General features: G+C 56.4%; 54 protein-coding genes (1 of these 54 running past the window's edge). 14 read left to right on the forward strand and 40 right to left on the reverse strand.

The features are described 5' to 3' along the window. On the forward strand, positions 1–111 hold a 111-nt coding region (locus Q8K08_RS00910; protein WP_305248947.1), incomplete at its 5' end, for a transposase domain-containing protein. Here Q8K08_RS00910 and Q8K08_RS00915 read toward each other — a convergent pair. The 4 genes from Q8K08_RS00915 to Q8K08_RS00930 all read right to left on the reverse strand — a co-directional run bounded on the left by Q8K08_RS00915 (position 108) and on the right by Q8K08_RS00930 (position 4,275). After that, positions 108–890 (reverse strand): hypothetical protein, encoded by a 783-nt coding sequence (locus tag Q8K08_RS00915; RefSeq protein WP_305248901.1) that lies wholly within the window; start codon positions 888–890, stop codon positions 108–110. The genes Q8K08_RS00910 and Q8K08_RS00915 overlap by 4 nt on opposite strands. A 283-nt stretch (positions 891–1,173) precedes the next feature. Then, positions 1,174–1,452 carry a hypothetical protein gene (locus tag Q8K08_RS00920; RefSeq protein ID WP_305248902.1) on the reverse strand — a complete coding sequence of 93 codons (279 nt, stop codon included), beginning with the start codon at positions 1,450–1,452 and terminating at the stop codon, positions 1,174–1,176. Positions 1,453–1,791: 339 nt separating this feature from the next. Then, positions 1,792–3,171, reverse strand: a complete 1,380-nt coding sequence (locus Q8K08_RS00925; RefSeq protein ID WP_305248903.1) for a P-loop NTPase fold protein — start codon at positions 3,169–3,171, stop codon at positions 1,792–1,794. Positions 3,172–3,192: 21 nt separating this feature from the next. Further along, complete coding sequence (locus Q8K08_RS00930; RefSeq protein WP_305248904.1) at positions 3,193–4,275, reverse strand: hypothetical protein; 1,083 nt, start codon at positions 4,273–4,275, stop codon at positions 3,193–3,195. A gap of 196 nt (positions 4,276–4,471) precedes the next feature. On the opposite strand from Q8K08_RS00930, the gene Q8K08_RS00935 reads away from it, so the two are divergent. Further along, positions 4,472–5,050: a hypothetical protein gene (locus Q8K08_RS00935; protein ID WP_305248905.1), complete on the forward strand. Its 579-nt coding sequence runs from the start codon at positions 4,472–4,474 to the stop codon at positions 5,048–5,050. Between the two features lie 45 nt (positions 5,051–5,095). Continuing rightward, on the forward strand, positions 5,096–6,067 hold the full coding sequence (locus Q8K08_RS00940; protein ID WP_305248906.1) for a DUF2971 domain-containing protein: 972 nt from the start codon (positions 5,096–5,098) through the stop codon (positions 6,065–6,067). 26 nt (positions 6,068–6,093) lie between these two features. Here Q8K08_RS00940 and Q8K08_RS00945 read toward each other — a convergent pair whose 3' ends face one another. Beyond that, positions 6,094–6,855, reverse strand: a complete 762-nt coding sequence (locus Q8K08_RS00945; RefSeq protein WP_305248907.1) for a hypothetical protein — start codon at positions 6,853–6,855, stop codon at positions 6,094–6,096. A gap of 46 nt (positions 6,856–6,901) precedes the next feature. Next, positions 6,902–7,495: a hypothetical protein gene (locus tag Q8K08_RS00950; RefSeq protein ID WP_305248908.1), complete on the reverse strand. Its 594-nt coding sequence runs from the start codon at positions 7,493–7,495 to the stop codon at positions 6,902–6,904. 475 nt (positions 7,496–7,970) lie between these two features. On the opposite strand from Q8K08_RS00950, the gene Q8K08_RS00955 reads away from it, so the two are divergent. After that, the gene (locus tag Q8K08_RS00955; protein WP_305248909.1) at positions 7,971–10,085 is read left to right on the forward strand and encodes an AIPR family protein; all 2,115 of its coding nucleotides are present in this window, start codon (positions 7,971–7,973) and stop codon (positions 10,083–10,085) included. 132 nt (positions 10,086–10,217) lie between these two features. Here Q8K08_RS00955 and Q8K08_RS00960 read toward each other — a convergent pair whose 3' ends face one another. The 7 genes from Q8K08_RS00960 to Q8K08_RS00990 form a co-directional block, all read right to left on the reverse strand. After that, positions 10,218–10,661, reverse strand: a complete 444-nt coding sequence (locus tag Q8K08_RS00960; protein ID WP_305248910.1) for an EcoRII N-terminal effector-binding domain-containing protein — start codon at positions 10,659–10,661, stop codon at positions 10,218–10,220. Continuing rightward, a complete protein-coding gene (locus Q8K08_RS00965; RefSeq protein ID WP_305248911.1) occupies positions 10,658–12,478 on the reverse strand; it encodes a DEAD/DEAH box helicase in 1,821 nt (606 codons plus the stop codon). The genes Q8K08_RS00960 and Q8K08_RS00965 overlap by 4 nt, the downstream gene beginning before the upstream one ends. After that, positions 12,475–13,305 carry an HNH endonuclease gene (locus Q8K08_RS00970; RefSeq protein WP_305248912.1) on the reverse strand — a complete coding sequence of 277 codons (831 nt, stop codon included), beginning with the start codon at positions 13,303–13,305 and terminating at the stop codon, positions 12,475–12,477. Before Q8K08_RS00970 ends, Q8K08_RS00965 begins: the two co-directional genes overlap by 4 nt. 4 nt (positions 13,306–13,309) lie before the next feature. Next, a complete protein-coding gene (locus Q8K08_RS00975; protein ID WP_305248914.1) occupies positions 13,310–14,935 on the reverse strand; it encodes an ATP-binding protein in 1,626 nt (541 codons plus the stop codon). A 166-nt stretch (positions 14,936–15,101) separates the two neighbouring features. Continuing rightward, positions 15,102–16,166 carry a DNA (cytosine-5-)-methyltransferase gene (gene dcm / locus Q8K08_RS00980; protein WP_305248915.1) on the reverse strand — a complete coding sequence of 355 codons (1,065 nt, stop codon included), beginning with the start codon at positions 16,164–16,166 and terminating at the stop codon, positions 15,102–15,104. Between the two features lie 308 nt (positions 16,167–16,474). Next, positions 16,475–17,377: a GIY-YIG nuclease family protein gene (locus tag Q8K08_RS00985; protein ID WP_305248916.1), complete on the reverse strand. Its 903-nt coding sequence runs from the start codon at positions 17,375–17,377 to the stop codon at positions 16,475–16,477. Between the two features lie 116 nt (positions 17,378–17,493). Continuing rightward, entirely contained in the window at positions 17,494–19,347 is a 1,854-nt protein-coding gene (locus Q8K08_RS00990) for a restriction endonuclease subunit S (protein WP_305248917.1), read from the reverse strand. Between the two features lie 545 nt (positions 19,348–19,892). Here Q8K08_RS00990 and Q8K08_RS00995 point away from each other — a divergent pair. The 5 genes from Q8K08_RS00995 to Q8K08_RS01015 all read left to right on the forward strand — a co-directional run bounded on the left by Q8K08_RS00995 (position 19,893) and on the right by Q8K08_RS01015 (position 26,712). Then, a complete protein-coding gene (locus Q8K08_RS00995; RefSeq protein ID WP_305248918.1) occupies positions 19,893–20,750 on the forward strand; it encodes a hypothetical protein in 858 nt (285 codons plus the stop codon). A 369-nt stretch (positions 20,751–21,119) separates the two neighbouring features. Then, complete coding sequence (locus Q8K08_RS01000; RefSeq protein ID WP_304798560.1) at positions 21,120–21,419, forward strand: hypothetical protein; 300 nt, start codon at positions 21,120–21,122, stop codon at positions 21,417–21,419. A gap of 101 nt (positions 21,420–21,520) precedes the next feature. After that, positions 21,521–23,728 carry a DNA-binding domain-containing protein gene (locus Q8K08_RS01005; protein WP_305248919.1) on the forward strand — a complete coding sequence of 736 codons (2,208 nt, stop codon included), beginning with the start codon at positions 21,521–21,523 and terminating at the stop codon, positions 23,726–23,728. Positions 23,729–23,776: 48 nt separating this feature from the next. Next, positions 23,777–24,868: a TniB family NTP-binding protein gene (locus Q8K08_RS01010; protein ID WP_305248920.1), complete on the forward strand. Its 1,092-nt coding sequence runs from the start codon at positions 23,777–23,779 to the stop codon at positions 24,866–24,868. Positions 24,869–24,870: 2 nt separating this feature from the next. Beyond that, positions 24,871–26,712 carry a TniQ family protein gene (locus tag Q8K08_RS01015; RefSeq protein ID WP_305248921.1) on the forward strand — a complete coding sequence of 614 codons (1,842 nt, stop codon included), beginning with the start codon at positions 24,871–24,873 and terminating at the stop codon, positions 26,710–26,712. Positions 26,713–27,034: 322 nt separating this feature from the next. Here Q8K08_RS01015 and Q8K08_RS01020 read toward each other — a convergent pair whose 3' ends face one another. Continuing rightward, positions 27,035–27,364 carry a hypothetical protein gene (locus Q8K08_RS01020; protein WP_305248922.1) on the reverse strand — a complete coding sequence of 110 codons (330 nt, stop codon included), beginning with the start codon at positions 27,362–27,364 and terminating at the stop codon, positions 27,035–27,037. A 90-nt stretch (positions 27,365–27,454) separates the two neighbouring features. Here Q8K08_RS01020 and Q8K08_RS01025 point away from each other — a divergent pair, with 90 nt between their 5' ends. Beyond that, positions 27,455–28,075 (forward strand): Hint domain-containing protein, encoded by a 621-nt coding sequence (locus Q8K08_RS01025; protein ID WP_304804955.1) that lies wholly within the window; start codon positions 27,455–27,457, stop codon positions 28,073–28,075. Here the strand turns inward: Q8K08_RS01025 and Q8K08_RS01030 are convergent. The 8 genes from Q8K08_RS01030 to Q8K08_RS01065 form a co-directional block, all read right to left on the reverse strand. Further along, the gene (locus Q8K08_RS01030; protein ID WP_304804953.1) at positions 28,072–30,258 is read right to left on the reverse strand and encodes a 3-hydroxyacyl-CoA dehydrogenase NAD-binding domain-containing protein; all 2,187 of its coding nucleotides are present in this window, start codon (positions 30,256–30,258) and stop codon (positions 28,072–28,074) included. The two genes, Q8K08_RS01025 and Q8K08_RS01030, sit on opposite strands and share 4 nt — an antisense overlap. Beyond that, on the reverse strand, positions 30,255–30,704 hold the full coding sequence (locus Q8K08_RS01035) for a hypothetical protein (RefSeq protein ID WP_304804951.1): 450 nt from the start codon (positions 30,702–30,704) through the stop codon (positions 30,255–30,257). Before Q8K08_RS01035 ends, Q8K08_RS01030 begins: the two co-directional genes overlap by 4 nt. 3 nt (positions 30,705–30,707) lie before the next feature. Beyond that, positions 30,708–31,919 (reverse strand): acetyl-CoA C-acetyltransferase, encoded by a 1,212-nt coding sequence (locus Q8K08_RS01040; protein ID WP_304804949.1) that lies wholly within the window; start codon positions 31,917–31,919, stop codon positions 30,708–30,710. Between the two features lie 12 nt (positions 31,920–31,931). Beyond that, positions 31,932–32,582: a glutathione S-transferase family protein gene (locus Q8K08_RS01045; RefSeq protein WP_305248923.1), complete on the reverse strand. Its 651-nt coding sequence runs from the start codon at positions 32,580–32,582 to the stop codon at positions 31,932–31,934. A 267-nt stretch (positions 32,583–32,849) separates the two neighbouring features. After that, positions 32,850–33,062 (reverse strand): hypothetical protein, encoded by a 213-nt coding sequence (locus Q8K08_RS01050; RefSeq protein ID WP_135429621.1) that lies wholly within the window; start codon positions 33,060–33,062, stop codon positions 32,850–32,852. A gap of 64 nt (positions 33,063–33,126) precedes the next feature. Continuing rightward, entirely contained in the window at positions 33,127–34,902 is a 1,776-nt protein-coding gene (locus Q8K08_RS01055; RefSeq protein ID WP_304799312.1) for an acyl-CoA dehydrogenase C-terminal domain-containing protein, read from the reverse strand. Positions 34,903–34,933: 31 nt separating this feature from the next. Beyond that, on the reverse strand, positions 34,934–35,326 hold the full coding sequence (locus Q8K08_RS01060) for a MerR family DNA-binding transcriptional regulator (protein WP_305248948.1): 393 nt from the start codon (positions 35,324–35,326) through the stop codon (positions 34,934–34,936). 126 nt (positions 35,327–35,452) lie between these two features. After that, a complete protein-coding gene (locus Q8K08_RS01065; RefSeq protein WP_304799315.1) occupies positions 35,453–35,833 on the reverse strand; it encodes a MerR family DNA-binding transcriptional regulator in 381 nt (126 codons plus the stop codon). A 116-nt stretch (positions 35,834–35,949) separates the two neighbouring features. On the opposite strand from Q8K08_RS01065, the gene Q8K08_RS01070 reads away from it, so the two are divergent. Genes Q8K08_RS01070 through Q8K08_RS01080 form a run of 3 tightly spaced genes read left to right on the forward strand, consistent with a single transcriptional unit; the run spans position 35,950 to position 38,200 of the window. Beyond that, positions 35,950–36,384 carry a PaaI family thioesterase gene (locus Q8K08_RS01070; protein ID WP_304799317.1) on the forward strand — a complete coding sequence of 145 codons (435 nt, stop codon included), beginning with the start codon at positions 35,950–35,952 and terminating at the stop codon, positions 36,382–36,384. Continuing rightward, positions 36,381–36,896 carry a PaaI family thioesterase gene (locus Q8K08_RS01075; RefSeq protein WP_305248924.1) on the forward strand — a complete coding sequence of 172 codons (516 nt, stop codon included), beginning with the start codon at positions 36,381–36,383 and terminating at the stop codon, positions 36,894–36,896. The genes Q8K08_RS01070 and Q8K08_RS01075 overlap by 4 nt, the downstream gene beginning before the upstream one ends. Then, positions 36,893–38,200 (forward strand): MATE family efflux transporter, encoded by a 1,308-nt coding sequence (locus Q8K08_RS01080; protein WP_305248925.1) that lies wholly within the window; start codon positions 36,893–36,895, stop codon positions 38,198–38,200. Before Q8K08_RS01075 ends, Q8K08_RS01080 begins: the two co-directional genes overlap by 4 nt. On the opposite strand, the gene Q8K08_RS01085 is transcribed toward Q8K08_RS01080, so the two are convergent. From Q8K08_RS01085 to trpS, 16 genes are all read right to left on the reverse strand, one after another. Continuing rightward, entirely contained in the window at positions 38,190–38,948 is a 759-nt protein-coding gene (locus tag Q8K08_RS01085) for a TIGR02186 family protein (RefSeq protein WP_305248926.1), read from the reverse strand. The genes Q8K08_RS01080 and Q8K08_RS01085 overlap by 11 nt on opposite strands. Then, on the reverse strand, positions 38,945–39,865 hold the full coding sequence (locus Q8K08_RS01090) for a sulfite exporter TauE/SafE family protein (RefSeq protein ID WP_304797275.1): 921 nt from the start codon (positions 39,863–39,865) through the stop codon (positions 38,945–38,947). The genes Q8K08_RS01085 and Q8K08_RS01090 overlap by 4 nt, the downstream gene beginning before the upstream one ends. A gap of 79 nt (positions 39,866–39,944) precedes the next feature. Beyond that, positions 39,945–40,748: a purine-nucleoside phosphorylase gene (locus tag Q8K08_RS01095; RefSeq protein ID WP_305248927.1), complete on the reverse strand. Its 804-nt coding sequence runs from the start codon at positions 40,746–40,748 to the stop codon at positions 39,945–39,947. Between the two features lie 71 nt (positions 40,749–40,819). Beyond that, positions 40,820–41,788, reverse strand: a complete 969-nt coding sequence (locus Q8K08_RS01100; protein WP_305248928.1) for an ABC transporter permease — start codon at positions 41,786–41,788, stop codon at positions 40,820–40,822. Continuing rightward, on the reverse strand, positions 41,788–42,891 hold the full coding sequence (locus Q8K08_RS01105; protein ID WP_305248929.1) for an ABC transporter permease: 1,104 nt from the start codon (positions 42,889–42,891) through the stop codon (positions 41,788–41,790). Before Q8K08_RS01105 ends, Q8K08_RS01100 begins: the two co-directional genes overlap by 1 nt. Further along, on the reverse strand, positions 42,891–44,474 hold the full coding sequence (locus Q8K08_RS01110; RefSeq protein WP_305248930.1) for an ABC transporter ATP-binding protein: 1,584 nt from the start codon (positions 44,472–44,474) through the stop codon (positions 42,891–42,893). Before Q8K08_RS01110 ends, Q8K08_RS01105 begins: the two co-directional genes overlap by 1 nt. Then, positions 44,474–45,469: a BMP family protein gene (locus Q8K08_RS01115; RefSeq protein ID WP_304797284.1), complete on the reverse strand. Its 996-nt coding sequence runs from the start codon at positions 45,467–45,469 to the stop codon at positions 44,474–44,476. The genes Q8K08_RS01110 and Q8K08_RS01115 overlap by 1 nt, the downstream gene beginning before the upstream one ends. Before the next feature lie 193 nt (positions 45,470–45,662). Then, a complete protein-coding gene (locus tag Q8K08_RS01120) occupies positions 45,663–46,076 on the reverse strand; it encodes a GNAT family N-acetyltransferase (RefSeq protein ID WP_305248931.1) in 414 nt (137 codons plus the stop codon). Further along, positions 46,069–46,698, reverse strand: coding sequence for a tRNA (adenosine(37)-N6)-threonylcarbamoyltransferase complex dimerization subunit type 1 TsaB (tsaB, locus tag Q8K08_RS01125; protein ID WP_304797288.1), 630 nt, complete (start codon positions 46,696–46,698; stop codon positions 46,069–46,071). The genes Q8K08_RS01120 and tsaB overlap by 8 nt, the downstream gene beginning before the upstream one ends. Continuing rightward, a complete protein-coding gene (locus tag Q8K08_RS01130; RefSeq protein WP_305248932.1) occupies positions 46,688–47,251 on the reverse strand; it encodes a NifU family protein in 564 nt (187 codons plus the stop codon). The genes tsaB and Q8K08_RS01130 overlap by 11 nt, the downstream gene beginning before the upstream one ends. Before the next feature lie 65 nt (positions 47,252–47,316). Beyond that, complete coding sequence (locus Q8K08_RS01135) at positions 47,317–47,508, reverse strand: hypothetical protein (RefSeq protein WP_304797292.1); 192 nt, start codon at positions 47,506–47,508, stop codon at positions 47,317–47,319. 118 nt (positions 47,509–47,626) lie between these two features. Then, a complete protein-coding gene (locus Q8K08_RS01140) occupies positions 47,627–48,082 on the reverse strand; it encodes a universal stress protein (protein WP_304797294.1) in 456 nt (151 codons plus the stop codon). Between the two features lie 67 nt (positions 48,083–48,149). Then, complete coding sequence (locus tag Q8K08_RS01145) at positions 48,150–49,406, reverse strand: Hsp70 family protein (protein ID WP_305248933.1); 1,257 nt, start codon at positions 49,404–49,406, stop codon at positions 48,150–48,152. A gap of 57 nt (positions 49,407–49,463) precedes the next feature. Beyond that, on the reverse strand, positions 49,464–49,946 hold the full coding sequence (locus Q8K08_RS01150) for a VOC family protein (RefSeq protein WP_304797298.1): 483 nt from the start codon (positions 49,944–49,946) through the stop codon (positions 49,464–49,466). A 227-nt stretch (positions 49,947–50,173) separates the two neighbouring features. After that, positions 50,174–51,226, reverse strand: a complete 1,053-nt coding sequence (locus Q8K08_RS01155; protein WP_305248934.1) for a hypothetical protein — start codon at positions 51,224–51,226, stop codon at positions 50,174–50,176. Positions 51,227–51,305: 79 nt separating this feature from the next. After that, complete coding sequence (gene trpS, locus Q8K08_RS01160; protein WP_305248935.1) at positions 51,306–52,346, reverse strand: tryptophan--tRNA ligase; 1,041 nt, start codon at positions 52,344–52,346, stop codon at positions 51,306–51,308. Positions 52,347–52,436: 90 nt separating this feature from the next. Here trpS and Q8K08_RS01165 point away from each other — a divergent pair, with 90 nt between their 5' ends. Beyond that, on the forward strand, positions 52,437–53,123 hold the full coding sequence (locus Q8K08_RS01165; RefSeq protein WP_304799999.1) for a rhomboid family intramembrane serine protease: 687 nt from the start codon (positions 52,437–52,439) through the stop codon (positions 53,121–53,123). Positions 53,124–53,254: 131 nt separating this feature from the next. Here the strand turns inward: Q8K08_RS01165 and murJ are convergent, their stop codons facing one another. Together murJ and Q8K08_RS01175 are read right to left on the reverse strand one after the other, a co-directional pair. Continuing rightward, positions 53,255–54,802: a murein biosynthesis integral membrane protein MurJ gene (murJ, locus tag Q8K08_RS01170; protein WP_305248936.1), complete on the reverse strand. Its 1,548-nt coding sequence runs from the start codon at positions 54,800–54,802 to the stop codon at positions 53,255–53,257. Next, on the reverse strand, positions 54,799–56,780 hold the 3' portion of the coding sequence (locus Q8K08_RS01175; protein ID WP_305248937.1) for a [protein-PII] uridylyltransferase. It continues 769 nt past the right edge of the window; the window shows 1,982 of its 2,751 coding nt (coding positions 770–2,751); its start codon lies beyond the right edge, outside the window — the gene reads right to left on this strand; the stop codon is at positions 54,799–54,801. Before Q8K08_RS01175 ends, murJ begins: the two co-directional genes overlap by 4 nt.

Below are 56,780 nucleotides of genomic sequence, written 5' to 3' on the forward strand. Positions count from 1 at the left end.
GGCGTCGAACCCTTCGCCTACCTCAAGGCCACCCTGACCGCGATTGCCAACGGCCATCCCCAAAGCCGCCTCAATGATCTCATGCCGTGGAACTTCAAGCCGTCAAGCTAGGCAAGCCGTGATGCCCCGCGAACGCTTACAAAAAAGTTATCCTGATTTGCATTCAAATATTGGCCAGCAGAAAAAGAAAGACTCATCGTAATTTCCTCATCTTGCCTGCCTTCATTCCAATCTGTCGGATAGTCGGATAATTGCGTGTAGCGCTCTGTGCCATTGCGAACATGTTCTCTAAACTCTTCAAGGCGTGCGCTTACTGGAACATCTTCTTCCCAAAACGAAGCTATCGGCGCAGCGCCAAACATCGCATCCGTAATTACATATCCTTGAACCGCACAAGTAAGAAAGTCTTGAGAAGATACTCCTAAGTAGTCATTGACTGAAAGATCAACAGCTTCTTCAGTTCCATCGAGGCACTTCTGATAGAATGCAGCGATTGGCTCGAAGTCGACACTATTTGAGGGTGGGGCAATCTCTTTAGACCACTCCAAAACATTGGAAAGGCTCTCAGCTCCGAAATTTCGGTAATGCTGGACAGAGAACAAATTCAAGGTGAACTTATCCGCCCTTTGTTCGATGTCCAAGTTCTCTATACCGAGCAAATACGGCTCTCCGTTATTGTCAATCACTCCTTGAACAACTTCGTCGTCTCTGAAGTTCGAAAGTGCTATTTGGTTCAAGTCTGATGCTTTCATTGCACAGACCAGTCCCTGAGGAAGTCCGTCTTGACCCTGTGCGAATGAGGTCGTTGGCACCATTGCCAATGCTGCCAACGACAGTGCGGCTGAAATTGCCTTTACCTTTCCATAACCGTTCGAAATGAAGTCTGACATGAGCATCTCCTAAAACATGACGCCTTATGATATCTCAGTCTCAGAAAGGCCCTTGTTAGTTATCCACAACGAAATGTGTTTCTGGATAGATTTTGGGATATGCATCAGGCTTCCTTTATCAGAAATGATAAAGCCTTCCCACTTTCTATGGGAAGGCCTGAAATTAAAAAGAGACTAACCAAATTTCGGTGAGATCGACGCAGATGAAAAGAATATCAATGGAGAATGGCCTTTCCCTGCGGCGACCAATCGTAAGTTACTTGCTTTCCTGCTGAGAGTGAACTTACCTTACGACTTCATTGAGAAGATTCAGCACTTGCTCGTCATTAAGTGTGCAATCTACTCTCCTTTTGGGGAAGTCACCCAAGAATGGAGATGACCCAATAACAATTTGGTTTTGAGGAAGGTCACTTCCGCAATACACCTCCCAACCACTTCGTTCTCCAAGAAGCACTAGTTCCCCACTGCTTTCCAGAGCGTCGAGAATTTGTTTATCTGTTGGGTCATCCGGCAAGGCAACTGTGGTGATTGTCTGCTCAGAAAAAAGTTTTGCATTTATCATATGGTATTCCTTATGTAAGATTTTCAAATATTGTGCGTCACGTTTTTAAATTCAGCACAACAAAGCTTATACACAAATTTTTGCAACCAATCAAGATTCAATCATGAAATATTAGTTGCTTTATTCATTTATTTATGGATCGGAAATCCGAGATAGATTGACGCGATGATTTTTTGCTAGGTGCGAGGATTGACCATCGAGCGAAGCGCACGCATCGATTTAGAACGATATCGTCTTTTTCAGGTGCTTCAAATATAGACGTGTTGGGCGTCTTAACGTTCAGTTGCTCAGCCCGAGCGGCATTAAGATGATTGCAGCGCCGGTTGAAGCCTATCCGTTTTAGGCCTTAGTTTCTGCGAAGCTGAAGGTGTTCATCCAGTCGTCAAGCGTTCGCCGTGGAAAACTACGCGCATTTCGTGTATCCCCAAACTGATCAAAGAGCCGCCGAATGCCTGTCAGGTCTTCACCAATAAGGTCCTCTCCATTGAACAAAAGCACGTTCCATATGGCATGAAGAAACCAGGTTGGATGATCGTAGTTCGGGTTGTGGCCCCCATCTGGCAGATTTCGAGCTACATTTTCTGGTGTGGCGTCTATGTATGCCGCCAAATCAGCCTTCGACAAATCGCCGGCAATCATCTTTTCAAACACATCTTTTCGAATAACCCGCGCGATAATGAGGCTGACTGTCAGCGCCCTCCAACCGCCGTATAGTCTTGGGTTGAGCGCTTCTGGATGAAGGATAGCCACTGCGCCCAAGATTTTCCCAACATCCCTGATGGACACCGCATTTTTCCGAACGACCACCGGAAGCTGCCGCTCAACGATCTCCTCTATATACTCCTTCGGCAGTCCCATCTCCCGCGCGGCCGTCTGCGCATAGGCAAGGACAGCTGGAATCTTGGTATGCTGTCCTACCTGATCCGGCAAACTCACCGTCAAGCTGATGAACTTCTGCAGGTAGGATGTCGCGTCGATCTCGTGGCCATACCTGGCCTTCACGCTGTTCTCCATCGCCTTCAGGTTAACGCCCAGGACGAAGTGCACCATAGGCACCGCGAAGAAATGCTTGATCACCTCAAGGACCTCGAGGGCGTAATCTGGCCGGCAGCGATCAAGTTCATCTATCACGATGACCAAAGGCGTAGGATCGACACCTTCCTCGCCTTTTACCAGCTGCTCCAAACCGTTCCGGAACGCTTGCATACCCTGCTGGCGTCCTTCCTCTCGCGCCCAGAACTGTTCTGCAAGCTCTTGGGCGCCACCGTTTGCGACATCAGCAACGGCGTCTGCTAGATCGCCAACTTGCTGTTGGGCGCCGAGCGTGATCAAGTTTAGCCCGATCTTCGTGAGCGGTTTGGCAAACTTGAAGGCGACCTCTTTCATTCGGTCCAGCTTCGGCCGTTCAGCCGCGGGCACGCGTTCAGAAAGAGCCGCGACAAGGGCAACCAATGGATCTGACTGGTAATCGTGCGCAAAGGCGTCAAAGTAGAGGGTCAAAGCCCTACCGTTGTTCTGCCCGCGATGAGCGCCAACCCAGCGTTTCAGGAAATATGACTTCCCAGTCCCCCACCGGCCATCCAAAGCAACAACGAGGGGGTCTTCAATCCGATCGAGGAGATCAGACAGGGATTTGCTGACCTTGCCCCGCTCAAGGATGTCGTCTCCGAAAACGGTCTCATAGAGGGTTACTTCGGGGTCGGGTGGGAGAAAGCGCATGGTATCCTCAGACAGTGCAAATTAATCTGACGCTGACGGCCCCATCGCGTCCCACGCAAGCAACATTTCCCGGATAACCTTCTTCTCTGTATCGGTAATCACATGGTCATCGTAGAACTGCTGGCCGTTGAAGCGAATGACTGAGCGATCTGACTCAGCTATTTGCTTGGCAAGTTTTATCATCGTCTCGTTGCCGCGGTAAGCAGCCCACTCCCAGATCTCGGTATCGTTGTCACGCGCCCATTGGGTCGGAGGAAGTTGAGTGATCTTGCCGTCGACGTTGATCTGGGCACCTTCGACGAAAAGCCAACCATCGCGGCTTGTGTAGTTTACAAAGAACTCGAGTGAGCGCACCCCTGCTCCTGACTCGACGATATAAAGTGTCACATAGTCTCGAGTGTCTTGGTAACGCGGCGAGGATGGGTGCCGATACCAAGAAGACCCGTCAAACTCAGCTGTCGTTTTGATCAACTGCTTGGCAATCGCGGCCTTCCTGCGTTCGTCTTCCCTCGCCTGAGCTTCAAGCGCAGCCTGATACTGCTCGACCTTGGACGCGTAGGACGCGTCATCGGGATTGATTTTTGTCAGGGCGAGGTAGGCTAACCGGTTCTCGTTGGCCTTTGCAGCCGGCAGGGGGCGAGCATATGCAAGTATAGCGGCCTCCAAGCGCTTCGCGCGATCATCGAGAGGCATCGAAAGCGTGGAAAGCTCGGCGATCTCCATTACGATTTGTTCGACTGAGTTGGGATCCGCATCTAAGCGGGCGAGAAATTCCTCTGCGGTATTCGCTATCACGGGGACGGCTACCGTTTCTTCGTCCTTGGCTGTCTCAGTGGGTGCGAGGGCTAAGCAAGCAGTCGCAGCCTTCTGCAGCGCGTCGTCTTCCAAGTTACCCCATGACCGGACCTCGCTTGCGGTTGCCGCGAAGCCAGATTGATCACCTGTGGCAAATGCAGAGACACACTTTGCTATGGTTTCGGCACGTTCATTGGGGAAGGCCGCAGATGTCGATACGAGAACAAAGAGAGCAGAGGTGCGAAGCATTGAGTGAACCATTTTGACGTGCTGAGAATGACTGTAGACAATCGAAAGTTGCGCTGCCAACCTTCAAGTGGGCGGTGTGATTCACTTTTTTTTCAAAGAGGCTCCACGCCACTCAAATGTAAAACGCATTAACGTGCATTGACTGACATCGAACAGAACAACCCTCGAAGAACGTCCTGGCGAATTTTAGGACAATTCACAACTAGGATGGATGAATAGTCCTACAGGAGACTTTCCGGCAATGATGAAATTCTCTATGAACACGTTCCTGAAGCTCTGCCTTCTCGACACCGGTGAGAAAATCTCCGAACTTCAGAAAAGGTTAAACGGTCCTGGCGGCTACGACTTCTATAAACCGCTACAACGTGCTGTAAGGTTGCATAGCGCTGGAGAGCACAAAAAGGCCTTAGAGGTTCTCGAGGCTCCAGTGAACCCAACCGAGAGAAAGCACAATCAAGACGCATTCGAAAAGTTCAGGACTAGGTTTGGCAATGTTCGGACCCTCTATCCAGTCGACGAAAAAGGATCTTTGAAGTTTACCAGTGATGGCATTGAGATTCTCCCGGACCCTCTATTTGAGATAACAAAAGGTGGTATTCGGCAAGTTTACTGTCTGTGGCCGACACAGAGTCCGGAACTCACGCAGAGATATGGTGCGGTTGCATGTTATATCATGCGAAGCACATTTAAAAATCATCCTATTGGGAATGCTGGGTTTTATCTGGCTGATTTGATCTCGGGTAGAATTTATTCTGAGAAGCAAATCACAAACAACACATCGCTGATCCTGTCGAGTGATGCCGCAAGCATCGGATCGATAATTAAGCAAATATGATCTGAAAAGTGAACGCTAGAGAAGCTTAACACTGGGAGATTTTCCTTGTCAGAAAGTGATATTGAAAAGCAGCTTTTTCAAGTTTTCATGCCTCATGCGTTTAAGCGTATCTCAGAAATACGTGAGAATGGCGCGAAGTTTGCGCACTACACGAGTGCTTACGCTGCCACTCAAATTATCGAAAAGCAAACGGTTTGGATGCGAAACGCGCTTGTAATGAATGATTTTTCAGAAATCCAACATGGCCAGAACTGCCTAAAGCAAAGTTGGGATGACGAAAAAGTAGGTGGCAGGCTCAAGGCATTACTCAATCAAATCCAGCCCGGATTAGCTGATATGGTCAGTCAGGACTTTGATAGGAGACTCTACGACCGAAGGTTTCAAAGCTACCTGACCTCGTTTAGTGAGCATGGAGATGCGACACTCGATGAAGACCGATACGGACGTCTTTCGATGTGGCGGGCCTATGGTGGAGACACGAATGTTGCCTTTGTCTTCAATAATCGCCCATTTGTCTCTGAAAGTGATGCATTGAGTGCTTTTACAAGCCCAGTTTTGTATTGCGACGCGGAACGTTTCAAGCTCCATTTCTTACAGATGGTAATAGGACTAGAGGCTAAGATAGAGCCTCTGCAGACAGCTGGAGCTGAGTTTGTTGTTCGTGCACTGACTTGGGCGTTCCATTTCGCAGTTCTCTCAACCAAACACCCGGGCTTTGCAGAGGAAAAGGAGTGGCGGGTAATTTACTCACCAACCATGCTGAAAACAGACCGAATTCCGTTCGATATTGAAACAGTCGGAGGAGTGCCCCAGCGCGTTCACAAGTTGAGGATGATGAATTATCCAGATGATGGTTTCACTGGCGCCACTCTTCCGGAGCTACTAGAAGAGATTATTATTGGGCCTACGCAGTCTACATGGACGATTTATGACGCGCTTGTTGCAAAGCTAGAAGAAGCTGGCGTCAAGGATGCCGAATCTAAAGTGAGAGTATCAGACATACCGCTCAGAAGATGACTTACCCCTCGCACCACTACGTTGTATCAGTTTGCCGACTTTACCATTTCAAAGAATTTCTTTGTTAACTTCTGCATTGAAGAAGTCCGCCCTGCTCCGTTTCGCACCAAAAAGCCCAAGGCAAGAATTGCGGTGCATTGATTGTGAAAATGATCAATCTCTTCTTGTGAACCCAAGCGCGGCTTGCGAGAAGGATCGCCATACAAACACAGATTTCTTCGATTTGCGATACTCTTGATCTGACTCTTCAGGCTTTGCCCAGGTGGTGATATCTTTTTAAGGGTAAGTTCAATAGCACCCTCAACGGCGGCATCATGCTTATCTGGCGAATTTCCGTGTGTTTTGATTGTCTCCAATGGGTCATCCTGTCGAATGTGAAAGTCGCCTAAGCGAAAATGCTGATAGGCAGAAACCAACCCCTCAATCTTTTCAAACCTAACAAATCGCTTTATTCCCGCCATTTCTCTGGAAAAGAAATAGCTCACCAGAGTCTCAGCAAGGATTAAAATCTTTGCTTTATCAAGGTGGTTCTGAATTTTCCCATAGTTTGGAATCTCATAGCCCTTATCCAAGAGGCAATAATAAAGAAAGCTGGCCGCTTCTTCCTCGGCCGTTAGTAGTGCAAAAAGTCCAAGAGGCTCACCCATTAGGAATCTTGCCTGCCGAAGACTGTCTCCTACCCCGAGGAGTGCTCCGCATGTCTTTTCACAAGCGCTTACTTCATCTGCCGATGAAACAAAGAAATCAATTGGATCGATGCCTGTGAGGAACTCCAATTCTACAGCCATAGGACACCCACTTCCGCTCCTTGAAGCGCAGTTGTTTGAAATATACTTAGTCGAACTTCTCAATCGTTCCTAACGAAAATACGAAGTTTGGTGAAGTCATTCCCCCGGACATGGAGAGCCGATCTTCAAGAAAGCAATCGCTTGCGCGCTCGTCAAAATCATACCCAAATTTTCCGGAAAACAACACACGATCGCCAATCTGAATATCATTTAGAAATTTTGAGTGCTGATATGTCCTACGGCCGTATTTCTCTCTATCAACCAAAGTAATCCCCTCGGCGACCTGAATATAGATCCGATTTAGGTTTACACCATCGCTTGTCGTTTCTATCCCCGAGACAACGCCTTGCCATTGCTCAAACTTTGCAGAGCGAAGCTCTGTGCATAGTTCTTGCCCACGGACTCTACGAATCTCGCCCTGCCTTACTGCATTGTCTTCTTCACGAAACTGGTTCTTCGCGTGGGTCACAATGGACACAAAGGTCAACTGGTCGTTCGCGCTAAGTATGCCAATTTCGTTTTCAGTCACTCTTTCACCTGTGTATGGTCGCCGCTTTTCCTCTTGATTGCCGAAGAAATAGAATAAACCAAAAATAAAAAGCGCGCCGGTTAAAAGATTTGTTCCAGACTGATCCGACATCTCCAATGACTCCATGTATGTCATATGAAGAATACATGACAAATTAGATATTGGAGGCGCTAATCCACAATTACCATGCAGAGCGCATCATTGTTCTTCATCGTTCTGCGTTTCGAACTGAGAGCCAAGATTATCCCAACAGCCCTTATGGATATCACATTTCTCCGAACGACCACCGGAAGCTGCCGCTTGACGATCTGCTCGATTTACTTCTTCGGTAGTCCCATCTCTCCTGCGGCCGCCCGTGCATAGGCAAGAACCGCTGGTAACTTGTTGTGCTGTCCCACCTAGTCAGGCGGATTCACCGACAAGCTGATGAACTTCTGCAGGTATGAGGTCGCATCGATCTCGTGGCCATAGGGGTTACTGAAGCCCTTGTTAATCCACATGTTTGATGAGCCATGCTGTTGCCACAAAGACCTCAACTACCCTAAGCTCAGCATCAAGAGCCACGGCCGGCCGAGGAGACAACCCAGTGCAGCACCTTATCGAGTTCAACACTGACCTTCTGGCTGAGCTTCGTGGAGAGGCAGACGACACAGGCCTTCCGCTCGCTGATCTTGCCTTTGAACGCCTTTGCAGCACGCTTGAGGCAGAGAGTGAAATCGAGACCTCGGACCGGTGTTCATACAGAGGTGCTGTGTCAGGCAAGTCACTGCGCATCGATGGTCATGGCGGCGATCCCCGCGATTCTGATGGGATCCTGAGTGTGATAGTCTGTGAAATTTTCGATACTGATGAGCCGCCAACGCTTAACGCCGCAGACACAAAGAAGCTCTTTGGGCATCTTGTGAATTTTGTGACCGCTGCCAGAAGGAGCGAATTCCGCGATGGACTTCACATCGAGTCGCAGGAGTTTGGCACCGCAACTATGATCGCAGATGCTTGGTCGTCGGTAACCAAGGTCAAGCTGATCCTAGTCACGAACGGTGTTTACACGGCCAGAACAGATGCAGTCTTGGCTGGCAAGATTGGCGATGTCCCGGTGACCTACAACATATGGGACATCGGCAGGTTGCATCGCGTTGAAACATCCGGATCCAAGGAAAAGATTGTTGTAAAGTTCGCTGAGGAATTTGGAGGCGGCCTTCCTGCACTCTCAGCTTCTGGGCCAGAGACCAGTTTTCCATCATATCTTGCTGTCATCAGGGGCAATCAACTTGCTGAAATTTACGACAGGTGGGGAACCAGACTTTTAGAGTCGAACATCCGCAGTTTCATCCAAGCGCGCCGCAAGTCAGTGAATGAAGGCATCAGGGACACCATTAAGGGCGAGCCCGAAATGTTCTTCAGTTACAATAACGGGCTGTCTGCAACCGCAGATTCCGTCGAAACCGAGACCGACGGCGCTGGGGTCCGCATTCTCTCCGCAAAGAACCTTCAGATCGTAAATGGCGGACAAACGACAGCATCTCTCTACGCTGCACTGAAGCATAGCCCTGAAAATCTCGAACGTGTTCACGTTCAGATGAAGTTGACGGTCGTTCCAGCGGAGACCTCTGAGGAGATCGTTCCAAACATCTCGAAGTATGCAAACAGCCAGAACAAGGTCAGTGCTGCCGACTTCTTTTCGAACCATCCTTTCCACATGCGCATGGAAAGTTACTCCCGTCGCGTTTTTGCGCCACCAGCCCAAGGTGCTACACGGCAAACGAGATGGTTCTATGAAAGGGCACGAGGGCAGTATCAGGTTGAACGTGCAAACTTGAGCGGCGCAGACAGAAAACGCTTTGATGCAGAACACCCTAAGTCCCAACTCTTTCAAAAAACTGACCTTGCGAAAATCGAGCTGTCCTTCCAGATGAAGCCAGACACGGTAAGCAAGGGTGCACAGAAGAACTTTGCTGCCTTTGCGACGGACATTGGGGCGGCATGGTCGGCAAGTGATAAGAAGTATGACGAAACTTGGTTCAAGAGACTCGTTGCCAAGGTGATCGTGTTCCGTGCACTCGAAAAGACGATACCCAAACAAGAATGGTATCCGGGTGGCTACCGCGCGAACATCGTAACCTACGGTATCGCAAAGATTGTCCACGACGCTGAAAAGCTTGGCAAGTTGCTTGATCTCGATCGTGTCTGGAACGAACAGAGAGTTCCAGATGGCATGTTGAAAGCAATCCTGTCTGCATGTGAGGCATCTGCTAACGTCATAACGGAACCTGAGAGTGGGATCCGCAACGTGACCGAGTGGGCAAAAAAGCAAGCTTGCTGGTCATCAGTCTCTAGGCTCGAAATTGACTACATTGAAGGCCTTGATGACCACTTGGTTGCACCGCAAGACGCCAAGTCAGTTGAACGCGATGGAAAACGTGCAGCTGCAGAAATTTCAGGAATTGAAGCACAGTCAAAGGTTATTGAACTTGGAAGCGCCTTTTGGAACAGACTGCGAGACTGGACTGCCTCAAATCGCTCGTTCTCCTTGAAGGACGATGGCATTTTGAAAGCCTGCAGTCAGCAAGAGCGGCGGCTGCCGTCAGAAAAGCAGTGTGTTTTGGCGGTGGATATATTGGCACGTGCTCGCGAAGAGGGTTATCTTGATGACGAAGAAACGCCACGGATAAGAATTTCAGGACGAGCTAGGGCACACTAAGTTGGCCCACTAAACATCTATGTCCGCTCGTTCGATTGAGTATTCTTGAAACTTTGTTTGACGCGAACCATTTTTAGGCGTTGTCGGGGCAAAATTTAGAACAAATAAGATGGTTAAATTTATCACTAGGATCTAGTGAACCCTTCTCCATCCCCCAGTTAGCTTGATCCTTACTGGAGCATCATCATCGACGTGAACGTCTTGGGAGACACCAGCAGGAACCACCCGAATGCTATAATTTTCTTGCCCATCCAACTTTGAGATTTCGAAGGCATCGCCTTCTTGAGCTTTCGCGTCACGCAGGAACTTTGTGAGGTATGTAATGCGGTATTCGTTCCGCGTCCCATTTAGAGCATGCAGCCTGTTGTTGTAATAGACAAACCGCAGTCGCAAGATCTCACCGTTTGGCGTTTGGCAGTCGATCCATGCCGAAGGATTCATTACTTTCGCATCAAGCTTCGGAAGGAAAGAAAGAAGTTCGCCGTCCCCTTTCGGCACGAGGATACCGGCCATGTGGCTCCCTGTCGCCCCGACGTCATTGGCGCTCAGGATTTTGATGAATGTTTTTTTGGTCATGGTTTCACCGGAGAAATTTCGAGAGCACGCTTTAGATCTTCTGCATCTCGGCTTGAGACTGGAACCGTTTCGTTGGCAAGGTCCCGCTTCCAAGCCGAGCGGTCAATCATCACCTCCTCCACAGTATCCTTATAGAACAGCCGATAGACCGTTACTGGCTCAGTTTGCCCACGACGGTGTGCCCGCGCGCTTGCCTGGGCTTCGAGCGCCGGATTCCAGACTGGTGTGAAGTGGATTACCACCGTGGCTGCAGTGATATTCAAACCCGCTCCAGCCGCCTTTGGGTTCAAGATTAAGCATGCAGGTCCCTCATGACGTGAAAAATCGTCTACGATTTGCTGCCTATCCTCTTGAGCAGTTGAGCCATTTATGGCTCCCCAGAATGTGGCCGGGAATTGCTTGCAAGCTGTGCGGATAAGATCACCAATTCGATTGAACAACGCGAAAATGATAACCTTTCTGCCATTCAGGAAGGCCTCACGGAGCAACTCGACCGTCCTATCCAGTTTAGGCGTTAGCAGCGGCAGCTCATCGCGAACCTCAATCTTTGCATCTTCCCAGTCGACAGCCGTCGCGTCAGGTATCCTTAGCCAAGGATGCGCACAGACGAGTTGGAGTTGCAGGGTCGCGACCAGTGCGCCGGCGACTGGATACTTCTCCATCGTCGTCTCTCGCACATCGTTGTAGTGATTTGCCAACGCGGTATCGAGCTCAAGTGGCAAATCAATATCTATCCGCTCTGGCAGATCAGCGGCAACATCCTTCACGCGTCGCTTCAGAACGATCGGATCAGTCAGCACACCGAGAGCTTGACCAGCTTCCAGCGTGTCAGGGAATTCGACCTCAAAAACCGTTCGATCACCGAGCATTCCGGGGATAGCAAAATCTGCCAAGGACCAAAGATCCAACAGCGTGTTTTCGACTGGCGTCCCGGTCATAGGAATTGATCGACGACGCGGGATTGTAACGATCGCCTTTCGCCTATTCGAATGAGGATTTTTGATGGCCTGCGCCTCATCGCAAATGACCCACGACCACTCAAACGATGAGAAGATTGCGATGTCGTTCACCATCGTCTCATATGTTGTGATCACGACCGATGCCACTTGTAGGTCGCGGTAGATGCCGGCCCGATAGGGCCCACGATGCACCATCAGCGAGATGCTGGGTGCAAACTTCTGAAACTCCCGCACCCAGTTTGCAATCAAGGTTGTGGGGCAAACGATCAAAGCTGGGGCGGTTGCCTTCGGAGGATCCATGAGGAGGAGAGCAATGATCTGAAGTGTTTTGCCGAGCCCCATCTCATCTGCAAGGATCAGACCACCCGTTCGAGTGACGGTTGCCCACATCCATTGAATTCCCCGCGCCTGATACGGGAACAAGTCCGCATTTAGGCCCGCAATCGTCACCTCTGACGGAAGTTGCTCCGCTGCAAACTTGCCAGAATGAAGAACATCTTGAGCTGCTTCAACGAGGATGCCATCAGGAGGGGTTCTGATTAACTTGATGGCAGTTGCGTAAGAAATGTCACTTGGGTCTTCATCACCGATCGCCCTTAGGATGACTTGGGGGGCATCAGCAGGTAAGGGGCGCAGCGTTTGTCCGTCGACAACCCAAGCATGACCAACAGTTGGCGCTTCGAAGATTTTCCGATCGCCGCGCGTTATCCGCACGCCAGCAAGAGTGATGGACAAGCGATCTGAGTGACGCGAAATAACGGCAACTGGATCGACAACCCTCGATGAAATTTCATATCCAACTGGCTGCACGGCGGCAAGTTCGGTGAAGCTTTCGGGTAAAAGGTGAAGGTCCGTCATCCCCGAGCCTCCCGATGGACTGAAAGTGCCATCAATTCACGGAGTTCTTCCAGCGACCAAGGAAATGGCTTCCTAGTGTGAGCGGCACGATGACAGTTCGGGCAAAGCGGCACCAGATCAACGGCCGGATCATACTCGCGAGGCTTGGTAAGCAATGAAAGCGGATGAAGGTGGTGCACCTCGATGATGCTGCCAGCCGTTCCATACATAGTCTCGGGATGGAGACCGCAGCATGCACATTTTTCTCCATGCAGCCGAATGCAAAGAAGCCGATTCCTTGGATTTCGTTCCCTGCGTCGGACTGTTGAAAACAGAATGGCACCCTCAAGGATGTGCGCGTCATCGTCTGCGTCAATCACATCGTAACCGATCAGTTCTGCCATCGCTGCCATAATGGGAACAATGGCATCGCGGCAGACCTTGATGAGCGCGTCGTCTTTTTCAAAATTCACTCCGCGCGCAGTCGCGATAATCTTAAAGTCACCACTGGCAACCCGCCAGTCGAAGGGAGATTGGCCAGGAATTGATAAGCCAAACGAAGGGTCAATGGATGACAACAAAGCCCGTGCGAGACCCACATCCTCATCGCTTGCGCGCTGGATCTGCCGAACAATCTCTCCAGAAAATGTCCCAAATGATAGCGTTACCTGATATCCTTTCAATCCAAACGGGCGGAGTTCGGCAACTGGTCCATTCCGAACGTCGAGATCAGAAAACCAAATCCGGAGAGCAGTGCGCGTTCCACTTTGGTCAACCGAAATGCCAATCGTAGCACCGGTGCCAAGTTCGAGCTCCTCTCGGATTATGTCCTGCCGCGACGCGATCAATTTACTACTCGCTGTCTTCTGTCAGCTCAGACGGCTCAGGGTCTGGGACGTTTCTCAGAAGCTTCCTAAGGTTCGCAGAGATTTCCGCACGGATGTCTTCAAAGACTGGCTCTAGCTCCTTGTCGGTGTTGTTCTGTTCTGCCATGGCAAAAGCATAAAGAAGCAGATCCATGCCCTCTACGGCGTAGCCATTAGCTGCCGCGCGTTGGTAGATCTTTTGATAAAAGTCGTGATGCTTGTTTAGAAGGACGCCCGGCACGTGGTCTGAACTGTTCGGGCTCCGGTAGGCAGGCTCCCAGAGGTGACCTGATGTGATATCCGTTACGGCCTCAACATAGATCGTATCTGGATTAACGTCGTTCTGAATCGGTGCTCTGATCCTTATTCTTGCACCACGATTGTTCGTAAGCTCCACCGTCTGTGTCTTGACGTCTGTGGCGGTAACTTGAGGCTTGGCTGTATTTGATGTCCCAGCAATATTCTTGTTTGAACTCGTATGATTGACCGTCTCATGGTCGTTCGCATCATCCCGGCTCTCACGTTTATATCTTAACTTTGCTTCCCGATAGATAGGCTGCAAAATTGCTCGCAGGCCATCTTCAAGGTCAGGATGAAACAAAATTCGCGATTTCTTTACGTCGATACGAAACGCCTCATCAAGCTCGTGGCCAAAATCGAACTCAATACGAAGGAGTGAGGTGTGCGGCTCTGGTGAGCCAAACACGTCCATCCAGCCACCGTCTTGGATCAATCTACCTTCTCGGTATACATAAAAGCCCTGAGCTCTATTCGATATTCTCGCAAACTCGGATTCTTCCTCCTTCGTCATATCGCGACGATGGGGAATTATCCAAGCCTTCATGCCAGCAACTTCTACCCCGCCATCGAATAGTTCTACCTCAATCTTTTGTTTGTTTGGTGCAAGGACTTGCTCAGATTTTTGAGGATAGAAAGGATTCCATGCCTTGACACTTTCCCCGTTAATACGGATGACGACATTCCGCTCACGTTCGTCCGTTGGGTCAAGAAAGCGGTGGAACACTAATGCAATGTGCTTGCTAAGCGCATTTGCCATTAGCTTCACGGCCTGCTTCTCCCTTGTTCCGGGGGTATATTCCTTGGACAAAAGGCGATCGCAATTCTCCCAAACGACAAGCGTGCCAGTTGGGCCGCAAAGCTCTTCAAACATTTCAAGTTGGTCAGAAGTCACATCTTCCGACAGCATTTCCCAAACATTTTCCTTTTCGACGTGATCGAGGTCCCAGGTCAGCTTAGCCAGTGCTTGATCTTCAGACTTGCGAGAAATCACGCTGTAGCGCTTGCAAACTGAACTTGACGCTGTCTTGAGGCCGAGCCCGAATTTTCCCAAACTTTTGGCATCAGGACGTCGATCAGCCCCGTAACGCATAGCATTCCATACACCCAGTCGATCCATTCCATGGCCATCGTCGCCGAAGTGGACGATCTTTCTTCCGTCGTGGAGGACATCAATCGCGATGTTTATTGTCTCAGCACCGGCAGCGATCGAGTTATCAATGATGTCCGCGGCAGCAGTTTTGACGTTGTAGCCGGTGTCACGGAGGCCATAGATCAGCCGCCCGGCATTTGGATCATTGATCAGGTCGCTCATTCTGCTTTCCTCGTTATCCACGTTGGCGTGCGTCTGCTCAGTTCTGCCAAGCTAGGCCCCACACTTCGATTTTTCATTATAATTGCGCGGGCTTAGCTGGGCGGCAATTAATTTGACGTGATGATCCACATGTATTTGATGTGGATCATCGAACAGCCTGTCGGCCTCAAGCGCTCAGCTCATGTCGCGGGCGCAGAGCGACTGTATTGGCAATCCATGGCGCCATAGCGTCTGCAATGGCTATTGCCACCGGGGCTGCGACCGCATTGCCGAACTGTCTGTAGGCCTGCGTATCAGAAACTGGAATGATCCATGGCTTGTTTGATCCTGGACGATCGAACCCCATTAGGCGGGCGCATTCGCGCGGGGTCAGCCTTCTTGGAATACCCCCGTCTTGTGCGAGGAGGATCTCAGATCCATCCTTGTAATAACGTGCGCTCAGTGTGCGCGTAACGCTTTCCGGCGTGCACATGCCAAAACCAAATCCATTTCCAGCAGCTTTGTGCTTTTGTGCATAGCGCTGCAGGTAGGCCCACAAGTTCGGCGTCAGTGTGTATTTGGGAAGAACTGTAGCCTGCGGACCGAAGGTGTAGGCCGGCTCCACTGTTTCCGTCCCGTCTTGGGGATGAAGGATGTCTCCCAATATTGGTTTTCGGCCCTCAGGTTGAATGACGTCATCAAGGGTGAAGTTCATCCGAACATCCTTACGGAAGCCTGCGATGAAGATCCTCTCACGATGCTGCGGAAGCCAGTGCCGAGCGTCAATCACACGATAGTCAACGGTGTAGCCAAGTTCATCAAGAGCGTGCCTTATGACCCTGAAGGTATGCCCCTTGTCATGCGACAGGAGGTTTTTGACATTCTCGAGGAGGAATGCTTTCGGTTTGCGGTAGCGAAGAATCCGGACGACATCGAAAAAGAGGGTGCCTTGGGTTTCGTCGGCAAATCCATGCGCTCGGCCAAGGGAGTTCTTCTTGCTAACGCCGGCGATCGAAAACGGCTGGCAGGGAAAGCCAGCCAACAGGACGTCATGTCGAGGGATGTCACGCTCATCAATTTTTGTGATGTCACCCTCAATCGGATGATCTTCACCAAAGTTGGCCCTATAGGTTTGCTGCGAAAACTTATTCCATTCGCTCGTAAAGACGCAGCGGCCTCCGGCCTGCTCGAAACCAATCCTGAGGCCGCCAATGCCGGCAAATAAATCAATAAAATCAAATTCTTGAGGCATTTCTTTTCTTTCCCAACCGTGTCGCGTCACTCAGCCCTGATGTCTATCATGCCGCGCCCTTGCGAAAGTCCGAACCGGATTTTCTCACCCGGAAGAAGTGAACCTTCTCACGTGCTGGGATGCGCGACGGTGGTTGCCTGCAACACTCTAACTATAGGTGGTTGTTCGGTTCAAAGGAAATCAATCGATAGACATAACTGTGGATAACTCTTGCCTTATGGTCACATCTTAGGCTCGTGCGGACGAGGCTTGGGGGCAGAACGCGTGGCGATGTGAGGCGACCTTAGGCTCGCCCCCCGAGGCTCACATCAAGCCAACCCTCGCAGCACCAAATTTTCCCGCCCCACGACCGTCTCCAAGATCGAGATCTGCCGCTTGTCCATCCGGTATGCTTCGTCTTCAGGACGGTTCGCCGGCACCAGATTTGCCAGACCTACCTTCAGGATGTCGCTTGAAACCCCGTTTTCGATAATCGCTTCGACCATGTCAGGCCGCTCTAGGCCTTCCGGCCAGTCGTCTGGGTCGGGGATATGGGTAAAGCTTCGCGGGATTGTCACTCCATCATCCAGCATCAAGCCGTGCGCGACCGCACTTGCCATCAAGGCAAAACACATCCGCGGGGAGACCTTCGTCGTGGGTTTCGGACTGACTGATGACAGGTATGGCCGATACTGCCCCAAGGGCTTTATGCATGTGCTTTCCACCATGCCAAAGCTTCGCAAGTAAAGATTGAGGGCTGCACGCTGGGGGTTTCCGGTGGGGATGCCGGAGAGAGTGTCAGCGTGCCGCTTCTTTGAGATCGGATGCAGGCCGGCTTCTGCCCCCAGTCCAGACGCGAGGTTCGTCAATATGCCGCCATCAGGGATGCGTTTATACTTCGCGATCAACGCGGCTTCCCGCATCAAGCATTCGCGCTGCTGATCTTCTGTGTAGGCACGGTCAATCCGATAGACGACCTGATCACCTTGGCGGTGGATTTTCTTGATGACGTTGCACTTGAGCGGGTTGGATCTTGGGGCCAAGTTCTGGCGCAGCGCTTCAAGCTCGTGATCCAATATCCTGCGCCCGGACCCCTTGCCAACATAGAAGGGCGTCCCGTTTGGGCGACAGAGCATGTAGGTATACCACCGGGCCGAGAATGAACGACCCAAGAATTGCGTGGCCTCATCCCGCAAGCCCTCGAAGACAAAGATGTCAGATACTTCGTTCATAAGCCCCATCCAGAGATTTTGAACGTCGTTACTCTGCAAGTTTGGCAAAAGGTTGACGCAAGGTCGCCTCAACCCTTGGGCTTGGATGTCACAACGCAATAGGACAGCCTTTCAGCTCAAAGCATGAACATCTCATCCTCGGGATCGATATCCTTTTCGGGCAACGGTCTTCCTATGTAGGGCCAGTCGTCCAGTTTCTCTTCTTCCAGAGTCTGCCTCATGCGGTCTAGTTCGACATGTTTTTTTAGTCGTTCCTGCAGCCGCTCCTGCAACGCGCGCCTCTCTTCAATGAGGGGGAGTGGGATCTGGAGATCGTCGAGGTCACGCTGACGAATGGTCGCTGCCGTTGTGCCGATTACGAGGGTCTTAATGTAATCTTGGACGTCCGGATGGGTGAGGTAGCTGTAGAGCACCGCCGGCAGACCGGGAATGCTCGGGTCTGGGCGCAATATCATCAGGGATTGTCCTGCCGTAACGATGGCTTCAACATCGCCTTTGTTTTTCATATAAATCCCAACGGCGCCGACCCGACCCTTGATCGAAAAGACGAGGTCTTCTCGTTGCAAAGTTTGCTTTTCCGCGATGTGATACTCCTCCGGAAAGATCGCTACCATCTTTGCGGGAACGCCGACCAAGCCGCTCTCTTGGATGTCGGCAATGCCAGCTTCGAAGACCTGGACATCGCCAGCCGTGGATGCGGTCAAGCTGCGCGGTCGGATGAAACTGACCAAACTCCGCAAAGACGAGCACGCGTGCCGTTTGTTGAATTTTGTCAGTTTGTCATACGCGGAGACTGTCGTGTATCGAGACGGACGAACCGGCAAAGAATGCTTTAGCAAGTCAGATGTTTGGACGATCGCCCATGGGCCGTCGTTCGTTTGTGGCAGTTTCGCAGAGTCTTTGACGACCTCTGCCCAGCTGACTCCCCTTGCAATCCTTTTGCCGCCGCGCCCGACGGAGAGGGCCAAGGCTTCGTGGCCTGCGTTGACAAGGCAGGCTTCGCTGCGACCCCAATCGCGCGGGCCTACGAAGATGAAATGCGCCTCGCCAGAGAACTGATCTCCAAGCATCCCTTTTGGAGCAGCCACGACGCTGCGCAGGCGCCAGCTGTTGAGAAGCTCACGCGCGACAGATGCCTCCATCCCAACGCGATTTGTCAAAATGGATGAATTCACAAGCAGGAGAGCCTGGCCGTCGGCATTCCGGACCGTGTCGGCCAGCGCTTCAATTTGCTGATAGTGCGGCTTAACGCTTTCGCTGACCAGCTTGCCATCGACGGTTAGCTCAACTCTTCCCTTCCTGCGTCCTGTTTTCCCTTTCGAACTGATACGCATTGGATCGATGACGCTGATCTTCTGAGGGGGGCAGATCACCTCTATGTCGAAGCGCAGTCTTTCGTGACGCACATAGGGTTTATCGCTGACTTGTGCGATGTCTTTGCCTGCCAGCCCGATGATCCAGAGCAGATCCTTTGCAACAGAGACGAGAGGGCCCTCCACATGCAGCCGAACATTGCAGCCCTCCGATGATGCGAGCCTCGCACGATTTCGAGAAAGAAATTCCAGCCACGGTCGGAGTGAGAGCGGGAACGCGAACAGGACACGCTTCGCTTCACCAACGAAACCCAGAATTTGGCCCGCGGCATCCTCATTGAGCCAAAAAGGATCAGCACTGTCCCGACTTGCGGCATCAATCAGATACATCAGAACATAAAGTCGTGTCAGACTGTCTTCGCTCTTGAGATGAAGAACGCCCGGACGCACCAGAGATTTTAGCTCATCCCGAATGTTCGGCAGCGGAGGGCTTTCCTTCTGACCGTTCCGCAGAAGATCCGCTGTGAGCCGGAATAGGGCATAGACCAGTTCGGCGCGCGGGTATTGACCGCCCAGATCTTCAAACGTCACTAAAATGATTCGTGCGATCCGCTCCGCTTTCTGCTTTGCGGCTTCATTTTCCGTGTTTGCCGTCATGACCTTTTCCCGCAATCCGATCGCAGAGCGTGCGAAGTATCTCTAGTAAGCTGCTTACTAGAATTCATTAGAATATCAAGTGCAGGTAGTTCTGTAGACTTGTTCCGCGCGTTTTTTCCAAGACAGACCTTGACTTAGCAAAACAACCCTCTGTTTTTAGGAAATAAAATATGTTCCTGCCACCTATCGATCCCCAGCCGTTTCGGACAAAAAACGAAGATTCCGCTCACTTGGCTTGAGAATCCGGCCCGAATTCGCCAAATTCATCTCAACGAAACGACAAGACTTGACACAGCTTCAACGACGCAGCGCACCGACAAGATGCGAAGGGTTCTCGAAAGTGGTGACGAGGAAAACGAAAGGAAGCGCGCCGAACATGAGAGACATACACACCTGACGGTGCGCCCCTGAACTTGGGCATTCAGCGCCGTTATCACCGCTGACTGCCACCCCAACCTCCCCAACGATCTGCCCCGCGGCGCCCATCATTTGGCGTCAACAGGACAGGTATGTCTTCAGCACAGACCGCTTGAATGGACCCTGCTATGTCGAACCTTGATCACGACGACTTCTTGTTTCTGGATTTCTCCAAGCGCTCGACGGAGCTGCCAAGCACGCCAGCGTTGGATCATCCGGTTGATGTCGTGACGGATATTCCTCCGCCACGCCGCCACCAACCCACAGCCCCAATGGCACTTCCAAAGCCATCACGGGCAGAACGGCCCGTGCCTGCGGCATCGCTTGCACATTGCACGACCCACGCCGTTCTCGGAGGTGACGATGGTTATCGCATCCAGTCAGAAAGCCATCTCGAGTTTTCGCATCAGATGATCTTGAACTGCTTTCCGAACGTCATCTCCATTCAAGAGCAAGTCTTCTTCTTCTTTGGTTGGAACCCCAAATTCCCGATCGAGCGCATCTTCGACATGGTGGTGACGCTGAACTGCGGCTCACGTGTGGCTGTGACGGTCAAACCAGAAGTTCGGTTGGTGTCAGGCGAATTCCTCAAAGATATGGGAGAGGTGGCCTGGTGGGTGAAAAAGCTTGGCTTTGCCGATGAGCTGCGCCTTCTCACAGACGCGGACCTCGACCCGGTAAGCTTGGAAAATGCCAAGATCTTCGCTGCCGTTCGTGAGATCGATGCCGAGGCCGATGCTGTCGCTATGGATGTTGCGATGTCCTTGCCTCATGGGGGCGGGCGCTCTCTGCGGGAACTTGTCGATCAGACCAGCTTGGCTGGACGGGGGTATCGGGCACTTGTCCGTCTCGTCCGTCGGGACGTCCTGCGGCTGGCGAAGCACGAGGTCATCAAGCCCAAGTCGGTTGTGATGAACGCAACCAACCCGGCCCTCTTGCCGGATCACCTCTCGCCGAGGCGGATGATTTTGTCCGCGGCGGCATAACAAAACACTGACAGCAAAACCTGCGCAGATCGCTCAGCTTTGGGCGTGACCGGTCTTCGCGTGCCCGAAAAACCGAAATTCGAAGGAAGAAAAAATGACGATCCATAGCCATCAAGAAGCTCTCGCAGCCCAGTGCGGGGCGGAAGACCCAGTGCTCGGGAAAGGGCAGGATGTCTCTAAGCCAGCCATCGGCTTGCCCTCAGATCGCGGCCGCATTGAACGCGGATTTCGCAGTGTCAGCGCCGCACTTCTGGACCAGATTTTACGGGAAAATGGCCTTTCACGGCAAGCAGGGCGGTGACTGCAGACTGACTCTTCCGGCGCCTATCAGATCTCCCCAGACTTCCATTTTTCATAAGGAAAACGACCTTGCATCTCTACGTCGCTGCCCAGACTGACCCTCGGACACGCACCATCACCAAAGTTATGGTCGATTTTGATGAGGAGCGCCTCAACGCCGTTGTTCGTCCACTAACCCAAACGGAAAATCATGATAATGCGATGAAAGAAGGCGCTGATTCAATGACTTACACCGAGTCCGACAAGCAATCAACGTGCGTCGACACACAATCGGAGTGGGACGTCTCGGACCTACTCTCCGCACTTCTTTTCAAGACAGAAATTGACGAACTGACCCTACTGCTGCGCCGACAGCAGACAGAAATCTAACAACGCCCCCCATCTCACACGGCCCGACCCAGACGCCCTCGTCTGGGACCGGCCTTCCTTTGCCCGCTTTCACCTTCCCAACAGCCAGACAGGAGAACACCATGGCTAAAGACTTTCCCCACACACGCCCTGCAAATGCTCGTAAGGCGCAGCCCACTTTCGACCTCAACAACCTGCACATCTTCGAAATTGGGGGCTCACGGCGGCGCGTCTTGAGACGAGACGACGAGCACGTGGTTTTCTGTGCTGTCGATGATCCGCACAATCAAGTTACCCATGACATCACAACCCTCAACCGCATGAATTCGGCCGGCTTGCTGAAAATGATCCCTTGGGGGCTCGCGCCTGATTTTGCATCTCGCATCGATGAAAATGGCGACGAAGACGTCAGCCTTTCGACATTGACGCAAGATCATCTTCAGCGGGTGGCAACCCGTCACGCAATGGTCTGTGGCTTGATGGTTCTGAAGGATGCCGGCAAGGTTAAGATCACTGACGAGTCGATCAAAGCTGAGATGCTCAGCATCAGACAGGCAGCGGCGGACTATCTGATTGAAGATCTGCCCGATCCCGAAAAAGCTCTTGCTATCGCGGCGTGGAAAAACGGAACGGGACCGAAACCCAAGCACGTCATGCCGACCCCGTTTCCTGACGCGGTCTCCTCGCGGACCCTGCGTGCATGGGCGAAGGCATACCAGCTTTACGGCAAAAAGGGTCTGATCGACAACTTCTCGAAAAAAGGAAATCGCAACAGCAAGTTGACCGTTGAGGAGACAATTTTGCTCGATGCGGTTATCGAACGGGAATACCTGACACTTCAGCGCAAGAGCATCACCCATACTTACGAAGAGGCCTGCAAAGCCTTTAAGGATGAGGGTTGGCAACCGCCCAGCCGCGAGACGGTTCGCCTTCACATCAAGAAAATCGATAAGTTCCGCCTCTTGGTTGCCCGTTTCGGCCCTGCCGCTGCGATGAACAAAATGCGGGCGACCTTCAAGGGCTTGGAAACCCTGCGGCCTCTCGAGCGGGTTGAGATGGACGAGTATAAGATTGACTTGCTCACCCTGTTCAAGCGCCACGGACTTTTTTCGCACTACACCGAAGAGGAGCTCGAACGTTTTGGTCTCTCCAAGACTATGATGCGCTGGTGGCTCACCGTTGCCATTGACGTGCGGACCCGCTGCATTCTGGGACTTGTCCTTACGCCGAACCCAAAAACAAGCAGCTCAATCAAGTGCTTGCACGAGATCACGACTGAGAAGTCAAACCTGGCAAAGATTGTCGGTGCCAAAACCCAGTGGACAATGTTCGGCACACCGGAGGCGCTCTACGTCGACAACGGTCCAGCCTTCAAATCGGGTGCCTTTACATCAGCATGTGCTGACGCTGGCATCAACAAAATCCAAACCATCGCCGGGGCGCCGTCGATGCGTGGTTTCATCGAGCGCTTCTTCCGCACCGTCAATCAGAGATTCCTGCAGTATCTCTCGGGGCGCACGTTTGGCAGCATTGAGGAACGCGGTGACCACGAGGCTGAGAAGCGCGCCTGCTTGAATGAAGAGCAGCTGGCCGCTGTCCTTGTTCGCCTGATTGTGGACGTGTATCACAATGAGCCGCACTCAGGACTGAACGGCCGCACGCCACTGCAACAATGGGAAGCTGACATCGCGGACGGCAACTATCCGTTGAAGCCTGCGCCCACGCTGCGGAAGAAGCATCTTGCCTTCGGCTTGAAGATCTCACGCACCGTCGAAAAAGACGGGATCCATGCGATGGGCCTTCGCTACAATTCCGAGCAACTCTACGCTCATTACAGAGCGAATGGGACTGAGACGGCTGAAGTGATCTGGTTTGAAAAAGACCTTGGCCAGATCGAGGTGAAGCTCAAAGAAGCATGGCACACCATTCCCTGCGTAGATGACACCTTCGCCGGCATCGATGCGACGACTTGGTATGCCACGCGCAAGAAACTGCGCATTCAAGACCCAAAACGAAAGGCTTGGGACGAGGCGGTCGTTGCCGATGCAATCGAATCCGTCAAGAAAATCAATGCGGACGCCCAAGCCTTCTATCATGTGTATGATCATGGATGGTCGAAAAAGCGCTTCGAAGCTGTAGAAGCTGAAGCCGGGCAAGCATTTTCAATCGTACAGCCGCGCCCCAAAACGGCCGCGGCACCTGATGGCTACGGCCAGACGATTGCACCGGTGCCTCAGGTTCAGCCGTCGCTTGTGAAAGACGCACTCGAGAATTCACCGAAGAACACCGCCAATTCGTCAGACGAAAGCGAATGGCTCTTCCCTGAATAAGACTACCCCCCAAACCCTCACAAATCACTGTTTTATATGGAGAATGACATGCTTGATCGCATGAATGCTGACACGACCCCTTCTGATGATCTGGCGGCTTTTGAGCCAGAGCTTGGCCTGACAGAAGAGCAGAAGCATGCTCTTGAAGTTGCAGGAAAAATGGAGACTCTTCGCTCCCTGCACATCGTCACTGATCGCGATATTGCCATCACGACAGCGCTGAACCGCCTGTTCAAAATCGGCGAGGATGGTAAGCCGAGCTACCAGCCGGTCCTTTTCACAGGGGAAACGGAAACCCAAGGGATCACATTGATCGAAGGGTCGGGTGGCGGGAAAACGACGGCCATCATCAAGACGCTTAAAGCTTTTGAGCCACTGGTTTTGAACGAGGAGACCGGACTGCCCCGGTATCTGCACGTCAAAGTCGAAAGCCCTGCGTCCCTCCGCAGCCTCGGCTGTTCGATCCTCGAGAAGTTGGGCGTTGATAAAGTGTCTGACCGCTCAAAAACCTATGATATTTGGGCTCTGGTGCGGCATCGCCTCTGGCTCGCGGGCATTCGTTTGCTGTGGCTCGATGAGGCGCAAGACATGTTCCGGTCCGCATCGGCCACTGAGCTCGACAGCATGTTTAAGACCCTCAAATCGTTGATGCAGGGCGATCACCCGGTTGTTTTGCTGCTCTCAGGAACCGAACGTCTGTCTGCGATGACGGGCCTTGACCCTCAGATCAATCGGCGCTTTGCGAAGATCCGCCCGCGTCCTTTGAAGTTTGGCGAGGACACCGATCGGCTGGCAAAACTTGTCCGCGGCTTTGCACGCAAAGCTGGCCTCGATGTTGATGTGCCGCGAGACCATTACGATCGGCTGATGCGCGCAGGTCGCCACCGCTTTGGCCGCTGCATTGAGCTCATTCTGCAGAGCATCGAGATTGCGCTGCAAGATCGAGTGAAGACCCTGACGCTTGACCACTTTGCGATGGCCTTCTCTCACAAGGAGTCCTTGCTCGACGACAAGAACATCTTCACGGATTTTGCGTGGGAACAGATTTCGTTGCCGGACGAAGACGACGAAGTCTACGAGGCAGAGCGTGTTGCGGCGCAGCAGGCGTCGAAAACGCGCAAGCGCAAGAAGGCGGCTTAATCATGCCTTTGCTTCCAAAACTTCCCGTTCTCGCAGGAGAAAGCCTGTCGTCCTACATGCAGCGCGCTTCCAAGTTTCATGCGCGCCAGCATCTCTACACCTTTCTCGAGACGCTTGAGATCCCGCGGGGGGCAGTAATGTCCCCCCGCGCCGGCGACCTCGCACGGATTGGGACTATCTTTGCACTTGAGGTCGACGAACTTGCCGCCATGACATTTGAGTCTTTTGGTGGTCGAAAGCGGCGGATCGCTGGTGAAGACGTCCACGCTGAATTCGCGAACCTCGACAAAACGACCTATTGTCCGGCTTGCTTGCTGGACGACGCTAAGCCTGACAGCGCTTCTGCTGGCATGCGTGTTGGGCGCATTTCTTGGAACATTGATTATGTGCGGACGTGCCCAACGCATGGGATCGCGCTTGTGCGTCACAAGAACAAGAAGCTCTCAGACAGGCTGCAGTTGATGTCAGAAGTGGCCCCCGACAACGAGGCTTTGCGCGCCTTGGTGTCAACTGCGTCGCCGCAGCTTGTATCAGATCTGCAGGCCTACATTCAGGATCGACTGGGCAGGAAAGTTGGGCCTGCTTGGCTTGACACCCAGCCCATCGACACGGCAGCACGGGCCTGCGAAAAGCTTGGGGTTATCTTGACGGCGGGAACGCACGTAAACCTGAATCAAACGACCCAGCAAGACTTGAATTTGGCCGGGCATGTGGGTTTCCGGTATGCTTCTCGCGGGGAAGCGGGAGTTCAAGCCGCCCTACGCGAGGCCTTGGATCGATTTGCAAAAACTGGTGACAAAGGGGGACCCCAGAAGGCATTCGGACGCCTTTATCAGTGGTTGCAGTTCGACAAGAACGGCAAGGAACCCGGACCTATCAGCGAAGTCGTTCGTGATTTCATCCTCGATCATTTTCCAGTCGCGGTCGGAACGGACCTGTTTGGTAAAGTCGTGGATCGGCAGCGGGTCCATTCCGTTCATACCCTGGCTGAGAAGACTGGCGAACTCAGCCGCACCGTCCACCGCGCAGTCGTGCTGTCGGGCCTGATTGAAGGAGATCCTGAAAAACCGAATGCCTTTGCGACGTTCGATCTGCAGGCAGGTGAAGACCTTATCCGCCGCATTCAGAACTCAATTTCCGTCACCAAACTGCGCGAGCATTTGAACTGCAATCGCGTCCAAGCGGAACAGTTCGTCAGAACAGGCCTCATTCCAATCTTGGCGCGCGACAAAGACACCGCGGTCGGCTTCTTGAAGAATGTTGCAATCGAGGATGCGGACGCATTCTTGTCTCGTTTGGTGGAGCGGGCACAAGTTGTCACCAGCCCCAGCCAGGGCATGATGGAAATCGTCGCTGCCGCCGAAGCCGCTCGGTGGCCAGTCTTGGATATCGTCAACGGGATCCTCGCCGGTCTCATCTCAAATGTTCAGGTGGTCGATCAGAGCCTGAAGTTCAAAGGCATTGTTGTTGACCCTGTGGAAGTAAAGGAAGTGCTGGCACGAGAAAAGTCCTGTGGCCATGTCAGCACCGTTGAAGCTGCACGCCTTCTGAACCTGTCAGTCAGTAACCTGAGCTTTTTGGGCCAACTTACGGACACAGACGGCAAGCCCTACTTGCAAAAACACTTCGTAGAAAACAGCAAAGGCGCCAAAATTCGGATCTACTCGACCGAAGACATCGCCACGTTTCTTCGAAACCACATCTCGTTGAAAGAATACGCAGAGTCCCTGATGTTCTCTTCAAAGGTAATGCGCAAGAAGCTGGACTGCCGGGGCATCAAACCGATCACCGAAAGCTACAGCCTTGGCCGCCTTTACTACCGCAAGGCAGACTTGGCCGCCTGAGAGACCTGCTACCCAAGACGGACCGGCACATCGTCAACGACATCCGCCAATCCACATGAAAGCCGCCCTTAGGGGCGGCTTTTTCGTTGGAAAACGGCCATCTTGGACCGCGGCGCAAGTTTTTCGCTGGCAAAGTTATGCTTGGCATAATGGCAATGTAAACCGCGTTGGTTGACAAGGGTATACAATAAAATCAATGACTTAGATTCTTGAGTGGCGCTCTTATGATATGTTTCTACAACCCAGTGAAATGCCCGGCAAAGTTTGTCCATTCTGGCCCGTTTTTTGTCCATCGTGCTCGGCATAATTTGTCCATCGGCCCCTAAACGGGCCGGTGGTGAAATGCACCGGAAAGTTTGTCCATTTTAGTGCGTTTTTTGTCCATCGTGACCTGTATAGTTTGTCCATCGGCCTCTAACCGGGCCGATGGCCACGAAAATCCTCCGAAAGCGAGGTTGGCCTGAGCGGTGCCGCAAACGCCCATTTTCCCCCGCTTGCCGTCTGCAAAAATCGGATGCATCCAGATGTCCGGCCTCTCCCATCTTGGGCCGAGAAGATCAAGCGACTCTCCGTCCTGATAAACGGCGCCAGTCTGACCTCGCCCGGCACCATTTTTGCTGCGATTGATATGATTTGCCTTGGTTTCGCCCATGGCTTGCCTTGGGCTGGCCGTGCCGTATCGACAGGGCTTGAGAATGTGATTTGCCCTGTGACAATTTTGGGCACAGATGAGGAGCCGGCTATGGTCTGGCAAGAGCCGGAACAAGAGCAGCAGGGTGGACCTTTGGTTGTTGCCGAAGGGGTTTTCGCCACGACCTTGATTGCCACGCCCGGCGGATGGCGGCTTGCCGGGGATTTGCGGCCCGGCACCCAGGTTCTGACCTTTGATGCCGGCACACAATGCGTGACACAGGTGCATTCTCTGCCGTGTGACGAGGCTCCGGCTGACTTTTGGCCGCTGAGGGTGCCGTGCTGGGCAATGGACAACCGAGATGAAGTGATCCTGCTGCCCGAGCAGAAGGTTCTGATCGAAGCGGATGTGGCAGAGGACCTGTATGGCGATCCGTTCGCTCTAATACCGGCACGGGCGCTGGAAGGCTGGCGCGGCATTGAACGGTGCAGGCCGCTTGAAGTGGCGATCGCCGTGCAGCTCAGCTTTGCGCGGCATCAGGTCATTTATGCAAGTCGCGGGGTCTTGCTGTCCTGTGGGGCAGATCCCTTTGCCGACAGTGACTGGCGGGCGGTGCCCTACAGCAGCTATTCGCTGGCACAGGCACAGCATTTGATTGCTTGTCTGATGGCGGAAGAAACCGGCGCCGCCCTGCGATCTGCGGAGCAGCGCCGGTTCCGAAGCGCAACTTAGGCTGCTTTGCGGGCCGCCTTGCCATAGAACGTGGTCGCCGAGGCGGCCATCTCGCGCAGCAGGGACGGCACTGCAAAGCGTGCGCCTTCGCTGGCGGTCAGTGCTTCGCAGATTTCGATCGCGCGGGCCGCACCAATGATATCCAGCCAGCCAAATGGGCCGCCCGACCATGGCGCAAAACCCCAGCCGAGGATTGCGCCGACGTCGCCTTCGCGGATGTCGGTCAGCACGCCATCTTCCAATGCGCGCACCGCCTCCAGCACCTGTGCCATCAGCAGTCGGTGCTGCACATGGGACAGGTCAGGCTGATCGTCGGCAACCGGATATTGGTTGGCCAGCCCATCCCACAGCCCGCCACGCTTGCCCGCCTCGTCATAGATGTAAAAGCCTGCATTGGCCTTTTTGCCCATGCGTCCCTGATCGGCCATCCAGAACAGCACATCATCGACTGCCCCGTCGGGATAGGCGTCGCCCATGGCCAGCTTGGTCGCCTTGGCGATCTTCACCCCCAGATCAATCGAGGTTTCATCCACCAGTTGCAGCGGCCCAAGCGGCATGCCAACCAGTTTGGCTGCGTTTTCCACCAGTGCAGGTTCCACACCTTCGGCAACCATGCGGATGCCTTCGTTGATATAGGGAATGATGCAGCGGTTGGCGTAGAAGAACCGCGCATCATTGACCACGATGGGCGTTTTGCGGATCTGGCGCACATAGTCCAGCGCGCGTGCTACCGCCACATCGCCGGTTTGCTTGCCACGGATAATCTCTACCAGCAGCATTTTGTCGACCGGGGAAAAGAAATGGATGCCGATGAACTGCATGGGCCGCTGGCTGGCGCGGGCCAGTTCAGAAATCGGCAGGGTCGAGGTGTTGGTGGCAAAGATGCAGTCAGCGCCCACAACCGCCTCGACCTTGGCCGTCACGTCGGCCTTGACCTTCATATCCTCAAACACCGCTTCCACGATCAGATCACACCCCGCAAGCGCGGCGTAATCGGTGGTGGCGGTGATGCGGGCCAGCACTTCGGCCTTTTTCTCAGCCGTCACTTTGCGGCGGGCAATGCCCTTGTCGAGGATGCCCTCGGAATAGGCTTTGCCCCGGTCTGCCGCATCTTGTGCCGCGTCGATCAGCACCACATCTATTCCAGCATTGGCGCTGACATAGGCGATGCCCGCGCCCATCATGCCCGCGCCGATGATGCCGACCTTTTTCACGGTCTGATCCGGGGCCTCTGGCCGGTTTGCGCCTTTTTCCAGTGCCTCTTTGTTGATGAACAGGCTGCGGATCATTGCTGACGAGGACGGGTTCATCAGCACTGTGGTAAAGTTCCTGGCCTCGATCTTCAGCGCGGTATCAAAGGGCACCATCGACCCCTCATAAACCGCGCTCAGCAGGGCTTTGGCGGCGGGGTACACGCCCATGGTCTTGCCATGCACCATCGCAGAGGCACCCACAAAAGTCATGAACCCGGCGGGGTGATAGGGGGTGCCGCCAGGCATCTTGTAGCCCTTGGCATCCCATGGCTTGACGAGATCGGCCTCTTTCGCCGAAAGCACCCATTCTTTGGCGCGTGTCAGCAGGTCTTCGGGGGCGACCACTTCGTCAATCAGCCCGCCCGCCTTGGCACCTTTGGGATCCGACAATTTACCCTCCAGCAGATAGGGTGCGGCCATCATCGCGCCCATCTTGCGCACCAGCCGTGTGGTGCCGCCCGCGCCGGGGAAAATGCCAACCATTATTTCCGGCAGGCCAATCTTGGCCTTCGGGTTGTCGGCGGCGATGATGCGGTGGCACGACAGTGGCACTTCAAGCCCGATGCCAAGCGCTGTGCCGGGCAGGGCGGCCACAATCGGCTTGCCACCCTTAAGCGTTTTTGGGTCCATCCCGGCGCGTTCAATCTTGCGCAGGATAGCATGCATCTCCATCACACCGTTGAAAATGCCCTCGGCTCCGCCCTCATCGCGCATTTTGGCGATCACGTTCAGATCCATCCCGCCGGCAAAATCCTTTTTGCCGCTGGTGATGATCACACCTTTGACCGCAGCATCGGCAAGGGCGGTATCAATATGGCTGTTGAGTTCCGCAAATCCGGCAAGGGACATCACGTTCATGGATTTTTCCGGCACATCCCAGGTGATGGTAGCAACGCCATCGGCGTCAACGGCATAAGCAAAATCGGTCATTCTTCCGGTCCTTTCCGAAGGTCGGGTGTGGCAAGGCTGGGCATCAGAACTGGCCAGCGTGAATTGGCAAGGGCGTTGGTAATCGAGGCCGCGCGCCAGCGACCTTCGTCGTGTCGCAGCGTGATTTGCGAATGGAACGGGTCAATCACCCGCATTCCGCCAGAAATCAGGTGCGAGACATACCGCCCGGTTATGAGCGACGAGTCGATATCCTGCGCGCTTTCAACAAGTCGAATGTAGTCTGTAACCCGCTGGCTTTTCAGCATGCCACAGAACGTTTCAAACCCGACGCGCAGGTCATCTTCAGTTGAGATGGTCATGTTGGCGGTATGGGTGACCAGATGAAATGGCAGCACCACCCCGACCCTGTAGGCCACAAAATCGCCCGCCATCACAGCGGCAGCAATCTCGTCCAGATAAGTTTGAAGGATGGCGGCCGCCTGCATCTGCTACACCCGCTCGATGATGGTGGCGGCCCCCATGCCGGACGCGATGCACAGCGTGGCAAGGCCAACGCTTTTGCCGGTCCGTTCCAATTCGTCCAGAAGCGTGCCGATGATGATGGCCCCCGTAGCCCCCAGAGGGTGACCCATTGCGATAGAGCCGCCATTCGGGTTCACCTTTGCCGGGTCCACATCAAACGCCTGCATGAAGCGCAACACAACACTGGCAAAGGCCTCATTCACCTCAAACAGATCAATGTCGCTGATGCTCATGCCGGCATCCTTCAGGATCTTTTCGGTCACCGGAACCGGGCCGGTCAGCATGATGGTCGGGTCGGTGCCGATCTTGGCTGTTGCCCGGATGCGGGCGCGCGGTGTCAAACCATGGGCCTTGCCGAATTCGGCATTGCCGATCAGCACCGCCGCCGCGCCGTCAACGATGCCTGAGGAGTTGCCCGCATGGTGGATGTGATTGATCCGCTCCAGATGCGGGTATTTCATCAGGGCGATCTTGTCGAAGCCTGGCATCACCTCGCCCATATCCTTGAACGCGGGCTTCAGCGAACCAAGCGCCTGCATATCGGTGCCGGGGCGCATGTATTCGTCGGTGGACAGGATCGGCAAACCGTTCTGGTCGCGAATGGTGATGACCGATTTGGCAAAGCGGTTATCTTCCCATGCCGCAGCGGCGCGTCGTTGCGATTCCATGGCCAAGGCATCGGCCATGTCGCGGGTAAAGCCATATTCGGTGGCGATGATATCGGCCGAAATACCCTGCGGCACGAAATAGGTCTTCATTGCCAGCGACGGATCGACCGCGATCGCGGCACCATCACTGCCCATGGCGACCCGGCCCATCATCTCGACCCCTCCCGCAATATAGGCCTGACCCGCCCCGCCCCTGACCTGATTGGCGGCAATGTTCACCGCCTCCATCCCACTGGCACAAAAGCGGTTGATGGCAAGGCCGGGGATGCTTTCGTCAAGATCCGACAGCAGCACGGCCGATCGCGCAAGGCAACCGCCCTGTTCACCTACCTGGGTTACGTTACCCCAGATCACATCCTCAACCGCATGGCCTTCCAGCCCGTTGCGCTCTTTGACCGCGTTCAGGATCTTGGCCGACAGCGCAACGGATGTCAGCTCGTGCAGGCTGCCATCGGGGCGGCCCTTGCCGCGTGGGCTGCGAACGGCGTCGTAAATATAAGCGTCTTGCATGGTGTCCTCTCCTTATGCCCGGTCCGACGGGTTGCCGGGCATCAATTCATAGGGGTGCTTCCAGCCGGGCAGTGCCGCGATGCGGTCAAGCCAGGCGTCGATATGGGGCCATTCCTTGCGGTCAAAGCCGAAGGGTTCTGGGTAGAAAAGATAGCCGCAGCAGGACATATCCGCGATGGTAGGGCCCTCGCCCACCATCCAGTCGCGCTGCGCCAGATGGGTGTCAAGGACGCCATAGGCCGCCTTGAGCCTGCCTTGCATAAAGGGGATCACGCCTTCGGGGCGTTTGTCAGCGGGTAGAAAGTTCATCAGGAACCGGACCGTGCCGATCTGGCTGGACAGTTTGTGATTGTCCCACAAGATCCAGCGCAAGACCTCGTCCCGGTCTTGTGGCGTTGCACCGCTCATTTTGCCGCTCTGGCCTGCGACATGCAAAAGGATGCCGCCCGATTGCGTCAGGACGTGATCGCCCTCAACCAGAACGGGAACCTCGCCCATTGCGTTCAGGGCGCGAAATTCCGCGCTGCGGGTTTCACCATTGAAGAAATCGACATATCGCGCCCGCCAGACTGTGCCCGTCAGAGTTAGCGCCAGTGCACATTTATAGGCGTTCCCACTTTCGCCAAAGCAATACAGTTCTGCCGCATCTGCCGATCCATCCATTCAAAGGCCCTCCCAGACCTGCCCGGTTTAGCCGGGGGTTTCACACCCCCGGACCCCCGTGGAGTATTTTCGCCAAGATGAAGCAAGAATTCGTCAACCTTGCTTCGCTAATCTTTCGATGCGGTACAGGCCAGAGAGCCGATGACCACCCAAGGTGAAGCCCCGTTCCGAAGCCCCGGATAGCCAAACCGGACAGTCGGAACGGGATGGAGCATGCCCATTCTTCTTGGTCCAAATACTCCCCGCCGGTGCCGCGTTGCTTTGTGTTCAGTGTTTGCGATCCTCAAGCTCCGAATTGAACAGGCGCAGTCTGTGGGTCAGGTTTTCCTTGTGTGTAACGCTGTCGAAATGTTCGAACAGGAACGACAGCGCCTCGCCTTCATCAAGCCCCGCCTCTGCAGCAAAGCGTTTCAATCTGCGGTAGCCGTCTTCGGTCATGGCGACGGGAAAGCGGCGGGTGAGGCGAAAACGTTTGGGCATCAGGGATCTCCGGCTGGGGTGGGGCAGATCTTTCGCAACAAAGATCTGCCCTTCGCCTTGCAGCTTAGAATGCCTCGGCAGGCAAGGCCATGACAGTCTCTGCCCCGGTTTCGATCCGTGCGAGGTGCATGGTGCACGCGGGCAGCTGCCGGGCCATGTAGAAGCGCCCGGTGGCAATCTTCGCCTCCAGATAATCCCGATCCGAATGGCCAGCATCAAGCGCCTCATAGGCGGCTTTCGCCATCCGAGCCCACATCAGCCCAAGGCAGACATGACCCATCAGGTGCATGAAGTCATACGAGCCTGACAGCGCCGCGTTCGGGTTCTTCATGCCCGACTGCATGAAGAACATGGCGGCTTGCTGCAACTGTTTGGAGGCCAGTTTCAGTGGCTCAGCAAAGCCCTTCATCCGGTCGTCGCCGTCATGGGCCTTGCATTCGGCTTTGACCATGTCGAAAAAGGCCATGACATGTTTGCCACCATCCTGTGCCAGCTTGCGGCCGACAAGGTCCAACGCTTGGACGCCATTGGCGCCTTCATAAATCATGGCGATCCGGGCATCGCGGGCAAACTGAGACATGCCCCATTCTTCGATATAGCCATGTCCGCCAAAGACTTGCTGGGCCTGCACGGCCATTTCAAAGCCCTTGTCTGTCTGGAACCCTTTGACCACTGGGATCATCAGGCTGACCAGACCCTCAGCCGCGGCATCGCCCTGACGGACCGAGCGGTCGATCAGGTGGGCGGCCCAAAAGGTAAGGGCGCGGGCGCCTTCGACAAAGCTTTTCTGCTCCATCAGGTTGCGGCGGATATCGGGGTGGACAATCAGTGGATCGGCGGGGCCCGACGGGTTTTCGGCCCCGGTCACGGCCCGGCCTTGCAAGCGGTCGCGTGCATAGGCCAGCGCGTTCTGATACGCGGCTTCGGCCTGAGCATAGCCTTGCAGGCCAACGCCCAAGCGCGCTTCGTTCATCATTGTGAACATGGCGCGCATGCCTTTGTGCAGATCACCCAAGAGCCAGCCCTTTGCCCCGTCATAGTTCATGACGCAGGTGGCGTTGCCGTGAATGCCCATCTTTTCTTCGATCTTGCCGCAGGACAGGTCATTGCGCGCGCCAAGAGAGCCATCTTCGTTTACCAGAAACTTTGGCACGATGAACAGAGAGATGCCCTTGGTGCCCTCCCCACCGCCCGGCGCTTTTGCCAGCACCAGATGGATGATGTTGTCAGCCAGGTCATGTTCACCGGCCGAGATAAAGATCTTCTGACCTGTGATCAGGTAGCTGCCATCGTCTTGCGGGTCGGCCTTGGTGCGCATCAGGCCCAGATCGGTGCCGCAATGTGGTTCGGTCAGGTTCATGGTGCCGGTCCAGTCGCATGACACCATCTTGGGCAGATACATCGCCTTTTGCTCGGCTGTGCCATGGGTGTGGATCGCGGAATAGGCGCCGTGGGTCAGGCCCTGATACATGTTGAACGCCATATTGGCCGACACGAATATTTCACCCACAGCAGAACCCATCAGATAAGGCAGGCCTTGACCGCCGTATTCCGGGTCGCAGTCCAGCGCGGTCCAGCCGCCCTCTTTCATGGCCTTGAAGGCGGCGTCAAAGCCTTTGGGTGTGCGCACAACGCCGTTTTCCAGAACGCAGCCTTCACGGTCGCCCGACGCATTCAGCGGTGCCAGCACGTCAGACGCGACCTTGCCCGCCTCTTCCAGCACGGCTGCGGTGAAGCTTTCGTCCAGGTCGGCATATCCGGGGGTGTCGGCTTGGGTCACCTTCAGGACATTGTGCAGCAGGAATTGCATATCCTTGACGGGGGCGGTGTAAGTTGGCATCGGCGCTCTCTCCCTTAAGCAGTCTTTGTGTTTACTCTGCCGCACGGCGCAGGCCGGCGATCATCGCCCCGCCCGCGTCAAGTTCGGACTTGAGTTCAGTGATGGCCACACCCAGTTCGGCGTGCTGCGCCTCCATCTGGGCGAGTCGTTGTTGGGCCAGTTCATAGGTGCGGATGGTCTGGGCGTGGTTCGATCCGTCACGGTCATACAGATCGAGGATCTGGCGAATATCTTCCAGACTGAAGCCAAACCGCTTGCCGCGCAAAATCAGCGTCAGCCGGGCGCGGTCGCGCCGGGTGAACAGACGGCGTGTGCCGTCGCGCTGCGGAAACAGCAATTCTTTCGCCTCGTAGAACCGCAGCGTGCGCGGCGTGACTTCAAAAGCGTCACACATCTGGCGAATGCTCATCAGGTCATTTGTCATTGTCATTCACTCTCGAACACAAAACATCTGACCAGCAGATGTGTGCTTTCCGGTGAGCATACTAGAGTGCTTGACGTTAACGTAAATGTAACGTCACGTCAGAAAACCGGGTGACGTGATGTCAGGTCAATCGAGTTTTGACAGCGCTTCTACCGTTGTGCCCCGCAGCGCGCGCAGATCGTCAATCGTGGCATCCAGCTCGGCCTTTTGCAGTTCCAGCGCGCCAAGCTGGCGGTCTGCGAGGCCAAGAAACGTCTCATACTGCGGGCGGGTGCCTTGTTGGCGATACATCAGCAGCCATTGCCGGATTTCCTCAAGACTGAAGCCAAAGCGCCTTCCGCGCAGGATCAGCGTCATGCGGGCCAGCTCGCGGGGGCCATAAAACCGGGCGCGGCCTTCTTTGTCTGGGGACAGCAGTTCGATGTATTCGTAATAGCGAAGCGTGCGCGGGGTGACGTCAAAGCGGGCGCACATTTCCTTGAAACTCAAACGGCTGGTGTCGGTCATGGCGGTCCTCCGTCTGGTTAGACTAAGCCGGGATCAACCTGCGCGCAATGTCAAGCGCAGCATTCGCGTCTTGCGGTGGCGGCCGAAGCGGGGATTATGGGCGGCAAGGAGCCACCATGACCGACATCATCCGTATCGCGCGACAGTTCATCGAAGCCATTCCACATGCCCGCGCGCTCGGGATGGAGTTTGAAAGCCTTGGCGACGGCAAAGCGGTTATTTCCATGCCATATGATGCCCGCTTCATCGGCGATCCGGCCACGGGGGTCATTCATGGCGGCGCGGTGTCGGCGCTGATGGATACAGCATCGGGGGCGGCGGTGATGTGTCATCCGACGGCCCCTGTCTCAACCGCGACGCTGGATTTGCGGATCGATTATTTCCGTGCCGCAACGCCGGGGCACACCATCACTGCGCGGGCGGATTGTTACCAAGTGACCCGCTCGGTCGCCTTTGTGCGGGTGACGGCCACGGATGAAGACGAGACGCGGCCCGTCGCCGCCGCGACCGGAGCCTTCACGCTGGATCGGCCAAAGGAGGGCGCAAAATGAAGTCGCCCCGCCCTGAACCCGTGCAGGTGATCAAGCAGCGGCGCGATGCGGCCTTGCGAGGTCTGCTCTCTGGCGTGCCCTACATCTCGTATCTTGGCATTCAGTTCGACCGGCGCGGTGATGAATTGACCGCGATCTTGCCCTTTGATGACAAACTGATCGGCAACCCGGCGATTCCAGCGCTGCACGGTGGTGTGACCGCAGCCTTTCTGGAGGTCGCGGCGATCATTGAATTGGCATGGGGCAGCCTCTGGGAAGAGATGGAAGCCGGACGCGTTGACCCTACGGCGGATATGGGGCCGGTCCGTCTGCCCAAGACGATTGATTTCACAGTTGATTATCTGCGTGCAGGTTTGCCGCGTGATGCCTATGCCCGTGCGCGGATCAACCGCTCGGGCCGACGCTATGCTTCAGTGCATGTCGAGGCATGGCAAGACAACCGCTCTCGCCTGTTTGCCCAAGGGACCGGGCATTTCCTGATGCCGCCGCCCCACGGTGCGCCAGCAGAATGACCGCTGTTACCAATGCGCGGGTCTGGGCGATTTCGTGGCCGTTCATCCTGTCCAATGTAACGGTGCCGATTCTCGGGGCCGTTGATACGGCGGTGGTGGGGCAGTTGGGGGCGGCCGCCCCGATCGGAGCCGTTGGTCTTGGTGCTGTGGTTCTGGCGTCATTCTACTGGATATTCAGCTTTTTGCGTATGGGTACGGCAGGACTGGCCGCGCAAGCGCATGGGGCGGGCGACCGGGCCGAGCGTGATGCCACGCTGTATCGCGCTCTGGTCATTGCGGCGTGTGCCGGGGCACTAATTGTCGCCTTGCAGTCGGTGGTGATCTGGGCCTCGTTTGAAGTGGCGCCAGCATCGCCGGAGGTAGAGGCTTTGGCCCGCCAGTATCTGCGCATCCGCATGTGGGGGGCGCCTGCAACCATCGCGCTTTATGCGGTAAACGGTTGGCTGATCGCGCTTGAGAGAGCGCGGGCGGTGCTGGTTTTGCAGCTTTGGATAAATGGTATCAATGCCATTCTGGACATCTGGTTCGTGCTGGGTCTCGGTTGGTCGGTCGAGGGCGTTGCCGTGGCTTCATTGATCGCGGAATGGACCGGTCTTGGGCTTGGACTATGGCTGTGCCGCGATGCGTTTGGCCGTGCATTTGGGCCAGCCTTTGCGCGCTTGCAGGATGCGGCAGCCTTGCGCCGGATGGTTTTTGTGAACAGCGCAATCATGCTGCGCACTGTCTTGTTGCAGGGCGCGTTTACCGCATTTGTCTTTTTATCGGCTGGCTTGGGCGATGTGCGTCTGGCCGCCAATCAGGTTCTGTTGCAGTTTCTGGCGATCACAGCCTATGCGCTGGATGGATTTGCAACCACAGCCGAAACCTTGGTGGGTCAGGCCGTAGGGGCGCGCAAGGGCCGCGACATCGACCACGCAGCAGATCTGTCGATGCGCTGGGGTCTTGGTGGCAGTTTGGTGATGGCGGCTTTGTTCTGGTTTGCAGGACCAGCCATTATTGACCTGATGACCACCGCACCCGATGTGCGCGCCGAGGCCCGTTTGTATCTGCCATGGATTGTTGCGGCTCCGCTGATCGGGGTCGCCAGTTGGATTTACGACGGCATTTTCATCGGGGCCACCCTGACGCGGGCGATGCTGAAGGTGGTTGCCCTGTCCGTCGCCTTGTATGTCGTTTTGATCGCGACTTTGATCGAACCCTACGGTAACCATGGCTTATGGGCAGCCCTTATGGGGATGAACGCTGCACGCGGGGCCGCAGCGTGGTTGCTTTGGCGTGGCGCCCGCCCAAAGCTCAGCGTTTGAGGAACCGGAATGCGGCGGATGCGCCGTAGCCTGCAAGGACAGCGATCAGTAACGAGAGCAGACCGTATATCAGTGGCTGGTCACGCGACAGGTTGAACAAAAACCGCTCCAACCCCTCTTTGCGCACGTTGATCTGCCTTTCTATCCGGTCCACCACCTGACCATCACGGGTCAGGAAAATGCGGACACGATACATCCCCTCGGTGAGGTTGGCAGGCAAGATCACATCGGTGCGGAACAATGTGGCTTGGGTGAATTGCACCGACCTTTCATTCAGCCGGTAACGGCCTTCGCTCTCGCGGACCCTGATCAGCGCTTGCAGAAAGTCTGGCGCGTTCTGGGCTTGTTGCGAGATACCCACGGCCCTGATCGCGCGCGGAATGGTGATCTGGTGGCGCAGGTTTTCTGTCTCGCTCAGAATGTCGCGCAGATGGCCTGTGGTTGCGATGGCATAAAACGACGGCGCGCTGGTGACCTGAACCGCCTCTCGGTTGATCCAGATGCCCGCCGTCCGCTCTTTCTTGCGTACCGTGATCGGCGTTGAGGGGCCCTCGACCGTGATGATGACATGCAATGCCCCCGGAGGCGCAGGCGCGGTGCGCCGCACGGCCCCATAGATCAGGATTTCCGACCCCTCAAAATCGGCCGTTATCGACACGCGGTTCTGGCTAAGGCCCGCCACAATATCCTCGCTTGCCGCCAGAGCGGGCAGGGCTGAAAGCAACCAAAGCAGCGCCGCCCGGATCATGGCAATAACCCCGGCGTAATAGTGTAAAGCTCGGACGGGCGCAGCAACAGATCCAGCGCAATCTTGGCCGCAACCCCAAGCACCAGTAGCGATAGCAGAATCCGCAATTGCTCGGCCTTCAGCCGACTGCTGACCTGCGCGCCCAATTGCGCGCCGATGACTCCGCCAAAGATCAGCAGAACCGCCAACATCATATCCACCGTATTGGCGGTAATCGCATGCATCAGCGTGGTGAAGGCGGTGACAAAGATGATCTGGAACAGCGATGTGCCGATCACAACCTTGGTCGGCATGCCCAGCAAATAGATCATCGCGGGCACCATGATAAAGCCGCCGCCAACCCCCATGATCGCGGCCAGAAAGCCGACCAACGCCCCCACAGCCAAAGGCGGCAGGACCGAGATATACAAGCCTGATGCACGAAACTTCATTTTGAATGGCAGGCCATGCACCCAGTTATGGGTGTGCGACCTGCGGATCGGCCCGCCGGGTTTGTTCGACCGGCGAAGTGCGATCACCGATTCCCAGAACATCGTTAGACCAATCAGGCCCAAAAACAGCACGTAGGACAGTTGCACAAACAGATCGACCTGACCCGCCGCAGTCAGTCTGGCAAAAAACCAGACCCCGCCCGCTGATCCGAACAGACCGCCCGCAAGCAGCACAAAGCCCATAGGGAAATCCACAGCCTTGCGTTTCACTTGCGCCAGAACGCCCGAAACGGAGGAGGCCACCACCTGATTGGCCCCTGTCGCCACCGCAATCGCCGGAGGGATGCCGATGAAAAACAGCAAAGGCGTGATCAGAAAACCACCCCCCACACCAAACAGCCCTGACAAAAACCCCACGACTCCGCCAATTCCCAAAAGCAGGAACAGGTTGACCGAAATATCGGCAATCGGGAGAAAGATCTGCATGTCAGGCCCCTGCGGGCGAAAGAGCGGTCAGTCCAAAGGGTTGCGCGCCTTTGGCAGTGAAGTCAAACGCCGATCCGCCTCATCGGAGTGTGGTCAGGAAATGACGCAGAATGCGTTCCAGTTTTGCCGCACCCATCGGCGCCATGGCCTTGGTGTGCTCGTGGCTGATCTGCTCGTCAGACATGCCCGCGGCCATGTTGGTGATGGTAGAGATCGCAGCGCAGCGCAGACCAAGAAAACGCGCGAGAATGATTTCGGGCACGGTTGACATACCTACAGCATCTGCCCCGAGCAGCTTGAGCATGCGGATTTCCGCAGGGGTCTCGAACGATGGGCCGGAATACCACGCGTAAACGCCATCTTTGATGTCGATGCCTTCCGCCAGCGCACTGGCGCGTAACGCGCTGCGCAAATCTGCGTTATGGGCATCTGTCATAGGCACGAAACGGGCATCGGTCGGCTCGCCGATCAGCGGGTTCAGCCCGTTATAGTTGATGTGATCTGACAAGAGCATCAGATCACCCGGCGGTATGTCCGGGCGCATCGACCCGGCCGCATTGGTCAGGATCAGATCTGTCGCCCCCAGATCTTTGAGCACGTCCAGCGCCAGACGCATCGCGGCCGGATTGCCCTTCTCGTAATAATGCTCGCGTGCGCCAAACACAGCCACCCGCACGCCTTCGAGTATGCCGATATGCAAGTTCGGATTGTGGCCTGATACAGCGGCATGTGGGAAGCCGGGCAAATCGGCGTAGGGAATGGCCACGCCTTCCACCGCATGTGCAAGATGGCCGAGACCAGAGCCAAGGATCAGCCCCAGCCTGACCGGTGCGTCGCCTGCTCTTGCTCGGATCAGGCCGATGGCTTCGGATGTGGCGCTCATTCTACGTTCCTTTTTCTTGCGGCACTGCCGGGGGCGCTTCGCCCCCCGGCGGGTGGACTTAAAAGTGCCGTCTACCGTTCCTTGACATAGGGCTGGCCCCCGGCGCGCGGGGGGATCGCCTTGCCGACAAATCCGGCAAGCACCAGCACAGTCAGGATATAGGGCAGGGCATCCAGCAATGGCACCGGCACCTTGACCTGCACCACGGCCTGCACCACGTCGGGCCGCAGGGCGAGCGCCTGGAAGAAGCCGAACAGCAGGCAGGCCCACATTGCCGCCACGGGGCGCCATTTGGCAAAGATCAGTGCGGCCAGAGCGATATATCCGCGCCCGGCTGTCATTTCTCTGCCAAACCCTGCCTGGAGCGCTGTTGCCATGTAGGCGCCCGCGATGCCGCACAAAATGCCCGTTATGCCGACGGCAGCAAAGCGCAGACCGATGACCGACACGCCTGCCGTATCCACCGCCGCCGGGTTTTCACCCACGGCACGCAAGCGCAGGCCAAAGCGGGTGCGGAACAAGATCCACCATGTGAGCGGTACGATAAGAAACGCCATATAGACGAGCACTGAATGGCCGGAGATCACTTCGTAGTAGAGCGGACCGATCAGCGGCACATCGCGCATTGCCTCAGCCCCCGGCAAGGTCAATGGGTTGAAGCGCGCGGCACCGGTCAGCGGCGGGGTGCGGCCGCCCTGACGAAACAATGCCTGCGCGATCAGGACGGTCAACCCGGACGCAAGAAAGTTCAGCGCCACACCAGAAATCAGTTGGTTGCCACGAAAGGTGATGGCGGCAATCCCATGCAGGGTCGCAAACAGCAAGGATGCCCCCATTCCGGCCAGCAATCCGGCCCAGGCCGACCCTGTGAGCGCGGCGACGGCACCCGCCGACATCGCGGCGGCCAGCATCTTGCCTTCCAGCCCGATGTCGAAAATGCCGGCACGCTCGGAGTAAAGCCCCGCAAGACAGGCCAGCAGCAAGGGAGTTGCTAGCCGGATGGTGGTATCAAGCACTTGCAGAAGTGTCGCGTAATCCATCAGGCTGCCCTCATCGCTTTGGCTGATCGGACAAGGCCAAAGGCGCGTTGCAGTATCATCCGCACCATCATGTCCAAGGCACCTGTGAACAGGATCACCAGACCCTGCACAACGATGCGCATCTCGATCGGGATGCTGGTCCAAAGACCAAGTTCTGCGCCGCCCTGATAAAGAAATCCGAAAAGCAGCGCCGCCAGCACCACGCCAAACGGATGGTTTCGCCCCATCAGCGCCACCGCGATGCCGATGAAACCGGCCCCTTCGGACGAGTTTTGCAAAAGCCGCTCTGCCTCACCCATCACATTGTTAATGCTCATCATCCCGGCAAGGCCGCCGGAAATCAGCATTGCGATAATTGTGATCCTAACCGGATTGATGCCTGCGTATTTCGCGGCTGCCTCTGACTTGCCAAAGGCGCGTATCTGGTAGCCCAACCGCGTGCGCCAAAGCATGGCCCAGATGACCACCGCCATGGCCAATGCGATCAGCAAAGTGATATTCGCAGGGACAGGTCTTTGAAAAATAAGGTTAAAGCCGGGAATGTCGTTCAGCGCAGGCAAATTCGTGCCTGACGGGAACCGGGCCGAGGCAGGGTCCATCTGACCCGTTGGCCGCAGCACATCCACCAGCAAATAGACCAGAAGTGCCGCGGCGATATAGTTGAACATGATCGTGGTGATCACGATATGGCTGCCGCGCTTTGCCTGTAGATAGGCCGGGATTGCTGCCCATGCCGCACCAAACAGCGCGGCCCCGGCCGTTGCCGCGACAAGCGCAATGCTCCAGTGCGGCCATGGCAAGGACAGGCAGACCAATGCCACACCTAGACCGCCAAGCTGCGCCTGCCCTTCGCCGCCAATGTTGAACAACCCGGCATGAAAGGCCACCGCTACCGCCAGCCCGGTAAAGATGAAGCTGGTTGCATAATACAGCGTATAGCCCCAGCCATAGGGTGAACCGAGCGCGCCATCGACCATGACCTTGAACGCCTCGACCGGGCTTTGCCCTATGGCAAGCAGCACAAGTGCTGAAATGATGGCTGCAAAAAGCAGGCTGACCAGCGGCACCAATGCCACGTCGGCCCATCTTGGCAAACGGTCCATCAGGCGGCCTCCCCCGTGTTTTCGCTGGTCATGCCCGCCATCAGCATCCCCAATTCCCGCTCATTCGTGGTGGCAGGGTCGCGCATGCCCATGATTTGTCCGTCGAACATCACGGCAATACGGTCTGACAGCGACCTGATTTCATCCAACTCGACACTGACCAGCAAAATCGCTTTTCCTGCATCGCGCAGGGCCACAATCTGTTTGTGGATGAATTCAATTGCGCCGATATCGACGCCGCGCGTGGGCTGTCCGATCAGGAGCAGATCCGGATTTTGCTCGAACTCGCGGGCAACAACGATCTTTTGCTGGTTGCCGCCAGAGAAACTCTTGGCCTCCAGCGTGCAGATCGGTGGGCGCACATCATAGGTGGCCATCTTCTTTTCTGTATCCGCGCGCAAAGCGTCATTATCCATGAACAGCGCCGATTTCTGATACTTGGGGTCGTTGTGGTAGCCAAAGGCGACATTTTCCCAAGCCGTGAAATCGAGGATCAGCCCATGGTGGTGGCGATCTTCGGGCACATGAGCAATTCCGGCTTCACGCCTGCTTTGCCCATCGGCACCGGGGCCGGACAGGGGCAATTCCACCCCGTTGAGTGTGATTTTTCCAGTGGCTTTTGCCATTCCACCCAAGGCTGCCAACAAATCGGATTGTCCGTTGCCCGCAACCCCGGCGATTCCCAGAATCTCGCCGGCACGGATTTCGAGGCTGATGCCTTTCAGCCGCTCTACCCCATCCTCATCGCGCACCCGGAGATTTTCGACCGACAGAACCACTTTGCCCGGCACGGCTGGAGTTCTTTCCACTTCCAGCAACACTTTGCGGCCCACCATCAGCTCGGCCAGTTGCTCTGCGCTGGTCTCTTTGGTTTTCACTGTGGCAACCATCGTGCCGCGTCGCATGACGCTTACATTGTCGGTGGCCTCCATGATCTCGCGCAGTTTGTGTGTGATCAGAATAACGGTTTTACCCTGATCCCTCAGCCCACGCAGGATGCGGAACAAATGGTCCGCCTCATCCGGGGTCAGAACGCCGGTCGGTTCGTCAAGGATCAGAATATCGGCCTGCCGGTACAGCGCCTTGAGGATTTCGACCCTTTGCTGATGGCCGACAGACAAATCTTCAACCAATGCATCTGGGTCCACGTCCAGCCCGTATTCTTGCGCCAGTTCCTTGAGCACCCGCCGCGCCTTGCCCAGCGAGGTGTTCAACAGCGCGCCATCTTCGGCACCCAGAACAATGTTTTCCAGCACAGTGAAGTTCTGCACCAGCTTGAAGTGTTGGAAGACCATCCCGATACCGGCGCGAATGGCGCTCTGGCTGTCGGGGATCGGGGTCAGCTTGCCGCTGACATAAATCTCGCCGTTGTCGGCTTTGTAGAACCCGTAAAGAATCGACATCAGCGTCGATTTCCCGGCACCATTTTCACCGATGATGCCGTGAATAGTGCCCTTTGGCACTGCGATGTTGATGTCCTTGTTTGCCTGAACCGGGCCAAAGGCTTTGGAAATGCCTTTCAGCTCGATGGCAAAGGGGGCGGCAGTTGCCTGCCGCCCCAAAGTGTTCGCGTCAGCCGCCATCAGAAAGTGGCAGCCGGGCACGAGTTGTCGGACATGTAGTCGTGAACGACCAGTTCGCCCGATTTGATCTTTTCGGCAGCCGCATCGACGACAGCCTGCATTTCAGCAGTTACCAGTTCTGCGTTGTTTTCATCCATCGCATAACCAACACCCTCGGACTTGAGATCCAGCACGTTGATGCCGGGGGAAAGCTCGGTACCTTCAGAGAAGGCGTTGTACACGGCCACATCCACACGCTTGAGCATCGAGGTCAGGATCTTGCCGGGGTGCATACCGTTCTGGTTGCTGTCGACGCCAATCGCAAGAATGCCTTCGTCAGCCGCTGCTTGCAGGACGCCCACGCCAGTGCCGCCGGCTGCGGCATAGACCACATCAGCGCCTTGTGATTTCTGACCTTTTGTCAGTTCAGCGCCCTTGACCGGATCGTTCCAAGCGGTCGGCGTGGTTCCGGTCATGTTCAGCACGACCTTTGCATCGGGGTTCGCCGCAAGGACTCCCTGCGCATAACCGCACCCAAAGCGACGGATCAGCGGAATGTCCATACCGCCGATGAAGCCAACGGTCCCGGTCTTTGAGGCAAGAGCTGCCATCATGCCCACAAGGTAGCTGCCCTCATGTTCGGTGAAAACCACTGATTTCACGTTGGGCTGGTCCACAACCATGTCAATGATCGCGAATTTGGTGTTGGGGAAGTCTGGCGCCACGGAGTTGAGAACATCGCCAAAGGCAAAGCCCGTCATCACCACAGGATTCGCACCCGCTTCTGCCAGGCGACGCAAAGCCTGCTCGCGCTGGGCCTCGGACTGCATCTCCAGTTCCTTGTAGCTGCCGCCGGTTTCCTTGGCCCACAATTCGGCGCCGTTATAAGCTGCCTCGTTAAAGGATTTGTCGAATTTGCCGCCCAGATCGTAGATCAGCGCCGGTTCCGCAGCGACTGCGCCAGCGGTCAGGGCCAGCGCACCAGCTGCGCCCAAAAGGTGCTTCATCATGGTCATGGAGAATCTCCCGGTTGTCATTAAGACGTTTACGTTTTTTGTTCCCAAGGCCAGCCGCCAACGCGGCTGACCCCGATCATTGCCAATTTAGGTCAGGGTCGCGTCAAAGGGTCAAGTGCCATTCGAAAGGCGCCGCGCGTCTTTTGATCTTTCGATCAAATACTGGGCGGCCCCGGCAATGGGTAACGCGGCGTCAAATGGCGCGCGACAGAACAAGCGCGTCATCAGACTCACCGTCTGGCGCGCTGTAATACTGCTTTCGGCGACCCGCCAAAACGAATCCCGCCTGTTCGTAAAGGGCGATGGCCGGTGTGTTGCCGGCGGCGACCTCCAGGAACGCATGTTTCGCGTCACGTGATCCTGCCTCGGCAAGAAACCCCTGAACCAGCCGTGAGCCAATTCCCCGGCGTTGATTGGTGGGCAAAACGGCCAATGTCAGCAGCTCCGCTTCTCCGGCCACCGCGCGGCCAAGAAGAAACCCACCCGATTCGGACAGCAGGAAGACATGTGGGCTGTAGAGCAGCGCCTTGATTTCAGACGCATTCCAAGGGCGCGGCAGAGTAAAGCAAGCCGCGTGAATGGCTGCAAGCTCTGCTGCCTCAGGCATCAAGAATCACCGGGGGAGGATCGCTTGGCGGGGCGGCATCAGCGCCGCGCAGATAGAATGGGGCAGGCCGGGGCTGGGGGCTTGCCAGCCGCGTTGCAGTGATTCGTGCGATGGCTTCGACAAGCGGCATCGGCTGTGGCACAGCCTCAGCGTTGAAATCCGCGGCCGCAGACCCAGTGACCGGGCCCGTCCGCACAAAACCGGCCCGCGGCTGCAACCGTGCAGGCTCTGGCCCGTCTGCGCCGAAATGCTGGGCATAAACCTCATCGCGCCGCGCGTCTTCAACGACCGTCAGGGGGCGCGGCAGGCCATGGGCCAGGGCTTCAAACCGGGTGACGCCGATGGCGGGCACACCCAAAGACAACGCCAGTCCGCGCGCCGCAGCGACAGAAATGCGGACTCCGGTGAAATTCCCCGGCCCGGTGCCAACTCCGATCGCGGCAAGATCATGCCAGCCAATCCCGGCCTCGGCCAGAACCTCCTCCAGCAAGGGGATCAGGCGTTCGGCCTGACCCTTTGCCATGTCTTCTATGTGGATCAGACAGCGGCCATCTGGCAAAAGCAAAGCGGCGGCGCAATGCGCCGCCGATGTGTCGAATGCCAGAATAGTTTCAGGCGGCAACCGGGCGCACCTCGGTGACCTCTGGGATATAGTGGCGCAGCAGGTTCTCGATCCCCATTTTCAAGGTCAGAGTCGAAGACGGGCACCCTGCGCAAGCGCCCTGCATGTGCAGGTAAACCACACCACGTTCAAAGCCGTGAAAGGTGATGTCGCCACCGTCTTGCGCCACTGCAGGACGCACGCGGGTATCCAGCAATTCCTTGATCTGGCGCACGATATCGCCATCTTCGCCGGTATGCTCGGCATGGCCGCCAGCGGCTTTGGCCTCACCTTCCATCACCGGAGCGCCAGATTGGTAATGCTCCATGATCGCGCCAAGGATCGCGGGCTTGATGTGCTGCCAATCGGTCTCATCGGTTTTGGTCACGGTCACGAAATCGGTGCCAAAGAACACGCCTGTAACACCGCCCGCCGCAAAGATGCGCCTCGCCAGCGGCGATTTATCTGCCGCATCGGCATTCGGAAAATCTGCGGTGCCAAGTTCCAGCACGGTCTGGCCGGGCAGGAATTTCAGCGTTGCGGGGTTCGGGGTCGACTCAGTCTGGATGAACATGGCTATCTCCGACAGTTCCACTCGGATATGCGCCTTGAGGGGGCACAAGTCAACCTTTCGCCCCCTTAATCGGTCGCCTCATCCGATCCGAAATAAGCATACATCGTGTCCAGCGCGGTCAGGTCGCGCAGCTTTGAATGCGCATGCTCGGTGGCTGTAATAGTGCAATAGTCCACCGTGGCGCTTTGTGCGCGCTGAAGCGCGGTAAGTGGCGCGGCGATTTTGTAAAACGTGTTCGGCGATGTAAGAGCGGTCATGGCGTAAGCCCCTTTCTGCTCTCCTCCCTGCATTGAACCTATGCCTTGCTGCGTCGCAGCAAAAGGCCAGCTCCTGCATTTCCGTCCTGCGTCCCGCGCATGGGTCAGCTTGCAGGGGTCAGGTAATCCGCTCCAGCCGTTCTTTTGACATCTCGCCGGGAACGATGGTGATTGGAATGGGCAAGCCGCCCGCATTTTTCGACATCTGGGTGACCAGCGGGCCGGGGCCGGATTTGTCGCTTCCCGCCCCCAAAACCAACACGCCGATCTGCGAATCTTCGTTAACCAGCTTCAGGATTTCCGAAACCGGGTCACCTTCGCGGATTTCCAGTTCCGGGTTTACCCCCTGTTTGTCGCGCATCCATTTGGCGAACACCTCAAAATGCGCCTCGATCCGTTCGCGCGCTTCGGCCCGCATCAGGTCGGCGACCCCCATCCAGTGCTGAAACTCCTCGGGCGGGATGACCGACAAAATCGTGACCCCCGCGCCTGTATGGGCCGCGCGCAACGCGGCAAAACGCATCGCGTTCAGGCATTCCCGGCTGTCATCCAGCACGACAAGAAACTTCCGCATGTGTGATCTCCCCAAGCGGACGCATCATGGCGGATGGCCGGGGGGGCTGGCAAGCCTTTGTCATAGGTCAGGCAAACCGCCGGGCAGCATCCAGCGCAAGCCCAGTGCCAACACTGCCGAACATATCGCCCGTGGTAATCGGCGTGCCCGGCAGGCATCGTGCAACCGCATCGCGCAACACGGGCAGACTGGCCGAACCGCCGGTCATGAAAACCGTGCCGATATCACGCGGGGCCACGCCAGCCTGCCGCATCACTTCGGCCAGGCCCGAGGTCAGGCGCAAGACAGGCGTGGCCACTGTGTCCTCAAACGCTGTGCGCGACAGGGGTTTGTCGCGCCCCCCAGTAAAGGTGGCGATGGCGATTTTGGTCTGGCTTTGGTCTGACAGGGTGATCTTTGCGGCCTCGGCTGCCATGGCCAGTGCGTGACCGTGGCGTTGCTCCAGAACGGACAGCATGCGGTCCAGCAACTCGGGCTGCACCGCGCGCTGGCGCAGTTCCTTGATTTCGCGTGCAACACCCGGCGCATACATCGCGTTGATCCGGTGCCAACTTGCCAGATCGAGGTAATAATGCTGTGGCATCGGGGCCTTGCCACCATGCACCAGACTGCCAAGCCCCAGATCAGGCATGATATGGTCAAGGCTCAGCAGCCGGTCCAGATCGGTGCCGCCCAGCCGCATGCCATGATTTGCCAGAATGTCGCCGCTGCGGTCCGCCCGCCGCGCACCATCAGGAGAGACGCGGATCACCGAAAAGTCGGTGGTGCCGCCGCCAATATCGACGATCATCACGAGTTCTTCTGCGGTGATCCGGCTTTCATAATCCAGCGCCGCCGCGATCGGTTCAAATTGAAACCCCACTTGGGTAAACCCCGCCTCACGCGCGATGGCCTCCAGCACATCCTGCGCGGCCTGATCGCCCGCCGCATCGTCATCGACGAAATGCACAGGCCGCCCCAGCACCACATGATCGGTGCCGGGCTGTGCCACCTCCAGCTTGGCGCGAAGTTGGCCGAAGAAGCGCCCGATGATCTGGGTAAAGGCAATAGCCCGGTTGCCGACGCGGGTTTTCTCATGGATCAGGTCCGACCCCAGCGCGCTTTTCAGACCGCGCATCAGCCGTCCGTCATCGCCCTCGACATAGGCTGCCATCGCGGCACGGCCAAATTGCGGAGGCGCGCCGTCGGCATCCCAGAACACAGCCGAGGGCATGGTAACATTGTCACCCTCCAGCGCAATCAGTTGCGCGCCGTTCCCGGCAGGGATTGATACGGTGGAGTTTGAGGTGCCGAAATCCACCCCGCAAACGCGTGCCTGTGCCATGCTGCCCCCTGATCGCAAGCGGGCGGACGTAAGCCGTTTGGCGGGCGCTGTAAAGGGCTAGTCAGCCTCGGCCAGCAGGGCTGCCAGATCAAAGCGCGCGTTGACCATCGCAAGCGTGCCGCTGGCATCGCGGGGCCATTCGGTCTCGGGCCTGTCCACATACAGCTCCACCCCGTTGCCATCGGGGTCGGTCAGGTAAATCGCCTCGCTCACCCCATGGTCGGCGGCGCCATCAATTGGCCAGCGCGCCTCGACCAGCCGTTTGAAGACCTGCGCCAGAGCTTTGCGGTCGGTGAATAGGAACGCGGTGTGATAAAGGCCGGTGTGCCCTGCAGGCGGCGGGGTGCCGCCCGCGCTTTCCCAAGTGTTCAGCCCGATATGGTGGTGATACCCACCCGCCGCCAGAAACGCGGCCTGCGGCCCATATCGTTGGGTGACACCAAAGCCCAGCAGACCAGAGTAAAAGCCGATGGCACGGTCGACATCTGCCACTTTCAGATGGACATGCCCGACGCGGGTTCCGGGGTGAATGCTGCTCATCTTGCCCTCCTGTGGGCGGTTACTGTGATGTGGTGAACATACGCCATTCGTTGTCGGTGCCATAGCCACATGTGCGCACAGAAGGTGTGAAAAAAGGCCCCCGATCCGGGGACTGGATCGGGGGCGAACAGGCGGGGCTGCGTCGGGGCCGGGGATTGACCCGACTGGCAGCAAAGAGGGGGACAGGCCCACCCGTCAACCTCAGGCTTAGCGCGGGTTGGAATCAGTCATGTGACACGGGCGCGCAAGGCCCGGATAAGTGCGGTCTGCACCATGCCTGCCAGAATCAAAGCCAGTGAAATCAACGCGCCGACAAGGCCGACGATCAGGCCAATCGCCGTGTCGCTGATCCGAATCGTGGCCCGCAGTAGCCGCGATTTCCCCAAAACCTCGGCCCGCGAGACCGTTTTGGCCCCCAAGGCTTCGGATGCGCGCGCAAGGCGTCTGGCGTCCACCGCGTCATCCACCAATGGCAGCAGGTGCAACGCTGGTACCGGCCCGGTGGCGTCGGCCACCCGGCCAAGGTCACTGGCGGTTTCAGCCACCGGGCGCAGCGCATCGGTTCGCACCAGTGCCACCACATCATCCGCACCGCGCACCTTTGGCAGGTCTGCCCAGCGGATGCCGTCGGTCATGCCATTGGCCAGCCGCGCGGCCAGCGCAGGTGACAGCCGGCCCATGCCTCGCGCCAGCCGGATCGTTGCCGTTCCGGCCTTCAGCGTCATCGAGGTGCCACCCGACGCCACGATCGCCGCTGTCGCCCCCAGCCCGATGACCGACAGCCCAAGGTCAAGCTGATCAATCGGCTGGCCCATGCTGTAGTCGGCGCCAGCCTTCACCACCCCCCGCACATCCTCTACCGGGGTCAGCAGGATCGGGGCCTTGCAGACCAGCGCAGTAGACAGGGTGCAGGTGCTGATATCCCAGAGGCAGCTGAGGCAATCGCCTGACAGCGCCAAAATGCCCGAGTCTTCTTCCCAGGCTTCGGCGTAGCCCGCAGGCAGGGGGTGGCCCTGTTCGATTGCCACCTCGGCCAGCGCCTGCAAGGACACCCAGTTGCGTGGCACCTCGGCCAGTCGTACGTTGATCAAAGTGTCAAGCCGTTCAGGGGTCGCCGTGCGCGCCATCATCCGGTCAGTCAACGCCTCGATCTCGGCGGCTGTGCGGTCGATAATGGGGGTGAGTGCAGGGTTTTGCGCGATCTGGAGGCCAGAGCGCAAGGTCATCGAAAGCGACCCGGCAAACATCAAAAGCAAGAAGAACCGGGTAAGGCGTTTCATTTTGACCAGCATAGCAAGTCAACGGCTCCGCGCACAGTAACATTGGCAAGACCGGGGCGGCGCAATGCCACCCCGGTGCTCAGCGTCGTGACCGGATCATGCCGGTGATGTCATAAACGCGGTCCAGAATCGGCCGTGCAATCGCGTCAGCCCGGTCCGCGCCGTCGCCAAGAATCCTGTCGATTTCGGCGGGATCTTGCATCAGACGGTTCATCTCGGTCGTGATCGGTCCCATGACAGATACCGCAAGTTCGGCCAGTTTTGGCTTGAAGGTGCCAAACTGTGCGCCCGCATTTTCGGTGATCACCTCGGCAGCGGTCATCCCGGCCAAGGCCGCATAGATATTCACCAGATTGCGCGCCTCGGGCCGGTCTTTCAGCCCGTCAAGGTTATCGGGCAGCGGCTCTGGATCGGTCTTGGCCTTGCGGATTTTGCTGGCAATCGCATCGGCGTCATCGGTCAGGTTGATGCGCGACTGGTCCGACGGGTCGGATTTCGACATCTTTTTGGTGCCATCGCGCAAAGACATGACGCGCGTCGCCTCGCCCTCAATCACCGGCTCGACGATGGGAAAGAAGGCAACGCCGTAGTCATGGTTGAACTTGGCGGCGATGTCGCGGGTCAGTTCCAGATGTTGTTTCTGATCCTCACCCACTGGCACATGGGTCGCATGATAGGCCATGATATCGGCGGCCATCAGGGCGGGGTATGCGTAAAGGCCAAGGGAAGCGGCCTCGGCATTCTTTCCGGCCTTATCCTTGAACTGGGTCATCCGGTTCATCCAGCCCAGACGCGCGACGCAGTTGAACATCCACGCAAGTTCGGCATGGGCCGATACCTGAGACTGGTTGAACAGGATCGACCGCGCCGGATCAACACCCGAGGCGATAAAGGCCGCCGCGCCTTCGCGGGTTTGCTGGCGCAGCTTGGCAGGGTCTTGCCAGACGGTGATCGCGTGCATGTCCACAAGGCAATAAATTGTCTCGATGCCCTCATTCTGCTTTTCGGCAAAACGCTTCAGGGCACCAAGATAGTTGCCAAGGGTCAGGCCGCCCGAGGGTTGGATGCCCGAAAAAATACGCGCTGGGAAAGCCTGAGGCGTTTGGACCGGCTCGGCCATTGTGGTCTCCATCTGGATAAAGCTGCTGCGCTGGCGTAATCCATGGGCAAGGGGGCGTCAATCGGGACCGACCCCGCGCCGGAGAACGCCATGCAAGACCTCAACGCCGCCCCAATTAACCCGCTGCCGCTGGTGGTCTGGGTGCTTGCCCTGCCGATCATCGCTATGGAGTTGGTGCTAAGTGCCGCAGGCGCCGGGTTGCTGGGCGGGGCCGAGGGGATTGGCTGGCGTTTGCAGGCGCTGGAACGCTTTGCCTTTTCACCGGACCTGATGCGCTATTTTCTGGACACCGGGCAGTTTCCGCTCGACGGGGTGCACAGGCTGGTCAGCTATCCGTTTGTGCATGGCAATCTGACCCATGTGGTCTTTGTGGTCGTTATCCTGCTGGCGCTGGGCAAGATGGTGGGTGAGGTGTTCCGCTGGTGGGCAGTCCTGCTGATCTTTTTCACCTCGGCTGTTGTAGGGGCCTTGGTCTACACTTTGGTTCTGCCGGGGGTCCGGGCACCGCTAATCGGTGGCTATCCGGCAGTTTACGGGTTGATCGGCGGGTTTACCTTCTTGCTTTGGGTCAATCTGGCGGCGGTCGGGGCTAACAAATTCCGGGCCTTTACGTTGATCGGGTTCTTGTTGGGCATTCAGCTTTTGTTTGGGCTGCTGTTTGGCGGGGGATATCAATGGGTGGCCGACCTGACCGGGTTTGCGACAGGGTTTGTGCTATCGTTCGTGGTCAGCCCCGGCGGTTGGGCGCGGGTTTTGGAAAAAGTGCGTCAGCGGTAGGTGCCCTCTGTGCTGCGTTTGCCTTTCCAACATTAAATCAAGTGGTTGGTTTTTCGCTAAGGCATTTCCCTTTGTGGCCGGTCATCCAGCCCTGCGGCTTCGATCGCGGGGAAGCCCGGATGGAGGCCGGGTCAGTTCGGTTTGCGGGTGAGCCCGGCCTTGAAATCCGAGAGCCGGAACGCGCCGATCATCGCACCAATGGCAAAATAGCTGACAATGCCGGCGCTGATGAGCAAGGCCAGACCCAGATAGCGCAGACCGTCGGTTCCCAGCATCGGGCCAAGCATGGTCATGGCACCAAACAACACTACCCCCATCGCAAAGGCCGCCAGCACGATCCGCCATGACCTGGTGCGGAACCGGTCGTCAAACTGCGCCTCTGGCCCCATGCCGCGACTACCGCGCCAAAGTTGCCAGACCATCACCCATGCGGAAAGCGTGGTCGCCAGCGCTGCCGCGACAAAACCGATCACCGGCATCAGGCCAATGGCAATCGCAGCATTGATCACCATGCATATCACGGCATAGCGGAATGGGCGTCGCGTATCCTCGCGCGCATAATACAGCGGTTGCAGGACCTTCTGAAACACAAAGGCAGGCAGGCCCAGACCATAGGCGGCCAGCGCCATGGCGGTATTGGCGGTATCATCGGGACCAAAGGCTCCGCGCTGGAACAGCACCGCGCACAGCGGCATAGCGATGACCACTAGCGCCACCGCCGCCGGAAATGTCAGTGCCAGCGCAAATTCTGTCCCGCGATTAAAACTGTCTCGCCCGCCCTGTGCATCGCCTGCCCGCAACCGCCGAGACAGGTCGGGAAGCAGCACCGTGCCGATCGCAATGCCGACCACGCCCAAGGGCAACTGATACAGTCGGTCGGCATAGGACAGCCAGGCCACCGCGCCTTCGGTGAAGCTGGCGACCTGGCGGCCCACCAACAGGTTGATCTGGATGACGCCACCCGCCAGCACGGCAGGGGCGGCGACGATGAACAGGTGTTTCAGCTCTGGCGTCATCTTCGGCCATGACGGAACCAGTGCAAAGCCGACGCGCGACGCCGCCCACCATGTAAAGGCGAATTGAGCCACCCCCGTCACCGGCACCGTCCACGCCAGTGTCAGCCCCATATCCCAGCCAAAATGATTGGCCAGCAGCATGGAAGCGATAAACATCAGGTTCATCAGCACTGGCACAAAAGACGCTTCGGTAAAGCGGCCAAAGGCGTTCAGCACGCCCGAGAGCAGGGCCACAAGGCTGATGAACAGGATATAGGAAAACCCGATCCGGCCATAAAGCACCGCCAGATCAAAGCGTTCGTCGCCTGCAAAACCTGATGCCATCGCCCAGACCAGCCATGGCATTGCCAGCGTGCCCAGTAGTGAAAAAACGATCAAAATACCCGCAAGCCCGCTGAACGCATCGCGGGCAAAGCCCTTTGGGTCTTCGCCGCCTTCAAGCTTTTTGGCAAACATCGGCACAAAGGCCATGTTGAAAGCGCCTTCGGCAAAAAACCGGCGGAACATGTTGGGCAATGAAAATGCGATCAGAAACGCCTCGGCCACCGGGCCTGCGCCCAGGAATGCAGCCATCATAATGTCGCGGGCAAAGCCTGCGCCGCGTGACAGCAGCGTCCAGCCGCCGACCACCATGATCGAGCGGATCAGGCGGATTGGTTTCATTGTGTGGCCCGTTCCTTGCCTTCGGTGATGGCTTGGCGCAATTTCTTTTCCAGCGCGTCCTGTTTGGTTTTGGCGTGCATTTTAAGGCCGAACATGTCTTTCACATAAAAGCTGTCGACCACCTGCGCGCCATATGTCGCGATCACGGCGCTGGCAATGTAGATGTTGTTGTTGGCCAAGGTGCGGGCCAGGTCATACAAAAGGCCGGGTCGATCACGGGTATCGACTTCGATGATGGTGTAGATGTCCGATCCTTCGTTGTCGAAGGTAACATGGGTCGGAAAGCGGAATTCGCTGTCGCGCTTTTTCACCTTATCGCGGTCTTTGAGCGCGTCACGCGCGACGACTTCGCCACGCAAGGTTTTGTCGATCATGCTACGCAGGCGTGGCAGGCGTGCCTCGTCATAGGGTTTGCCTTCGATATCCTGTATCCAGAACACCGCCGTCGCATAGCCGTCTTTGGACGTATAGGTGCGGGCATCGACCACATTGGCCCCGACCAGCGCCAAGGCCCCGGCCAGCCGTGAGAAAATTCCCGGATGATCGGCCAGCGCAAAGGCGGCGCGGGTGGCGTCGCGGTCGGGTTCGGGGTGCAGGTCGATGCGAATCTCGTCATCGGCCAGCCCGCGCAGCAGGCGGGCGAACACGGCTTGCGTGTCGGTCGGCAGGCCCTGCCAATAGGGCGGGTAGTGGCGCGACAGTTCGGCGCGGATATCGGCTTGCGGCCAGTCAGACAGCGCCTCACGCAGGGCCTTTTTGCCCTCATCCTCGCGTTTGTCTCGGTTGATGTTTTCCAGCCCGTTTTCCAGCGCGCCCGCTGTTTCGCTATAGAGCCGCCGCAGCAGCATCGCCTTCCAGTTGTTCCATGTACCGGGGCCAACGCCGCGGATGTCGCAGACGGTCAGCACAGTCAGAAGATCCAGCCGCTTGCGGGTTTTCACCGCCTTGGCAAAATCGCGCAACGTGCGTGGGTCACCGATGTCGCGCTTTTGCGCCATGTCGGACATCAAAAGATGATAGCGGACCAGCCATTCCACGGTTTCCACTTCTTCTGCCGTCAGGCCAAGACGTGGTGCGATCCGGCGGGCCATCTGCGCGCCGATGATGGAGTGATCTTCGGGTTTGCCCTTGCCGATGTCATGTAAAAGAAGCGCCACATACAGCACTTTGCGGTTCACGCCCGCGTCAAGGATGCCAGAAGCGACGGGCAGTTCCTCGACCAGTTCGCCGCGCTCGATTTGGGCCAGAACACTGATGGTCTGGATGATATGCTCATCCACCGTGTAATGATGGTAGACGTTGAATTGCATCATCGCGACGATGCGTTCAAAATCCGGAATAAACGCTCCCAACACACCCAGTTCGTTCATCCGGCGCAGCGCGCGTTCTGGGTTGCCGTGTTTCAGCAACATGTCGATGAACAGGCGCACCGCTTCGGGGTTGTCGCGCATGTCGTCATCGATCAGATGCAGATTGGCGGCGATCAGGCGCATCACATTGGGGTGCAGCAGATATCCAGTGCGCAGTGCTTCTTCAAAGATCTGCAGCAGGTTCAGCTTGTCGGAAAGAAATGCATCGGGGTTGATGACATCAATCCGGCCCTGCACCAACGCATAGCCTTCACGCACCCGCTTTTTGCGCTTGAAGATGCCGAACAGGCTGGCTTCTGGCTTGGCATGGCGGGCTTCAAGTTCGGTCAGAAAGATACGGGTCAATTCACCGACGCGGGTGGCGTGGCGGAAATAATCCTGCATGAAGATTTCAACCGCGCGACGGCCGTTTGCATCGCGGTAGCCCATACGGGCAGCAACCTCGACCTGCAGATCAAAGGTCAGCTGGTCCATGGCGCGTGCAGCGATATAATGCAGATGGCAGCGAACGGCCCAAAGGAATTCCTCGGCGGTGCGGAAGGTGTCGTATTCTTCAGGGCGGAACAGGCCGATGGCTACCAGCTCGCGCGCGGCAGGAACGCGGTGCA

This window comes from Pseudotabrizicola sp. (assembly GCF_030684215.1).
Taxonomy (GTDB): domain Bacteria; phylum Pseudomonadota; class Alphaproteobacteria; order Rhodobacterales; family Rhodobacteraceae; genus Pseudotabrizicola.

What these genes read in the sequence shown, in the direction of transcription:
- Q8K08_RS01155 (WP_305248934.1), bottom strand. Translation starts at nt 51,226, where the DNA reads ATGAAACGCCTTACCCGGTTCTTCTTGCTTTTGATGTTTGCCGGGTCG.
- Q8K08_RS00990 (WP_305248917.1), bottom strand. Translation starts at nt 19,347, where the DNA reads ATGACGGCAAACACGGAAAATGAAGCCGCAAAGCAGAAAGCGGAGCGG.
- Q8K08_RS01100 (WP_305248928.1), bottom strand. Translation starts at nt 41,788, where the DNA reads ATGGATTACGCGACACTTCTGCAAGTGCTTGATACCACCATCCGGCTA.
- Q8K08_RS00985 (WP_305248916.1), bottom strand. Translation starts at nt 17,377, where the DNA reads ATGAACGAAGTATCTGACATCTTTGTCTTCGAGGGCTTGCGGGATGAG.
- Q8K08_RS00965 (WP_305248911.1), bottom strand. Translation starts at nt 12,478, where the DNA reads ATGACGGACCTTCACCTTTTACCCGAAAGCTTCACCGAACTTGCCGCC.
- Q8K08_RS01145 (WP_305248933.1), bottom strand. Translation starts at nt 49,406, where the DNA reads ATGGCACAGGCACGCGTTTGCGGGGTGGATTTCGGCACCTCAAACTCC.
- Q8K08_RS01115 (WP_304797284.1), bottom strand. Translation starts at nt 45,469, where the DNA reads ATGACCATGATGAAGCACCTTTTGGGCGCAGCTGGTGCGCTGGCCCTG.
- Q8K08_RS01065 (WP_304799315.1), bottom strand. Translation starts at nt 35,833, where the DNA reads ATGACCGACACCAGCCGTTTGAGTTTCAAGGAAATGTGCGCCCGCTTT.
- Q8K08_RS00915 (WP_305248901.1), bottom strand. Translation starts at nt 890, where the DNA reads ATGTCAGACTTCATTTCGAACGGTTATGGAAAGGTAAAGGCAATTTCA.
- Q8K08_RS01015 (WP_305248921.1), top strand. Translation starts at nt 24,871, where the DNA reads ATGCCTTTGCTTCCAAAACTTCCCGTTCTCGCAGGAGAAAGCCTGTCG.
- Q8K08_RS01120 (WP_305248931.1), bottom strand. Translation starts at nt 46,076, where the DNA reads ATGCCTGAGGCAGCAGAGCTTGCAGCCATTCACGCGGCTTGCTTTACT.
- Q8K08_RS00920 (WP_305248902.1), bottom strand. Translation starts at nt 1,452, where the DNA reads ATGATAAATGCAAAACTTTTTTCTGAGCAGACAATCACCACAGTTGCC.
- Q8K08_RS01090 (WP_304797275.1), bottom strand. Translation starts at nt 39,865, where the DNA reads ATGCAGATCTTTCTCCCGATTGCCGATATTTCGGTCAACCTGTTCCTG.
- Q8K08_RS01085 (WP_305248926.1), bottom strand. Translation starts at nt 38,948, where the DNA reads ATGATCCGGGCGGCGCTGCTTTGGTTGCTTTCAGCCCTGCCCGCTCTG.
- murJ (WP_305248936.1), bottom strand. Translation starts at nt 54,802, where the DNA reads ATGAAACCAATCCGCCTGATCCGCTCGATCATGGTGGTCGGCGGCTGG.
- Q8K08_RS01140 (WP_304797294.1), bottom strand. Translation starts at nt 48,082, where the DNA reads ATGCGGAAGTTTCTTGTCGTGCTGGATGACAGCCGGGAATGCCTGAAC.
- Q8K08_RS01045 (WP_305248923.1), bottom strand. Translation starts at nt 32,582, where the DNA reads ATGGATGGATCGGCAGATGCGGCAGAACTGTATTGCTTTGGCGAAAGT.
- Q8K08_RS01040 (WP_304804949.1), bottom strand. Translation starts at nt 31,919, where the DNA reads ATGCAAGACGCTTATATTTACGACGCCGTTCGCAGCCCACGCGGCAAG.
- Q8K08_RS01080 (WP_305248925.1), top strand. Translation starts at nt 36,893, where the DNA reads ATGACCGCTGTTACCAATGCGCGGGTCTGGGCGATTTCGTGGCCGTTC.
- Q8K08_RS00975 (WP_305248914.1), bottom strand. Translation starts at nt 14,935, where the DNA reads ATGAGCGACCTGATCAATGATCCAAATGCCGGGCGGCTGATCTATGGC.
- Q8K08_RS00960 (WP_305248910.1), bottom strand. Translation starts at nt 10,661, where the DNA reads ATGACCAAAAAAACATTCATCAAAATCCTGAGCGCCAATGACGTCGGG.
- Q8K08_RS01030 (WP_304804953.1), bottom strand. Translation starts at nt 30,258, where the DNA reads ATGACCGATTTTGCTTATGCCGTTGACGCCGATGGCGTTGCTACCATC.
- Q8K08_RS00935 (WP_305248905.1), top strand. Translation starts at nt 4,472, where the DNA reads ATGAACACGTTCCTGAAGCTCTGCCTTCTCGACACCGGTGAGAAAATC.
- Q8K08_RS01165 (WP_304799999.1), top strand. Translation starts at nt 52,437, where the DNA reads ATGCAAGACCTCAACGCCGCCCCAATTAACCCGCTGCCGCTGGTGGTC.
- Q8K08_RS01020 (WP_305248922.1), bottom strand. Translation starts at nt 27,364, where the DNA reads ATGGGCGAAACCAAGGCAAATCATATCAATCGCAGCAAAAATGGTGCC.
- Q8K08_RS01010 (WP_305248920.1), top strand. Translation starts at nt 23,777, where the DNA reads ATGCTTGATCGCATGAATGCTGACACGACCCCTTCTGATGATCTGGCG.
- Q8K08_RS01110 (WP_305248930.1), bottom strand. Translation starts at nt 44,474, where the DNA reads ATGGCGGCTGACGCGAACACTTTGGGGCGGCAGGCAACTGCCGCCCCC.
- Q8K08_RS01095 (WP_305248927.1), bottom strand. Translation starts at nt 40,748, where the DNA reads ATGAGCGCCACATCCGAAGCCATCGGCCTGATCCGAGCAAGAGCAGGC.
- Q8K08_RS01135 (WP_304797292.1), bottom strand. Translation starts at nt 47,508, where the DNA reads ATGACCGCTCTTACATCGCCGAACACGTTTTACAAAATCGCCGCGCCA.
- Q8K08_RS01060 (WP_305248948.1), bottom strand. Translation starts at nt 35,326, where the DNA reads ATGACAAATGACCTGATGAGCATTCGCCAGATGTGTGACGCTTTTGAA.
- Q8K08_RS01130 (WP_305248932.1), bottom strand. Translation starts at nt 47,251, where the DNA reads ATGTTCATCCAGACTGAGTCGACCCCGAACCCCGCAACGCTGAAATTC.
- Q8K08_RS00925 (WP_305248903.1), bottom strand. Translation starts at nt 3,171, where the DNA reads ATGCGCTTTCTCCCACCCGACCCCGAAGTAACCCTCTATGAGACCGTT.
- Q8K08_RS01035 (WP_304804951.1), bottom strand. Translation starts at nt 30,704, where the DNA reads ATGCAGGCGGCCGCCATCCTTCAAACTTATCTGGACGAGATTGCTGCC.
- Q8K08_RS01075 (WP_305248924.1), top strand. Translation starts at nt 36,381, where the DNA reads ATGAAGTCGCCCCGCCCTGAACCCGTGCAGGTGATCAAGCAGCGGCGC.
- Q8K08_RS01150 (WP_304797298.1), bottom strand. Translation starts at nt 49,946, where the DNA reads ATGAGCAGCATTCACCCCGGAACCCGCGTCGGGCATGTCCATCTGAAA.
- Q8K08_RS01005 (WP_305248919.1), top strand. Translation starts at nt 21,521, where the DNA reads ATGGCTAAAGACTTTCCCCACACACGCCCTGCAAATGCTCGTAAGGCG.
- Q8K08_RS01105 (WP_305248929.1), bottom strand. Translation starts at nt 42,891, where the DNA reads ATGGACCGTTTGCCAAGATGGGCCGACGTGGCATTGGTGCCGCTGGTC.
- Q8K08_RS01025 (WP_304804955.1), top strand. Translation starts at nt 27,455, where the DNA reads ATGGTCTGGCAAGAGCCGGAACAAGAGCAGCAGGGTGGACCTTTGGTT.
- trpS (WP_305248935.1), bottom strand. Translation starts at nt 52,346, where the DNA reads ATGGCCGAGCCGGTCCAAACGCCTCAGGCTTTCCCAGCGCGTATTTTT.
- Q8K08_RS00995 (WP_305248918.1), top strand. Translation starts at nt 19,893, where the DNA reads ATGTCGAACCTTGATCACGACGACTTCTTGTTTCTGGATTTCTCCAAG.
- Q8K08_RS00950 (WP_305248908.1), bottom strand. Translation starts at nt 7,495, where the DNA reads ATGTCGGATCAGTCTGGAACAAATCTTTTAACCGGCGCGCTTTTTATT.
- dcm (WP_305248915.1), bottom strand. Translation starts at nt 16,166, where the DNA reads ATGCCTCAAGAATTTGATTTTATTGATTTATTTGCCGGCATTGGCGGC.
- Q8K08_RS01055 (WP_304799312.1), bottom strand. Translation starts at nt 34,902, where the DNA reads ATGCCAACTTACACCGCCCCCGTCAAGGATATGCAATTCCTGCTGCAC.
- Q8K08_RS00945 (WP_305248907.1), bottom strand. Translation starts at nt 6,855, where the DNA reads ATGGCTGTAGAATTGGAGTTCCTCACAGGCATCGATCCAATTGATTTC.
- Q8K08_RS01070 (WP_304799317.1), top strand. Translation starts at nt 35,950, where the DNA reads ATGACCGACATCATCCGTATCGCGCGACAGTTCATCGAAGCCATTCCA.
- Q8K08_RS01050 (WP_135429621.1), bottom strand. Translation starts at nt 33,062, where the DNA reads ATGCCCAAACGTTTTCGCCTCACCCGCCGCTTTCCCGTCGCCATGACC.